At 34.9% G+C, this 57,671-nt stretch carries 58 protein-coding genes (2 of these 58 cut by a window edge); 28 read left to right on the plus strand and 30 right to left on the minus strand.

Going from position 1 to position 57,671, the window contains the following annotated elements:
* Nucleotides 1–287: the 5' end (the start) of a glyoxylate reductase gene (gene gyaR, locus FFONT_RS04215; RefSeq protein WP_014557989.1), read on the minus strand. The gene continues 727 nt to the left of window position 1, outside the view; 287 of the gene's 1,014 nt are visible here — the first part of the coding sequence; the start codon lies at nucleotides 285–287; its stop codon lies off the left edge, out of view.
* Between the two features lie 186 nt (nucleotides 288–473).
* On the opposite strand from gyaR, the gene FFONT_RS04220 reads away from it, so the two are divergent.
* Together FFONT_RS04220 and FFONT_RS04225 are read left to right on the plus strand one after the other, a co-directional pair.
* A complete protein-coding gene (locus FFONT_RS04220; protein WP_014557990.1) occupies nucleotides 474–1,697 on the plus strand; it encodes a Cdc6/Cdc18 family protein in 1,224 nt (407 codons plus the stop codon).
* The gene (locus tag FFONT_RS04225) at nucleotides 1,684–2,271 is read left to right on the plus strand and encodes an endonuclease dU (RefSeq protein WP_014557991.1); all 588 of its coding nucleotides are present in this window, start codon (nucleotides 1,684–1,686) and stop codon (nucleotides 2,269–2,271) included. The genes FFONT_RS04220 and FFONT_RS04225 overlap by 14 nt, the downstream gene beginning before the upstream one ends.
* Nucleotides 2,272–2,290: 19 nt before the next feature.
* Here FFONT_RS04225 and FFONT_RS04230 read toward each other — a convergent pair whose 3' ends face one another.
* Together FFONT_RS04230 and FFONT_RS04235 are read right to left on the minus strand one after the other, a co-directional pair.
* Nucleotides 2,291–2,788 carry an AAA family ATPase gene (locus tag FFONT_RS04230; protein ID WP_244403698.1) on the minus strand — a complete coding sequence of 166 codons (498 nt, stop codon included), beginning with the start codon at nucleotides 2,786–2,788 and terminating at the stop codon, nucleotides 2,291–2,293.
* A gap of 409 nt (nucleotides 2,789–3,197) precedes the next feature.
* Nucleotides 3,198–3,542 carry a DUF2148 domain-containing protein gene (locus FFONT_RS04235; protein ID WP_014557993.1) on the minus strand — a complete coding sequence of 115 codons (345 nt, stop codon included), beginning with the start codon at nucleotides 3,540–3,542 and terminating at the stop codon, nucleotides 3,198–3,200.
* Nucleotides 3,543–3,915: 373 nt separating this feature from the next.
* On the opposite strand from FFONT_RS04235, the gene FFONT_RS04240 reads away from it, so the two are divergent.
* Complete coding sequence (locus tag FFONT_RS04240; protein ID WP_014557994.1) at nucleotides 3,916–4,602, plus strand: RibD family protein; 687 nt, start codon at nucleotides 3,916–3,918, stop codon at nucleotides 4,600–4,602.
* 55 nt (nucleotides 4,603–4,657) lie between these two features.
* On the opposite strand, the gene FFONT_RS04245 is transcribed toward FFONT_RS04240, so the two are convergent.
* Together FFONT_RS04245 and FFONT_RS04250 are read right to left on the minus strand one after the other, a co-directional pair.
* Nucleotides 4,658–4,846, minus strand: coding sequence for a 50S ribosomal protein L37e (locus FFONT_RS04245; RefSeq protein ID WP_014557995.1), 189 nt, complete (start codon nucleotides 4,844–4,846; stop codon nucleotides 4,658–4,660).
* A gap of 24 nt (nucleotides 4,847–4,870) precedes the next feature.
* The gene (locus FFONT_RS04250) at nucleotides 4,871–5,101 is read right to left on the minus strand and encodes an LSM domain-containing protein (protein ID WP_014557996.1); all 231 of its coding nucleotides are present in this window, start codon (nucleotides 5,099–5,101) and stop codon (nucleotides 4,871–4,873) included.
* A gap of 148 nt (nucleotides 5,102–5,249) precedes the next feature.
* Here FFONT_RS04250 and FFONT_RS04255 point away from each other — a divergent pair, with 148 nt between their 5' ends.
* Nucleotides 5,250–5,714, plus strand: coding sequence for a DUF1947 domain-containing protein (locus FFONT_RS04255; protein ID WP_014557997.1), 465 nt, complete (start codon nucleotides 5,250–5,252; stop codon nucleotides 5,712–5,714).
* 46 nt (nucleotides 5,715–5,760) lie between these two features.
* Here the strand turns inward: FFONT_RS04255 and FFONT_RS04260 are convergent, their stop codons facing one another.
* Together FFONT_RS04260 and rpiA are read right to left on the minus strand one after the other, a co-directional pair.
* Nucleotides 5,761–6,156, minus strand: a complete 396-nt coding sequence (locus tag FFONT_RS04260) for a hypothetical protein (protein ID WP_014557998.1) — start codon at nucleotides 6,154–6,156, stop codon at nucleotides 5,761–5,763.
* The gene (gene rpiA, locus FFONT_RS04265; RefSeq protein WP_014557999.1) at nucleotides 6,122–6,823 is read right to left on the minus strand and encodes a ribose-5-phosphate isomerase RpiA; all 702 of its coding nucleotides are present in this window, start codon (nucleotides 6,821–6,823) and stop codon (nucleotides 6,122–6,124) included. The genes FFONT_RS04260 and rpiA overlap by 35 nt, the downstream gene beginning before the upstream one ends.
* A 120-nt stretch (nucleotides 6,824–6,943) precedes the next feature.
* On the opposite strand from rpiA, the gene FFONT_RS04270 reads away from it, so the two are divergent.
* Together FFONT_RS04270 and FFONT_RS04275 are read left to right on the plus strand one after the other, a co-directional pair.
* Nucleotides 6,944–7,300 (plus strand): transcription elongation factor, encoded by a 357-nt coding sequence (locus FFONT_RS04270; RefSeq protein ID WP_158308313.1) that lies wholly within the window; start codon nucleotides 6,944–6,946, stop codon nucleotides 7,298–7,300.
* Entirely contained in the window at nucleotides 7,290–8,024 is a 735-nt protein-coding gene (locus FFONT_RS04275; protein WP_211206212.1) for a phosphoglycerol geranylgeranyltransferase, read from the plus strand. The genes FFONT_RS04270 and FFONT_RS04275 overlap by 11 nt, the downstream gene beginning before the upstream one ends.
* A gap of 301 nt (nucleotides 8,025–8,325) precedes the next feature.
* Here FFONT_RS04275 and FFONT_RS04280 read toward each other — a convergent pair whose 3' ends face one another.
* Nucleotides 8,326–8,706 (minus strand): helix-turn-helix domain-containing protein, encoded by a 381-nt coding sequence (locus FFONT_RS04280; RefSeq protein ID WP_014558002.1) that lies wholly within the window; start codon nucleotides 8,704–8,706, stop codon nucleotides 8,326–8,328.
* A gap of 93 nt (nucleotides 8,707–8,799) precedes the next feature.
* Nucleotides 8,800–10,290: an NCS2 family permease gene (locus FFONT_RS04285; protein WP_014558003.1), complete on the minus strand. Its 1,491-nt coding sequence runs from the start codon at nucleotides 10,288–10,290 to the stop codon at nucleotides 8,800–8,802.
* A gap of 367 nt (nucleotides 10,291–10,657) precedes the next feature.
* On the opposite strand from FFONT_RS04285, the gene FFONT_RS04290 reads away from it, so the two are divergent.
* Nucleotides 10,658–11,602 carry a DNA methyltransferase gene (locus FFONT_RS04290; RefSeq protein WP_014558004.1) on the plus strand — a complete coding sequence of 315 codons (945 nt, stop codon included), beginning with the start codon at nucleotides 10,658–10,660 and terminating at the stop codon, nucleotides 11,600–11,602.
* 20 nt (nucleotides 11,603–11,622) lie between these two features.
* On the opposite strand, the gene FFONT_RS04295 is transcribed toward FFONT_RS04290, so the two are convergent.
* On the minus strand, nucleotides 11,623–11,955 hold the full coding sequence (locus FFONT_RS04295) for a helix-turn-helix domain-containing protein (RefSeq protein ID WP_014558005.1): 333 nt from the start codon (nucleotides 11,953–11,955) through the stop codon (nucleotides 11,623–11,625).
* 80 nt (nucleotides 11,956–12,035) lie between these two features.
* On the opposite strand from FFONT_RS04295, the gene FFONT_RS04300 reads away from it, so the two are divergent.
* The 3 genes from FFONT_RS04300 (at nucleotide 12,036) to FFONT_RS04310 (ending at nucleotide 15,634) form a co-directional block, all read left to right on the plus strand.
* Nucleotides 12,036–13,142 carry an inositol-3-phosphate synthase gene (locus tag FFONT_RS04300; protein WP_014558006.1) on the plus strand — a complete coding sequence of 369 codons (1,107 nt, stop codon included), beginning with the start codon at nucleotides 12,036–12,038 and terminating at the stop codon, nucleotides 13,140–13,142.
* A gap of 37 nt (nucleotides 13,143–13,179) precedes the next feature.
* A complete protein-coding gene (locus FFONT_RS04305) occupies nucleotides 13,180–14,316 on the plus strand; it encodes an ATP-NAD kinase family protein (protein ID WP_014558007.1) in 1,137 nt (378 codons plus the stop codon).
* Nucleotides 14,317–14,422: 106 nt separating this feature from the next.
* Entirely contained in the window at nucleotides 14,423–15,634 is a 1,212-nt protein-coding gene (locus FFONT_RS04310) for a DUF401 family protein (protein WP_158308314.1), read from the plus strand.
* Nucleotides 15,635–15,690: 56 nt separating this feature from the next.
* Here FFONT_RS04310 and FFONT_RS04315 read toward each other — a convergent pair whose 3' ends face one another.
* Complete coding sequence (locus tag FFONT_RS04315) at nucleotides 15,691–16,506, minus strand: SPL family radical SAM protein (protein ID WP_014558009.1); 816 nt, start codon at nucleotides 16,504–16,506, stop codon at nucleotides 15,691–15,693.
* Between the two features lie 17 nt (nucleotides 16,507–16,523).
* Nucleotides 16,524–17,747, minus strand: coding sequence for an Nre family DNA repair protein (locus FFONT_RS04320; RefSeq protein WP_014558010.1), 1,224 nt, complete (start codon nucleotides 17,745–17,747; stop codon nucleotides 16,524–16,526).
* Between the two features lie 172 nt (nucleotides 17,748–17,919).
* Between FFONT_RS04320 and FFONT_RS04325 the strand changes: the two genes are divergently transcribed.
* The gene (locus FFONT_RS04325; protein WP_014558011.1) at nucleotides 17,920–19,008 is read left to right on the plus strand and encodes a M24 family metallopeptidase; all 1,089 of its coding nucleotides are present in this window, start codon (nucleotides 17,920–17,922) and stop codon (nucleotides 19,006–19,008) included.
* A 74-nt stretch (nucleotides 19,009–19,082) separates the two neighbouring features.
* Here FFONT_RS04325 and FFONT_RS04330 read toward each other — a convergent pair whose 3' ends face one another.
* The gene (locus FFONT_RS04330; RefSeq protein ID WP_158308315.1) at nucleotides 19,083–21,893 is read right to left on the minus strand and encodes a DNA-directed DNA polymerase I; all 2,811 of its coding nucleotides are present in this window, start codon (nucleotides 21,891–21,893) and stop codon (nucleotides 19,083–19,085) included.
* A gap of 565 nt (nucleotides 21,894–22,458) precedes the next feature.
* Between FFONT_RS04330 and FFONT_RS04335 the strand changes: the two genes are divergently transcribed.
* Nucleotides 22,459–24,099, plus strand: coding sequence for an APC family permease (locus FFONT_RS04335; RefSeq protein WP_014558013.1), 1,641 nt, complete (start codon nucleotides 22,459–22,461; stop codon nucleotides 24,097–24,099).
* A gap of 19 nt (nucleotides 24,100–24,118) precedes the next feature.
* On the opposite strand, the gene pcp is transcribed toward FFONT_RS04335, so the two are convergent.
* Nucleotides 24,119–24,787: a pyroglutamyl-peptidase I gene (gene pcp, locus FFONT_RS04340; RefSeq protein ID WP_014558014.1), complete on the minus strand. Its 669-nt coding sequence runs from the start codon at nucleotides 24,785–24,787 to the stop codon at nucleotides 24,119–24,121.
* Nucleotides 24,788–24,913: 126 nt separating this feature from the next.
* Here pcp and FFONT_RS04345 point away from each other — a divergent pair, with 126 nt between their 5' ends.
* Nucleotides 24,914–26,254: an aspartate aminotransferase family protein gene (locus tag FFONT_RS04345; protein WP_014558015.1), complete on the plus strand. Its 1,341-nt coding sequence runs from the start codon at nucleotides 24,914–24,916 to the stop codon at nucleotides 26,252–26,254.
* A gap of 200 nt (nucleotides 26,255–26,454) precedes the next feature.
* Here the strand turns inward: FFONT_RS04345 and FFONT_RS04350 are convergent, their stop codons facing one another.
* From FFONT_RS04350 to FFONT_RS04365, 4 genes are all read right to left on the minus strand, one after another.
* The gene (locus FFONT_RS04350; protein ID WP_425276988.1) at nucleotides 26,455–27,228 is read right to left on the minus strand and encodes a M15 family metallopeptidase; all 774 of its coding nucleotides are present in this window, start codon (nucleotides 27,226–27,228) and stop codon (nucleotides 26,455–26,457) included.
* A 244-nt stretch (nucleotides 27,229–27,472) separates the two neighbouring features.
* On the minus strand, nucleotides 27,473–28,009 hold the full coding sequence (locus tag FFONT_RS04355) for an ADP-ribose-binding protein (RefSeq protein WP_014558017.1): 537 nt from the start codon (nucleotides 28,007–28,009) through the stop codon (nucleotides 27,473–27,475).
* A gap of 27 nt (nucleotides 28,010–28,036) precedes the next feature.
* The gene (locus FFONT_RS04360) at nucleotides 28,037–28,447 is read right to left on the minus strand and encodes a Rid family detoxifying hydrolase (RefSeq protein WP_148683649.1); all 411 of its coding nucleotides are present in this window, start codon (nucleotides 28,445–28,447) and stop codon (nucleotides 28,037–28,039) included.
* A gap of 143 nt (nucleotides 28,448–28,590) precedes the next feature.
* A complete protein-coding gene (locus tag FFONT_RS04365; protein WP_211206215.1) occupies nucleotides 28,591–30,270 on the minus strand; it encodes an MFS transporter in 1,680 nt (559 codons plus the stop codon).
* A gap of 247 nt (nucleotides 30,271–30,517) precedes the next feature.
* Between FFONT_RS04365 and FFONT_RS04370 the strand changes: the two genes are divergently transcribed.
* The 5 genes from FFONT_RS04370 (at nucleotide 30,518) to FFONT_RS04390 (ending at nucleotide 35,614) form a co-directional block, all read left to right on the plus strand.
* Entirely contained in the window at nucleotides 30,518–30,715 is a 198-nt protein-coding gene (locus FFONT_RS04370) for a flavin reductase (protein WP_014558020.1), read from the plus strand.
* Between the two features lie 265 nt (nucleotides 30,716–30,980).
* Nucleotides 30,981–31,988 carry a thiamine pyrophosphate-dependent dehydrogenase E1 component subunit alpha gene (locus FFONT_RS04375; RefSeq protein ID WP_014558021.1) on the plus strand — a complete coding sequence of 336 codons (1,008 nt, stop codon included), beginning with the start codon at nucleotides 30,981–30,983 and terminating at the stop codon, nucleotides 31,986–31,988.
* 5 nt (nucleotides 31,989–31,993) lie between these two features.
* Nucleotides 31,994–32,983: an alpha-ketoacid dehydrogenase subunit beta gene (locus tag FFONT_RS04380; RefSeq protein ID WP_148683650.1), complete on the plus strand. Its 990-nt coding sequence runs from the start codon at nucleotides 31,994–31,996 to the stop codon at nucleotides 32,981–32,983.
* 77 nt (nucleotides 32,984–33,060) lie between these two features.
* The gene (locus FFONT_RS04385; RefSeq protein ID WP_014558023.1) at nucleotides 33,061–34,185 is read left to right on the plus strand and encodes a hypothetical protein; all 1,125 of its coding nucleotides are present in this window, start codon (nucleotides 33,061–33,063) and stop codon (nucleotides 34,183–34,185) included.
* A gap of 232 nt (nucleotides 34,186–34,417) precedes the next feature.
* A complete protein-coding gene (locus FFONT_RS04390; RefSeq protein ID WP_014558024.1) occupies nucleotides 34,418–35,614 on the plus strand; it encodes a pyridoxal phosphate-dependent aminotransferase in 1,197 nt (398 codons plus the stop codon).
* 31 nt (nucleotides 35,615–35,645) lie between these two features.
* On the opposite strand, the gene lpdA is transcribed toward FFONT_RS04390, so the two are convergent.
* A complete protein-coding gene (lpdA, locus tag FFONT_RS04395; protein WP_014558025.1) occupies nucleotides 35,646–37,040 on the minus strand; it encodes a dihydrolipoyl dehydrogenase in 1,395 nt (464 codons plus the stop codon).
* A gap of 133 nt (nucleotides 37,041–37,173) precedes the next feature.
* Between lpdA and FFONT_RS04400 the strand changes: the two genes are divergently transcribed.
* Both FFONT_RS04400 and arcC read left to right on the plus strand, forming a co-directional pair.
* Nucleotides 37,174–37,536: a GNAT family N-acetyltransferase gene (locus tag FFONT_RS04400; protein WP_014558026.1), complete on the plus strand. Its 363-nt coding sequence runs from the start codon at nucleotides 37,174–37,176 to the stop codon at nucleotides 37,534–37,536.
* A 102-nt stretch (nucleotides 37,537–37,638) separates the two neighbouring features.
* On the plus strand, nucleotides 37,639–38,604 hold the full coding sequence (gene arcC, locus FFONT_RS04405) for a carbamate kinase (protein ID WP_014558027.1): 966 nt from the start codon (nucleotides 37,639–37,641) through the stop codon (nucleotides 38,602–38,604).
* Nucleotides 38,605–38,611: 7 nt separating this feature from the next.
* Here the strand turns inward: arcC and FFONT_RS04410 are convergent, their stop codons facing one another.
* Nucleotides 38,612–39,184 (minus strand): DUF998 domain-containing protein, encoded by a 573-nt coding sequence (locus FFONT_RS04410; protein WP_014558028.1) that lies wholly within the window; start codon nucleotides 39,182–39,184, stop codon nucleotides 38,612–38,614.
* A gap of 69 nt (nucleotides 39,185–39,253) precedes the next feature.
* Here FFONT_RS04410 and FFONT_RS04415 point away from each other — a divergent pair, with 69 nt between their 5' ends.
* Both FFONT_RS04415 and FFONT_RS04420 read left to right on the plus strand, forming a co-directional pair.
* Complete coding sequence (locus tag FFONT_RS04415) at nucleotides 39,254–39,544, plus strand: hypothetical protein (RefSeq protein WP_148683651.1); 291 nt, start codon at nucleotides 39,254–39,256, stop codon at nucleotides 39,542–39,544.
* A 1-nt stretch (nucleotide 39,545) separates the two neighbouring features.
* Complete coding sequence (locus tag FFONT_RS04420; protein WP_014558030.1) at nucleotides 39,546–39,938, plus strand: hypothetical protein; 393 nt, start codon at nucleotides 39,546–39,548, stop codon at nucleotides 39,936–39,938.
* A 447-nt stretch (nucleotides 39,939–40,385) separates the two neighbouring features.
* On the opposite strand, the gene dcd is transcribed toward FFONT_RS04420, so the two are convergent.
* Complete coding sequence (gene dcd, locus FFONT_RS04425; protein ID WP_014558032.1) at nucleotides 40,386–40,919, minus strand: dCTP deaminase; 534 nt, start codon at nucleotides 40,917–40,919, stop codon at nucleotides 40,386–40,388.
* Between the two features lie 206 nt (nucleotides 40,920–41,125).
* On the opposite strand from dcd, the gene FFONT_RS04430 reads away from it, so the two are divergent.
* Nucleotides 41,126–41,872 (plus strand): nucleotidyltransferase family protein, encoded by a 747-nt coding sequence (locus FFONT_RS04430; RefSeq protein WP_014558033.1) that lies wholly within the window; start codon nucleotides 41,126–41,128, stop codon nucleotides 41,870–41,872.
* 378 nt (nucleotides 41,873–42,250) lie between these two features.
* On the plus strand, nucleotides 42,251–43,372 hold the full coding sequence (locus tag FFONT_RS04435; RefSeq protein ID WP_014558034.1) for a tryptophan--tRNA ligase: 1,122 nt from the start codon (nucleotides 42,251–42,253) through the stop codon (nucleotides 43,370–43,372).
* Here the strand turns inward: FFONT_RS04435 and FFONT_RS06990 are convergent.
* Nucleotides 43,369–43,515 carry a hypothetical protein gene (locus tag FFONT_RS06990; RefSeq protein WP_158308316.1) on the minus strand — a complete coding sequence of 49 codons (147 nt, stop codon included), beginning with the start codon at nucleotides 43,513–43,515 and terminating at the stop codon, nucleotides 43,369–43,371. The genes FFONT_RS04435 and FFONT_RS06990 overlap by 4 nt on opposite strands.
* A 78-nt stretch (nucleotides 43,516–43,593) precedes the next feature.
* Between FFONT_RS06990 and FFONT_RS04440 the strand changes: the two genes are divergently transcribed.
* Entirely contained in the window at nucleotides 43,594–44,160 is a 567-nt protein-coding gene (locus FFONT_RS04440; protein WP_148683652.1) for a hypothetical protein, read from the plus strand.
* Nucleotides 44,161–44,180: 20 nt separating this feature from the next.
* The gene (gene tpiA, locus FFONT_RS04445) at nucleotides 44,181–44,876 is read left to right on the plus strand and encodes a triose-phosphate isomerase (protein ID WP_014558037.1); all 696 of its coding nucleotides are present in this window, start codon (nucleotides 44,181–44,183) and stop codon (nucleotides 44,874–44,876) included.
* Between the two features lie 26 nt (nucleotides 44,877–44,902).
* Here tpiA and FFONT_RS04450 read toward each other — a convergent pair whose 3' ends face one another.
* The 4 genes from FFONT_RS04450 to FFONT_RS04465 form a co-directional block, all read right to left on the minus strand.
* A complete protein-coding gene (locus tag FFONT_RS04450; protein ID WP_148683653.1) occupies nucleotides 44,903–46,294 on the minus strand; it encodes an aspartate aminotransferase family protein in 1,392 nt (463 codons plus the stop codon).
* Nucleotides 46,295–46,320: 26 nt separating this feature from the next.
* The gene (locus tag FFONT_RS04455) at nucleotides 46,321–47,319 is read right to left on the minus strand and encodes a dihydrodipicolinate reductase (RefSeq protein ID WP_014558039.1); all 999 of its coding nucleotides are present in this window, start codon (nucleotides 47,317–47,319) and stop codon (nucleotides 46,321–46,323) included.
* Nucleotide 47,320: 1 nt separating this feature from the next.
* A complete protein-coding gene (locus FFONT_RS04460) occupies nucleotides 47,321–48,358 on the minus strand; it encodes a dipeptidase (RefSeq protein WP_148683654.1) in 1,038 nt (345 codons plus the stop codon).
* Nucleotides 48,359–48,430: 72 nt separating this feature from the next.
* Nucleotides 48,431–49,891, minus strand: coding sequence for an APC family permease (locus FFONT_RS04465; protein WP_014558041.1), 1,461 nt, complete (start codon nucleotides 49,889–49,891; stop codon nucleotides 48,431–48,433).
* A gap of 233 nt (nucleotides 49,892–50,124) precedes the next feature.
* Between FFONT_RS04465 and FFONT_RS04470 the strand changes: the two genes are divergently transcribed.
* Nucleotides 50,125–50,967, plus strand: coding sequence for a M55 family metallopeptidase (locus FFONT_RS04470; RefSeq protein ID WP_014558042.1), 843 nt, complete (start codon nucleotides 50,125–50,127; stop codon nucleotides 50,965–50,967).
* A 312-nt stretch (nucleotides 50,968–51,279) separates the two neighbouring features.
* Here FFONT_RS04470 and FFONT_RS04475 read toward each other — a convergent pair whose 3' ends face one another.
* The gene (locus FFONT_RS04475) at nucleotides 51,280–52,581 is read right to left on the minus strand and encodes an arginine deiminase family protein (protein ID WP_148683656.1); all 1,302 of its coding nucleotides are present in this window, start codon (nucleotides 52,579–52,581) and stop codon (nucleotides 51,280–51,282) included.
* Nucleotides 52,582–52,633: 52 nt separating this feature from the next.
* Nucleotides 52,634–53,554: an ornithine carbamoyltransferase gene (gene argF / locus FFONT_RS04480; RefSeq protein WP_148683657.1), complete on the minus strand. Its 921-nt coding sequence runs from the start codon at nucleotides 53,552–53,554 to the stop codon at nucleotides 52,634–52,636.
* Nucleotides 53,555–53,859: 305 nt separating this feature from the next.
* Here argF and yjjX point away from each other — a divergent pair, with 305 nt between their 5' ends.
* Nucleotides 53,860–54,393 carry an inosine/xanthosine triphosphatase gene (gene yjjX, locus FFONT_RS04485; protein ID WP_014558045.1) on the plus strand — a complete coding sequence of 178 codons (534 nt, stop codon included), beginning with the start codon at nucleotides 53,860–53,862 and terminating at the stop codon, nucleotides 54,391–54,393.
* Nucleotides 54,394–54,396: 3 nt separating this feature from the next.
* Here yjjX and FFONT_RS04490 read toward each other — a convergent pair whose 3' ends face one another.
* Both FFONT_RS04490 and FFONT_RS04495 read right to left on the minus strand, forming a co-directional pair.
* Nucleotides 54,397–56,223: an aldehyde ferredoxin oxidoreductase family protein gene (locus tag FFONT_RS04490; protein WP_014558046.1), complete on the minus strand. Its 1,827-nt coding sequence runs from the start codon at nucleotides 56,221–56,223 to the stop codon at nucleotides 54,397–54,399.
* 91 nt (nucleotides 56,224–56,314) lie between these two features.
* Nucleotides 56,315–57,671: the 3' portion of an OPT family oligopeptide transporter gene (locus FFONT_RS04495; RefSeq protein WP_014558047.1), read on the minus strand. It continues 545 nt past the right edge of the window; the window shows 1,357 of its 1,902 coding nt (coding positions 546–1,902); its start codon lies beyond the right edge, outside the window — the gene reads right to left on this strand; its stop codon occupies nucleotides 56,315–56,317.

A 57,671-nucleotide genomic window follows, 5' to 3' on the forward strand; every position in this document is an offset into this window, starting at 1 on the left:
TTCGTAACGTAAACTCCCTTCTTGGTTGCATAGCTTAAATCTATATTGTCATATCCTACTGCATATTGGCTAATTATCTTTAAGTTTTTCGCCTTATCAAGCAATTCTGCATCAATTTTATCTGTAAGCAAAGATACAAGCCCATCAATATTTTTGACTTTTTCTAATAGGATCTCTCTTGGCGGTGCCCAATATTCTGGCCAAACTTCTACTTCAAAATATTTTTTTATAAGTTCTAAGCCTACAGAAGGTATTTCCCTTGTAATGTATACTCTTGGTTTTGACAAAGTACATCACTATGATTTTTTTCATATCGAAAATATTTAAAATTTTAAAGTATATATTCTCAATATGTCTGACCTTCTCCCGCCCTAAACGGGTGAGGCTTATCGTTATCTGTCAAATAACTTTTTAATCCAAAGAAGCTTTAATTTTTAAAAGGAAATGCTTTTATTTCTACTGGAATGTGAAAGGTGTTGAAATTGCAAAATGAGGACTTTCTTGATGAGGTTTTCAAAAGCATCAAGAGAGCATCGATATTTCTCGATAGAGATAAGCTAACACCGGACTATGTTCCTGAAAACCTACCATTTAGAGAAGAACAAATTAAAAAAATTGCTTCTATCCTTGCACAGGCTTTAAGAAATTCCAGACCGAACAATATTTTCACATATGGTCTAACAGGTACAGGAAAAACTGCAGTCGTTAAATTAGTGACGAAAAAACTTCAAGAAAGAGCAGTAGAATTAAAACTGCCTATACAAACAGTGTATGTAAATTGCAGACAAAGAGATACAAGTTATAGAGTTCTTGCAGATATAATAGAAAGTTTGGGCGGACACGTTCCATTTACTGGATTAAGTCTTGCAGAGTTATATAGAAGGCTGATTTCTAAGCTTGAAAGTTTGGGCGGAAGATTTATTGTAATTTTAGATGAAATCGATTTTATAATAAAGAAACAAGGTGATGATCTGCTCTATAAATTAACTAGGATAAATGAAGAACTTAAAAATAGCTCTTTAAGCATGATCGGGATTACTAATGATCTTAACTTCATTGATAATTTGGACCCTCGTATAAGAAGTAGCTTAGGAGAGGAGGAAATTGTCTTTCCTCCGTACAATGCACTACAATTGAAGAGCATTCTCGAAGATAGAGCAAAAATTGCTTTCAGAACTGGTGCTTTAGATGAGGGAGTAATTGATCTCTGCGCTGCTTTAGCCGCAAGAGAGCACGGCGATGCTCGGAAGGCTCTAGATTTGCTACGAGTTGCAGGAGAAATAGCTGAAAGAGAAGGAGATGAGAAGGTTAGAAAAGAACATGTTGAAAAAGCGAGAAAAGAACTAGAAAAGGACAAAGTATATGAGGTCGTTTCAACCCTTCCTTTACATGCAAAGCTAATATTAGCCTCTATAGTAGATTTAACTCGAAGAGGAAAAGATTCTGCTACAACTGGTGAGATCTTCGTTGAATACTCAAAAAAGACGTCAGAGTTGAGACTTGAAACTTTAACACAAAGGAGAGTAACAGATATAATAAGCGAACTAGATATGATGGGGCTTGTAAGTGCTAGAGTTATCAGCAGAGGAAGATATGGAAAAACTAAAGTTGTAAAACTAATAGCAAACTTGAATACAGTGCTCAATGCATTAAAGGATGATGAAATTTTGGAGTCAGTGGTAGATGTTGATAAATAAAATTGCAATAGGAATAGATGATGGTCATTTTGAAAAGGGAAAAAACAAAAACACTGTAATCGTGGGAGTTAAGTTTAACGGATTCAATCCTGTTAGTGCTTTCATAAGGAAAATTGGTGTTGATAGGACAGATGCCACAGAAAGAGGGATAGAGCTTATTCAAAGTGCAACAGAAGGAATCAACTCCAAAGATGTTGTTGTATTTTTAGATGGAGTAACATATGCAGGGTTCAATTTTATAGATCCGGAAGAAATTAAAGAAAAAACAAAAATGGAAATTATAGCGATTTTTTCGAGAAAGCCCAATCAAGATAAAATTGAAAATGCCTTGAGGCTTCACTTTTCCGATTGGGAATACAGATGGGAGCATATTTATAAAGTAATAAAGAATGTCAGAAGCATAGTGAACTTTAGAGGAAAGCTATATTTTTTTACAACAATAGAAAATGCGAAGGATGCGGAATTTCTCATAGAAAGCTACCAGTTAATTTCTAAATTACCTGAACCAATAAGGGTTGCACATATAATAGCAAAAGAAATTTCTTTTTTCTTAATAAAAGAAAACACGATTTGAAATTTATATATAAACGACACTATAATAATGCTTCAAATATTTTTTTCATGGTTGTTGCTATGTCATCGTCTGTATTAATTTCAATGACTTTATTTCCATAACAACTCTTTGCTTCCAGTAAAATTACACTCAACTCTTCGGAATCAATGTTCTCTTCTATTTTTCTCTTTTCCCAACCTCTATTTTTGAGTCTATCATAGAGCTTTTCGGGGCTAGTCCTAAGAACTATAACTCTTTCTACCTTATTTTTGTCTGCAATACATGGATAGTGAGAGGAAATTACTATTAAATCTTCACTTGCAAGCTCAATGATCTTGTTTATTTCTTCTTTTAGAGCTTCTATATCAATAACCAAGGATTTTCTTAAACAATCATAGGCAAAAATAAGATCCTCTTTTATAGCCAGCTCTCCCGCATCAATCATAAGAGCATTTTCTTTAAGCTCTTTCTCTAAATTCTTCAAAATTGTAGTTTTACCTGTTCCAGGAGTCCCAGTTATAATAAAAATCTTTTTCATTTTGCTCACAGGAGACCCAGTCCGTTAGGTAGGGGAAGTTAAGTATAAATGCAAAAAGGCGAGATAAAAAACTTAAGTGATGTTCCCTAAGCTGACCTCCTCCCCGCCTTAAAGGGCGAGGGTTTCAGTTGTAAAGAGGCGTACCATGAAGGCCGCTGGAAACCCAAAGCCTCGACAAGCTGTTTTGAGTTTCATAAAAGTTTATATTATCTGATGTTATTTCTTTGTTTTACTTTGGGCTCAAGACTGACACTAATTCCAATTGTCATGATTAGGAAGCATTTACAGCCCTTCAAAGCTGATCACTAGGCTTTAATAAAAATTAAAAGCTTAAAAATGTTCAAATTTCATCCTAACATTAAAAGGCAAGGTTTTCAGCTATGATAAAAAAATTTCGTTGATATTAGCTTCAAATGGGTGGTCTATCAAAGTAAATATTCTTCGCTTTGGCCGAAATTGGTATTCCGAAAGCGACATCTGCATCTATAAGACCTAGCTTAATTGCGGCTACTCCAATAGAATACATTATTCTATTATCGATATTAAGTAATGAGGCCATCTTTACAGCAGAACCAAGCGAAATACCTAAATTAACTAGGAAGCAAGCTGTATTTGGATCGATCTTCCATTTTTCCGATCTTTTTAATCCCTGATCAATTATCTTGCAACCTATTAAAACTATTGCATCGCTATTTCTTACATTGTTTGTATCTCTTGAAAAGAATGAACCAAAGTATGAAGATAACTCTTCCATTTTATTTGCAAGTTTCTCCTTTTCTTCTTTTTTTCCAATATTATTGTTGTTATGTTATCCATACCTCTTGCTTTGGAGCGCTTTTCGCAGAAGCTACCATAAGCTTAGCTACTGTGATTGAAGATTCGTAGATCGATTCTTTTTTATTTATCACTATGCTCGCCCTAAAAATTTTATTTGGTATTTTTCTTATTTATTTTAAGGTTTAATGTGATATATACTTTCTGTTGTTTACCTTCGGATTTTATTGCTCTAACTTACATACTTTTATTTGTATTTGTTGAAATATTAGCAAACCATTTAAATTTAAAAAAATTGAATCACAAAAGTCAAAAATATAGCAACCACTATAATTCTTCAAAAGGGTAAGATTATGATTCATGTGAGAATATCTATGGCAATGACTGCAGATGGAAAGACAGCCGATGAAGAAGGAGAATGGTATCCTCTATGTCAATATGAAAGAGAAAGATTTTATAGAAACATTGAATGGTCAGATGCAGTAGTTGTTGGTGCTGATACCGTGTTGACGACAAATATATCTTTTCTATCACCTTCTTCTCTGAAAAATCCACTAAGAGCAGTAATTGATCCAAAGCTTAAAACTCCAATAGAAAGAAAAGTATATGATACATTGAGAGGTCCTGTGTTAATATTTTCTAGTAAGGAAGCTTATAACGCAAAAAGAGATAAAATTGAAAAACTCAATTCGAAAGGAATTGAGATAGTCACAATTAATGAAAAAGAAGGATATTTAAGTACTAAAGAAATTTTAAATGTATTAAAAAAACGTGGATGTGAAAAAATTCTTGTTGTAGGCGGAGGAAGAACCAATTGGTTCTTCCTAAAGGAGGGCCTTGTTGATGAGTTTTATATAACGGTAACTCCATACATTCTGGGAAATACTAAATATTCTCCAGTAAGTGGAAGTGGCTTCCCTTTTCCTGGAATTAAACTAGAATTGCTTAGTATGGAAAAGTGCCCCTGTGGAGAGGAAGTTATCCTCAAGTATAAAGTACATAATAATCTTCAGAATATTCTAGATAAAATTAACGAATAAAATATATTCAATTATTCAATGCTGATTCTATATGTTCTTTATTAACAAACGTGCTCTAGACTAATCTTTCTTTATTGACCTTCTTATTTTGCCAAGAATACCTTCTTATTCTCTTAGACCTCCCATATCCACAAGCAGCACAGTATCCTTTAGCTACATTAAAACTATGCCTTCCGCATCTTCTACATCTTATATGTGTTAATCCATTAGAGTGCTTTCCCATCGAAGTAGTTCCTTTTACCATTTTATTATCACTCTCCTAGTTATCTTATCCATTTGATGCAGGCGATATTATGATTACATTATCTCCTCTGATTATAACTGTGCCTAGTTTTCTAGCCTGTCCATCTGGAAATAGTTCTTCGGCATCTTCTAAAACTATATTCAAATGATGGTCATAACTTTTCAGTTTTCCTCTTACTTCCTTGTTGCCTTTTAGCTTTACTAAAACTGTTTGTCCCATTGAAGATGAAAGTATCTTATGTGCAGTATCACTCATTTTATTCACCAAACTGGTAATTGTTATTTCATATAGTTTGCATTAATTAAACTTAACACTTTTTCTTTTATAACTCTTAAGTATGTTTCACAGATTTATGACTTAATAAAGCTTAACATTTAAATTTTTTATAAAAAGGGATGAGATTTTGAGAAGGCATTATTTATCAAAAAAAGAAAAAGATGAAATTTTAAAAGAAGTTAACTCAAAGTTAAAGATCTCCCTTGAGCCAGAAAAAGTTGAAATTCTAGAAAGCAAAGAATTCAGTTGCTATCTTTTCGACTCAGTTCCTGCATTATGCAAAACTGAGGACAAATTTTTTCCTCATCTGAAGTACTTGCTAAAACATAGAGATACAATTTTGCCTAAGATTTTTGTTGACAAGGGAGCAGTTAAGCCTGTATCTTCTGGCGCCGATCTTATGGCACCTGGAATTGTAAGAATAGAAGGAGATTTTTTACCTGGCGACATAGTGATCGTTGAGGATTTGGAGCATAAACTGCCTATTGCAGTAATGATAGCAGAAATGTCATCTGCTGAAATGAAAGTTACCAAAAAAGGAAGAGTTGCTAGAAATATACATTATGTTGGAGATAAATTTTGGAACGTTTGATTTTTGGATTCAGGTTTTATATTAAGTTTCTTTTTCAGAAAGCTATTTATTTTCTTAAAAGTTTTGACTTTCCATTTTCAAAAATATCTTTTATTATTAAAAAAAGAACTGTGGGTTCGTTGATTATTTTTTCAGTTATCAGCCCCATCTTTTCTGCCAAACAGTAGGAGTAAAGATGATAGCAGTTTTGCCTTTTCTCCCTATAAATAACATTTAATGAAAAATCTGTACAACTGCAAAAGCTATAAGGAATTAATATGTGATCTTCTTTATCGCCTAAAAAAACAGCTATAAGAGGATTTCTACTTATAATAACTATCTTTTTTTCTAAAGCCTTAACTAGAGCTTTTCCTTTACTTGATTCAGGAAGTCCAAAAGAATACTCTGAGCATAGCTTTTTCGCGTTTTCAATTCTTTCCTTTTCTATAGAACTGCTTGACAATAGGAGGTTCTCCTCCGACAATTAATGCATCTATCATTCCAATAAATAGACCTGTTTCAACTACTCCCGTTATAGATTTTAAAGTATTATTAAGTTCTTCTAGGCTGATTTTCCAGTTTTTTATCTGAATATCGACTATTACTCCATAACTATCGCTTATAACAGGTCCCCATTTACCTTCTTTAGAATATCTAACATTGCCTATCACACCAATATCCTTTAATTTTTTAATCACATAGTTGACTGCTTCGGGTTTTACTTCAATAGGTATAAAACTATTATTCAGCTCTTTTTTTAGCTTTGAAGTATCCGCAATAGCAACAAAATATTTGCTCATAGATGCTAGTAGCTTTTCTCTAAAGAGAGCTGCCCCTCCACCTTTTATAGCGGTTCCATTATCATCTATAGCGTCCACACCATCAATATATATATCAATGCTTTCTATTGAATCGATGCTTAATACTTTCGCTCCTTTCTGCTTTAATCTTAAAGTGCTATCAAAACTTGAAGTAACAAAAACTTTTCCCTTTAAAATATCTTCTGGAAGATAATCTATGAAATAACTAGTGGTAGATCCTGTACCTATTCCGATGACTTTGGCCTTTTTCACTTCTTCCAAGTTAGTAGCTATACTGGCTGCTATTTTCTTTTCTTCCTCTTTCTGCAATTCTAGTCCCCCAAACGTCTTAATAAAATAAGAACTAGATTGATTTAAAATCCTTTAAAAATATTATTTAAATGTTCGTTATATTTATTTATTAAAAATAATTTTACAGAGGCGATGTTGTTGGGTAGAAGGAAAAGAAAGAGACAGCAACTTAAGAAGCCTGTGCGGAAAATACCAAAAATATTCGTATGTCCGCATTGTAGTAAGGAGTCATTAAGAATTGTAATCCGTCCTAAGCAGGGTGAAGACAAAGCTATAGCTGAGGCTTCCTGTGGAGAATGCGGCTTTTGTGCTAGATTTTATGTTCCTAATATATTTGAACCGGTAAACGCGTATGGTAAAGTTATTGATTTATATGATAGTTTTGAAGGAGACATAGAAAAAGAGATAGCTAGTAATAAATGTATTGGAGAACTTGACGGCTCAAGGATCGAGAAAGAAGAAGAGGATGAAGGTGCTGAAGAGGATGAAGGTTAAAGAATATCTCGAAGAAAGAAGGAAATTTGGCACATTGCATTTTACGCTTATTGATCCTCATAAAACAAATGCTGAAAATGCGGAAAAAATTGCTTCAATACTAAAAGATATAGGAACTGATGCTTTTCTCTTGGGAGGAAGTATTGGTGTAGATCCTATTGAAGCATCTGAAATAGCACTCAAACTCAAGGAGACTGGTCTTCCAGTTATAATATTCCCGGGAGATTTAACAAATATAGTAAAGACCGCCGATGCAATTTTATTTATGAGCCTTTTAAATAGTGAAAATCCTTATCATATAATTGGCGCTCAAGTTCAGGGGGCATTTCTAGTTAAAAAATACGGATTAGAAACCTTGCCAACAGCATACATCGTTATAGGTTATGGAGGAGCTGCCGGTTATATGGGAATGGCTAGACCTATACCATGGGATCAGGTAAATATATCAATAGCATATGCCCTTGCAGCAAACATGCTAGGAATGAGATATATTTATTTAGAAGCAGGTTCAGGTAGCCCGCAACACATTCCTCCGGAAGTTATTAAAAGCATTAAAAAAACCGTTCCCGAAGCTTTTTTGATTGTTGGAGGTGGAATAAGAACTAAAGAGGCAGCACTTTCTGTTGCAGAAGCTGGGGCCGATGCGATAGTTACCGGAAATATAGTAGAAGAAGACATTAAGAAAGCTGAAGAAATTATCAAAGCGATAAAGAAAAAAGATTAACAAAAAAACTTTATTTTTAAATTGCTTTTAAGCAAGCAGTTAATTCAATTTACTGCTTCTTTTCTTCTTTCTTCTCTTTCTTCTTTCCCTTCTGGGACATTCTTTTATTCACCTGTATATTAATTGGTTTAAACAATACTAACTAAAATGAAATATATGAAATATTCTATAACCAAAAAATGAGGTATATTTAAAAATCTCTGAGTTTTTGTTTATTGAGGTAATACCATTTTTAGTAGAGTTTTGCTTTAAAAAATAGGCTTTTACGAAACTTTTATTTGTCGTAATACTTAGCAGAGCTTTAAGTCTTTTGATCACATTCTGATTTCAATTCTTTTACAAGAGATTCTAACTCCTCGAAAATTTTCATCTTTATATCTTTATAAATGGTATCTTTTTCGAGAGAAGAAAACAAATTCTTATACTCTTTCAATAAATCTACAATATATTCTCCGATAATAATTGATATTTTCTCTCTTTCTTCTTTGTCAGAAATTTCAAATATTTTAGAAAGTATCTTATCGCTTGGAAATATTTCTCCTTTTAGATATCTGCTGATTGCTGCTTTAGAAACTCCTAGATCTTCGGCTACTTTTTTTCCTCCCCTTTTTAAAACTATCGTTTCAATAATTTTTTTCCTAGTTTCTCTGTCTAGCTTTCTAAAAAATGTAATGGCTGACAAGGCGATTTCACCGTTAGTTTTTAGTCTTAAAATTTCTTTATATTATTCTATTAAACTAGCCAGTTATGTTAAATGAATGATAAAAATTAAAATTTAAAAACCTCTCGCTGCAAGCCAGAAGTATATTATAAACAACAGTGCTATCAAGACGATACCCGGTTTTACATCTTTAAATTTACCAGAAGCAATTTTTATAACAATATAGCTAATGAATCCAAATCCTATTCCAGTTGTAATACTGTAGGTAAATGGTATGGCGACAAGAGTGAAGAATGCTGGAATTACCTCCGTCAAGTCTTCCATTGAAGTTAGTTTACCTGCCAGTCCTAAAAAGAGAAGGCCTACCAATACAAGCACTCCACCAGTGGTAAATGTTGGTATATATGTAAATAGAGGAGCAAATATAGCAGATATGAAGAACAGTATTGCGATTATCAGTGATGTTAACCCACTCTTTCCTCCCGCTTCTATTCCCGACGCACTTTCTACGTAAACTACAGTAGTAGATGTCCCATAAAATGGAGATATTATAGAAGCTAACGCGTCAGAAATTAATGCCTTATTAATGTTCATAACTTTTCCGTCTTTAACCAGCCCTGCTTTCATAGCAAGACCAGTTAAAGTACCTATACCGTCGAAAAAGTCAACTAGAAATAAAGAGAAAGCTATAGGAAATCCTAGCCCAAACAGCGTGAAATACAGGTAGAATGATTTTGGAAGATCGTTAAGAATAGATGTCGTAAAGCTAGGCATTGTAAATAAACTAGAAGAAGTTGATATTAATCCTGGAGTTAATCCTGTTATAGAAAGCAATATTGCAATAGCTGTGCTACCAAGTATTGCAATAATAAAGCCGCCAATAACTTTTTTTGCCATTAATACAGCTGCAATGAAGAAACTCAGCAACCCTAAGTAAAATGCGGCTGTCTTTAATGCTGCTGTATTAAAAGATATTGGAGTTCCTACTCCAGGCTCGACTATGCCAATATTTGAAAAACCAATTAGCGTTATAAAAAGACCAATACCTATGCTAATGCCAAGTCTTATAGATTCTGGAACAGAGTTGAGTATAAACTCTCTTATCCTCCCAACTGAGAATATTAGAAACAGGATCCCGTTAAAGAATACTGAAACCAACGCAAGGTATATAGCAAATATAGCGGGGGCAACCCCTTGAAGATCGTGGGATGTTATGAGGATACTTGCAAAAAGAGGGATCGCTGTGTATCCAATGAAAGCGTTTTCTCCCATCCCTGGAGCAAGTCCAAAAGGCATTTTTGCATATAAGGACATGATTAAAGTTGCTGTAGCAGCTGAAAGCGCTGTTGCTAGTGTGAATCCAAGCTTTACATTGTAAACTAATGGCATGTACTCTTGAGGAATGGGTTGTGTCATTGGTATCCCTAAAGCTTGATGTAATGCTATGGTAAAACCGTCCGTAAGTATTGATGGATTAACGAACAATATATAAGCCATAGATAGAAAAGTAGTTATTCCCGCAATTATTTCTACCTTTGCAGTAGTATTTCTCTCCTTTAATTCGAAATATTTATATAGTGCATCTTTAAATGACAATCCTCTCACCTTAAACAAATAAATTTATCTAATCTTTAATTCGCTATAATGGACTTGAAATTCTAGTCTGAATATGTAGAGTTTTTTACTGTTTGTCTTAGTTTCCACATTTTAGACTTAAGCGAAGATTTGTTATTTAAATTCATTTGCTCATTTAGTGACAAAAAATGGGATTTTTTAGTTATAAATATACAATTTTATCATTTGGATTTTTTCGATCTGACCTCCTTCCCACCTTAAAAGGCGAGGCTTTCAGTTGTAAACTGCTAGCTTATTGGTCAATTTTTAAAAGCTCCATTAGTTTTTAACCCAGCCGATCGTCTTGCCCTTTTTAGATGTCTCGCAAAAGAAACTGATTTTAGGTGTATTACTTATAATGAGTAACATTACAGAATTAAATCAGGAAAATGCTAAGCAAATAGGGTTGCAGTTAAGACGCCCTCTTAAAGAGATTACACTTGAAGACTTTGAATCGATCGCTAAAAGAAAAAAATACGTAACAATTGGATGCAAGAAGATTGAGCTAGAGATTGAGGGGTTTAAAGAGCTTCAGCCTAAAGAGTTCGTGGTTGAAAAAACATCGGTATGGAGCTTTCCTGAGAGAGGAAAGTGGGCCACTCACAAATACAATGCAAAATTTAGAGGCAACTGGTCACCGCAGGTAGCGAGAAACCTTTTGCTTCTATATTCTAAAAGTGGCGATACCGTACTAGATCCTTTCCTGGGGAGCGGGACATCTATGATAGAGTGCATTTTACTAAAGAGAAGATGCTATGGTGTTGATATAAACATTGATTCCGTCATGCTTTCCTGGAGTAGAATAAAGCCTATATATTCAAGCGACTCTTTTGTCAAACTATTTGAAGGGGATGCTGAATACTTAGATGCATTTGAAGATGAAAAGTTTGATTTTATACTCGGACATCCTCCATATGCCAGCATCATAAAATACTCCAAAGGAAGCGACGGTGATCTTTCTAAGATGAGTATACAAGAGTACTTAGAAAAAATGAGAAGAATTGCAAGAGAGCTTTACAGGATTCTAAAAAAAGACAAGTACTTAGCCATAATGGTGGGAGATATTAGAAGGAAAAAACATGTGATTCCTTTAGGTTATATGGTTATGAAAATATTTTTGGAAGAGGGATTTATTATAAAGGAACACATAATAAAAGTACAACATAATATGATTGGGACGGCGTTCTGGAAAAACAAGAAAAACGACTTCCTTTTGCTAAAACATGAGCATATATTCGTTTTTAGAAAGCCCCTGGATTCATCTGACTATGAAAAATTCCAATACTATATGCTTTATATTTAAAGTTTCTTATTAAAAACTTATTAAAAAAGTTTCTTTAGCTGGAGAAGTTTTTCTTCAAGAAAAACAAGTGCTTTCTTATATGTAAGCTCTCCTTCAGGGGTTATAGTATATGTGCTTTTTGGATCGCCTTCAACTTTGACTATTAATCCTTCTTCTTCCATCCTGTATATTATACTGTACAAATATAATGTATTAACCTTTATACCGAATAAATCATTTATCTCTTTCTTTATTTCATTAATGGACAAAGCTCCCTTTTTAATAAGGACGTAAGAAACGTATATCCACAATACTTCATTCTCTATCTTCTTTTTAAGCCTCTCAAATGCTCTTGATTTGCTTTCCTTTTCCATTTTTTCACTTTCAAAAACTTTTTAACGTTAAAAAAATTATACTTTTATAAATATAAAAAATTTTATATGTAGTGAGAAATATGGGAAAAATTAAAGTTGGTTTGATTGGTATTGGAAATTGCGCTTCTGCTATCGTTCAGGGTGTTCTTCTCTCAAAAAAAGACCCTAATAAAACCAAAGAAATTCTATTTACTGATATAGGCGGTTATAAAATTGAAGATATTGACTTTACACTAGCTATTGATGTCGATGTCAGAAAAATTGGAAAAGATCTCGGAGATGCGATATTTGAAGGGCCAAATTTATTCCCTAAAATCGTTGATGATACAAAGACAGGAGTTAAAGTTATAGCTGGTCCTGTGCTTGACGGTGTTGCAGATCATATGAGAAATATTTTCATGCCTCACAATAAAGAAGTCACTATGGAAGAAATTGTAAGTGCGATAAAAAGTTCTGGAACAGAAGTTCTAGTTAATATGTTGCCAGTCGGTTCTGAAGAAGCAACAAGATTTTATGCCGAAGCTGCTATAAAAGCTGGAGTTGCATTCATTAATGGAATGCCTGTCTTTATTGCAAGCGATCCGAAGGGAGAATGGCAGGAGAAGTTTAAGAAGGCTGGATTGCCAGTACTTGGAGATGATGTAAAGGGTCAGTTTGGAGCAACAATACTGCACTCTTCACTTACTGCATTAATGAGGGAAAGAGGTTTGAGGATTAATGAAACTTATCAGCTCAATATAGGCGGAAATACCGATTTCCTGAACATGAAGGAAGAAGAAAGGCTAAGAAGTAAGAGAGAAAGCAAAACTAGCGCTGTTTTGAATACTCTTACAAATCCGAAAGAGATTCTTGAGAAAAACAGAATACGAATCGGACCTAGTGATTGGGTACCTTTCTTAGGAAACACTAAAATCGCTTACATATATGTGAGGGCGACATCATTCCTGGGATTCCCAGTAGAGTTGGACGTCAAGTTAAAAGTTGATGATAAAAGTCAGTATGCTGCAGCAATGATAGATGTTATAAGACTAGCAAAGCTCGCGCTAGACAACGGACTCTCAGGAGCTATTCACGAGGCTAGTGCATATTACATGAAGCATCCGCCAAAGCCTGTTTCTTCCCCGTACGAAGCCAGGAGCCTTCTTGAAGAATTTATAAGAAAATATGGGAAAAAGAGCATTTCTTAATTTTTTACTTTGAAGTTAATCATTAGGGAATATAGCTATGAAGCTCACTAAAATTGGCTTCTTGGCCAATCCAATTGCTGGACTTGGAGGGGCTCTAGCATTAAAAGGTAGCGACGATATTTCTTGGAACGACCTAGGATCTCTAATAGGTCCTGGTTATAAAAAGGCACTTTTATTTGCTTTAATCCTAAAAGAAAGGCTTAAAGAAAAAATCGAGAAAGTTGAGTTCCTCGTTCCTGATGGAATGATGGGAGAAGATATATTCAAGAGGTTTGGTCTTTCCTACACTTCTGTTTGCTCTCCAAACTATCCGTCAACAAATTTGGATACGAAAAATTGTGCAATGGAAATTAAAAAAGAGGGAGCAGAAGTTTTCTTTATTTCTGGTGGCGACGGAACAGTCTATGATGTTTATACACAAGTAAAAACATCCATTCCTATTGTAGGAATACCTTCTGGTACAAAGATGTATAGCTCAATATTTGCCAAAAGCATTAATGCAGCAGCAATTTTATTAGAAGATTTTATTAATGAAAACTACGTACTAGAAGCTGGGGAAATACTACTAGTCGATGAAAATACCATTAGAGAAAATGGAAGCTATCGAGAACTCTTCAGGGGAATAGCTTATACTATCGAGTCAAAAAACAATTTGCTTCACCAACAGACTAAAGACCTTTCCTACTCAGAAGAAGAGTCTCTAGAAGAGATTGCAGAATATGTTAATGAGATTGTAAATGATAAAGTACCCTTAATAATTGGACCTGGGAGAACCTGCAGTAAAATAGCTCAAAAACTTAATATAAAAAAAGACAATGTACTTTCTGTCGCTGCTGGATATAAGGGAAAAACCTATTGTAGCGACTGCAATTCATTGCAACTCTCTAATTTTGTTGATTCTCTAGATAACTTAGACCTCTTGCGGATAATTGTTTCTCCATTGGGGAATTCGGGTTATTTGTTTGGTAGAGGCAACCACCAGATAACTGGCTATATTCTTTCGAAAATTACGATTAAGAATTTATTGATAGTAGGTAGTAGAAACAAAATGAGCAGATTGAAAAGTTTATTAATAGACATACCTAAAAGCAATAAACTATTGACCTTATCAGGTTATACAAGAGCAATTGTTGGCTACGAAGAAGAAGTTGTAATTAAAGTAGAGCTTGCATGAACTACCCGCCCTCACGGAATGGGACTTTCGCCCCCTTAACCCCCAAAAAATTAAAATTCAATAAATGCTAATTTTTGTCTTTTCTCATTATGGAGAGAGAAATAAGATGGAAATAGACTCGTTGACAATTTTTGTTGTTTCTATCATAATTGTTGTTCTTTTAGTTTTGAGAAAAGTAAATATAGCTATTTCTCTAGGTTCAGGTCTTCTCTTTTTCTCTTTACTTGCAATAAGGAATCCTTTAGAAATAGGAATTGTAATTCTCTATACTATGAATAAAACCACTTTAATAACCTTATCTTCGTTAATATTAGCTATGTTTCTTGCCGACATTTATAGAGTTACAGGTATAGCTGAAAAGATGGTTAATGGATTAAAGTTTTTTGGAAAGAAGTTTACTGGAATTTTTACCCCAGCAATTATAGGTCTTCTCCCGATGCCAGGTGGTGCATATATTTCAGCTGTGCTTGCTGAATCTATATATAAAGAGCTAAATCTTAGCCCTGAGGAGAAATCTTTTATAAACTATTGGTTCAGGCACATTTGGATTCCTACGTGGCCATTATATCAAAATGTTATCCTTGCATCCGCATTGCTTAAAATGTCAACTACAGATATTTTTAAAATGAATTGGGAGCTTACTGTATCAGGATTATTAGGAGGAGCGGTAATTCTCCTCTTATTAGGCTCATACTATAAAAAATCTGAGATTGACAAAGACAATAAAGATAATAAAAATATTGAAAAAGCTAGACTGAAAAACATACTTCATATTTGGCCTCTAATTTGCATAGTTATTCTTTCTCTTGTTTTTGGAATTTTGCTTCCTGTTTCAATACTAATTTCAATATTTTTATATATAGCTGTTTACCACCCAACAAAGAAACACCTCTATGATGCGCTAAAATATTCATTCAATCTAACTATAATAGTACTTGTTGTAGAGACGCTTATCTTTGGAAACATGATAACGTTTGGAGGAGTAACAAAGGAGTTGACAGCAATCTTTTCAAGTTACGCTTTTCTAGCAGTCACGACAATACCATTTATAATTGGCTTTGCAACTGGAACAGAACTTACGTATGTAGCGCTCGCCTTTCCCCCTCTAATAAACATATTTAATCAGAGCTCTCTTTTCATTCCAGTAGCATTTCTTTCAGGATATATGGGTGTCATGTTAAGTCCTTCACACTCGTGTTTAATACTAACCGTACAGTACTATAAAGCCGAACTGCCAAAAGTCTACAGATATTTGATACCTTCAGTTATTGTGGTTTTCGCAGTAGCAGTCTTGCTAATATACCTTCTTAAGCTCTAATACCCTTACAACTGAAACCATCGCCCTTTAGGGCGGGGAGGAGGTTAGAAATAGTGTCAAAAACTCTTTTTTTCTTCCTCAAAACCACCTTTGCATATGATGCCCTCTTCTTCACACCTCTTTTTTAAAAAATTTAAAAAATTTTTCACTCTAGCTTTATCAAAGGTTCTGATTATCTCATTTAAAGGATAAGTATCATTTAGCATAAATGATTTAATATGGAGAGAATCATAAAAAAGCGTACTGCCTGTCTCCACAGCTAATGTAACTATCGCATCTGCCGTCTCTCTGTCATCATTGATTCTGGGAATAATGGGACCGTAAAAGATCCATGTTTTTATTCCTTCTTTGCTTAAAGCTCTTATAGCATTAGCCCTTGAGATGGGAAATGGAGCATTTGGCTCGATAAATTTCGATACACTACTTTTAAGAGATGTTATGGTAAATCCTACATCTACTTTTTCTCTATAATTGAGAAGAATTTCCTTATCTCTTAATATTAGGGGATTTTTTGTCTGAAAGCTTAGGTAAAAACCACTTTCAAGCAATATCTTTACGGATCTCCTTGTCAATTTGTAAATAGCCTCCAATGGTTGATAAGCATCGGTTATTGTCCCAACACCTACTATCCCTTTCTTTTTCCTCTTAACTTCTTTCTTTAGGACTTCAACAAGGTTTGTTTTTACCAGTACGACCTTTCCCCAATTTTTGGATGCTCTTTCATCCTTCGTGTAAAGTCTTGCATAGCAATATATACATCCATGAGAGCATCCTAAGTAGGGATTTAAGGCATAGTCAAGATCAGGCAATCCGCTTTGGGAAATTGCACTCTTTACTTCTATAAAATGCACTTCAGTATTGCCTACTTTCATATTTCCATCTCTAAAAGCTAAAAGTATTCCGTAATTTTCTTTTCTGTCATTATTAACTGAATTATTTTAGAAGAAGCTATCCATTTCGCTGATCCTAGCTTTGTTTCTTTATTCAAAAAGCTTACAACTTCGTTTATATCATAGGTCTTCATAACCGGTCCTCTCTTATACATTTCTCTTATGGATTCTCTTACGAACCAGACACCTATTGGAACATTGAAGCCAGGGTATATTTCCCTGAGTAACACAGCAGTAGCTTGTCTTTTCTTATTCAGCAAAAGCTCGGCTGTAGCTAGTCTAGCTGAATAGTAGCAACCACCTATAGATGGATAGTTCTTTCTGCCTCTGTAGTACTCATAATCGCCCTCAATTTCTACATCTCCGTTCTGAGGATTCCACGTCGAACCGGGCCACCAAGCCTCCATCCATTCAAAGCTCCAGCTTCTAGGAAATAGTATAGATATAAATAAGTTGTCATGTATTTTCAGCTCATATACCTCAATTTCACTGATTTCTTGGAAGCCTTTTACTTTTTTCAGTAATTCTTCTGAAATTGTACTGTCTACTGCTGTAATGCTCCACCTAGTTGGAACTAGCCTTCTTTTTTCTCTTTCTCCAAAAGTTCCTATACTCATTACCTTTGATATATAAGAAACTGGAAAGTTTCTCTCGTATAGATAAATTATCGCATCTTTTGCCTTAATCTCGTCATAATACAAACTGTCAATTATCTTTGGAATGCTTGGATTGTTTACAATTTTGAATCTCTCTATAGGTGAGCTAGGACCAAAAGGAGGTTGTTCCTCATCAAATATTACTATCGGAACTGGCGGCTTGATTAATTTCATTTCTATCTCTACAGGTTTTATACTCATAGCTATATCTCTCACTTCATTTACAAATTTTTCATTAACCTGATTTACGCTCGCATAGTTATAGCCAGTAATTAAGCTGTAACGGTAATCCAGTATATCTTCTATTCTTAATTTCAGCCAAGACTCGGGCAACTCATATATCTGTGTGTCCCCACTTAAAGGTGGAGAGCTCGGCCCTATTCTTACCTTAGGATAACCAATTCTCCCAACAAATACTGAAGGAGGACTGGAACCGTAAATTTCTTTCTTCTCTGTAAGACCTTTTAGCTTTGTTAAAGCCGTATTTCTAGCTATTATTGGACAATATGCCAGCCCGCAGTAGCCCCTACCTCTACATAAGACACACAATCTCGTGTCTATCTTCATTTTTTCAACTCGTGTCTATCTTCATTTTTTTCAACTAAAAGAAAATACTGAGTTCTTATAACCTCTTATATAATTCTTATATAATTATTAATAATTAAACACATGATATAATATTTTAGTTATTCTGTTGAAATATTTTTTATGTGACATAAAATAAAGGAGGCTAAATGTTTTGAAAGAGGTAAAAAGAGGTAGAGTGAAAAAAATACTTTCATATGGGCTCGATTCGATTGTAGTTACTTCTGGTTCTAATTTTTTCTATCTTACAGGTTTAAAAATTGAGACTTTTGAAAGGCCGTTATTATTATTTATGAGCGAAGACTACTCTTTTCTTCTTGCCCCAAAATTGGAAATGGAAAGATTGGGAGATCTTAATGTAACGGAGTCTCTTTTTTATGATGATGCAACTGATCCCTTTAAAATTATTGAAAGTACTCCAACTCTCAAGAATATACTTAGAAAAGGAGTTAAAATAGGGGTAGATCCCAATCTCAGATTTTCCTTTTTTTATAAATTGAATAATATATTTAAGGATGTAAACTTTGTAGATGCAAGCGAAGAGATTCAATTGGCTAGAATGATAAAAGAAGAGGAAGAAATAAAAAACATAGAAAAAGCATCAAATATTTTATCAAAAATTTTTGAAACTGCCCAAGAATCGATTTCTCCTGGGATTTCCGAAGCGGAAGTAAGATTTAATCTAATGAAGAAGGCATCAGAACTTGGCGCTAGTTCTTATGACTTCATCGCTATACAGTCTGGGGAAAATACCGCTATTCCTCATCATGAATTTTCCAGCAGAAAAATCAGAAGAGGAGATTTAATTGTAATCGACGCCGTAGTATCTTACAATTGGTACAATGCCGATTTAACGAGGGTATTTTCTCTTGGAAAGCCAAACGAAGAAGTCCTAAGCATTTATTCATTTGTTAGGCAGGCTCAAAAAATTGGTATAGAATCTTCAATAAGCAACGTAACTGCAAAAAGCATAGATGAAAAAGTTAGAAACTACTTCAAAGAAAGAGAAATTGATCAGTTCTTCATTCACAGAACTGGACATGGATTAGGCATAGATGCACACGAGAAGCCGTTCATTTCATCAACTTCAAACGATGTTATTGAAAATGGCCAAGTTTTTACTATAGAGCCAGGACTGTATTTTCCTGGAAAATTTGGAATAAGGCTAGAAGTTGATGTTGTTATAAAAGAAGGAAAACCTCATATAATAGGCGATTTTCCCTTAGATATAGTAATTATCTAAAAATTATTCCGTCTTTATAATTATGAAATAAAATTTGAATTGTAACTTATTTTTAAATATTTTGTCTTAGTTTTTTAATTCTTAAAGAAGGACTCAAGTCTCGCAACGCCTTCTATCTCTTCCCAGCTTATGTTGATGGTCTTTAGAATTTGTTCGAATGTTGTCCTGGCTATATCTAAATATTTTTCGATATCTATATCTGAAAGTTTTGCAAGCTCAACTGTTTTTACTCCATCTTTCCCCTTCACTTTTACATAAGAAATTATATCACCTCTAGCTAAAGCTTTATTAAAAGGCTTTAGCTGAAGTGCCGCCTTAACGTGTTGAGGAGTATTCTTCTTGTACTCCAAGACATCCTTGTTAAGCATAACATTGAATGCAAGCTCATCGAGGTTATACTCCATATTTTTGAGCTTTAAGTAAATTTTCTTAACATTCTCCTTTATCTTATCCTGTGTTTCTAAGAAATCGTTCGGCTTATTGATTTCAGAAAGTCTTTTTATTACATCTGAAAAAGCCTGCTTAAGAAACTCTGGCTGATTTCTCTTCTTTCCAAGAAGTCCCTTGATAATAACTTCGCCTAAAGAAGTTACTCCTAAGTAGTTCTTTTTCAGGCCGGAAAAAGCTACGTATCTAAACTCCTTGTCTACTTCTAAATCTAATCCAAACTCCTTCTCAACAGAGGCGATTATCTCTTGTAATGCTTCTTTGCTTGGACTCCAGATAAACATGCTGTCTGTGTCGCCATAAAGTATCCTAAGGCCTAATGATTTCGCTTTTTCTACGGTGTTAGTAATAGTGTACCTTCCAACTGCTGTGACACTTTCTGCTACTGGTGGCGCATATAGGGCAAAATTATCGCTTCCGAAGACTCCGTAACTGGCATTAAGCAATACCTTAAGAGCGGATTGAACAGCATTATACCACTCCTTCCTCTCTTCGCTTATGCTTTTATCCTTGCTCTTCTTCTTATATACCTTAACTCTCAGATCTCTCATTGCCCCTATCATTATGGGGGTCATTCCTCTCCTGTCAAAGCAAACCTTATGCCCAACATCAGGTATAGTTCTTTCCTTATTGCACGGATAATGTGGATTTACCGTTTCGTAGCTTAAGTTCCACACCTTTATTATCGATGGATATAGACTAGCAAAATCCAAGACTACAACATTGAAGAAGACGCCTACTGGCGGATTAAGAACTATTGCCCCAGCGTACTTCTTTCCTTTAATTACAGCTTTGCTTTTTATTTCTTTCTTATGAGCTAATATATCCTCTTGCTTTGGAATTATATAGTTTCTCTTTCTATGCTCCCAATAGAACATGTTTTTAATCCATGCACTGATTTGTGTTCTGCTTAACTCTTCTATGCTTGTCTTAGTCAGTCTTGAAAGCAAAACAAGCAATTTCCATGTTAAGAAGTTTTTCCATCTAACCAATTCTAGAGTTATAAACGAGTCCCTGTAGTTATACTCTACGAGCTTAGAAATGCCTAGTGTTCCAGGATTCTCGTCTACTTTTACTTTTCCGATACCGATTATTGCCTCGGCTATGCTGTTCAGCGTATTTTCTCTGTACTCTCCTCCAAAGGCATAAGTTTTAAGCGCTTTATTGTTGAATACATGGTACAAGTCTATATGTATTGCGTTTTTAAATGTATAAAAGTCCTGAAACTCTTCAATTGGGATTTCTTCTTCTCTCATTCCAAGAATGATTGCTCTGTTTCTTATATAAGGAAGATCGAAGTTATCTCCGTTGAATGTATATACAACAGGATAGTCTTTTAATATACTGAAAAACTCTTGAATAAGAGAATACTCATCATCGAACACATGAACTTCTATGTCTTTAGTTTCCGATTTAATAGGATCCTTACTTGAAAGAGGGTATGCGCTTGTAAGAACAATCTTCTTTCCATCCGTAGTGCTAATCGATATAGCTACAATAGGATATAGTGCTTGCGATACATCAGGAACTCTGTTTTGGTACGGAGAAAAGACCTCTATATCTATGGCAGCCATTTTTGGTTGCGGAGGAGACTGCTCAAAAAGAGGATAAACATCTCTTACAAACTTTAAGGTTTCTTCGTCCTCATTTGAAAAGCTCTGTTCTATTTCTTTCGGAATGGAATTACCCTCAAATGCGAGAGCAAGATTTTTTCCTAATACATTATATTTTGCTCCGGGTATCAGCTGTCTATCGAATATGAAGTTATGGTGGTATTTTATATTGCTTTCCCAGCTGTCTCTGAACTTATCTCTCATTTCTTTTACAGCAAGCGGATCTGTGACTGTAATCTTTGTATAGTGCTCATTTTTCATTGTAAGCGGGTTGATTTTTAAGACAATATCTTTGCTTATCACCTTCTGTTTTAAAGACCCGTTTAATATCTTATCTATTTCTTCTGGACTTTCCTTCGCGAGAAAATATGGCTTATGATCGGTCTTGTCATACCAATACAAGATCCTTCCGCTTTTTTCTTCATAAAAACACAGAACTGCTTTGTTTCTGTGATTATCGTAATAGTAAGAGAGCAAATATCCATCATTAATTGTAGCATTATCAACTTTAACGAACCATACAATTTTTTTATTTTCATTAACAACTATACTCGATTTACCTAGTTCTTCAATCTTCTTCTCATTTTCCTCTTCGCCTTTTGCATTTCCATTAAGCAATAAGCTGGAAATATATTCGATCGAATTGTCTTTAGATATATATGCTAACTTTTGCACTTCATCTTCGTGATCTTTAAGTTCTTTATCCTGGTTATACGTCAAGTCTTCTGCAAAATTGTTTGCCGTCTTTTCTTTTTTGTTACTTGAGTTTATAAAATCAAATAATGTTGGACCGTTTTCTTTTCTGTCCCTCTTCAAAGTTGCCATAGCCATTTACCTTACAAAGCAAATATTTTAATAAAAACAAACTGTCTATAGATAAATAGTGTCAATTGGGAATTAAACCTTCATATGTATTTTTAACTATAAAGTATTTAATATAATGCCTCTCTTAAATAAATTTCATGTTTTTTCTATGGCACGTTGCAATTGAACTGAACTAGCTCTTAGTATAGGGAAATCGTTTACTTAAAGAATTGCTACTTTTTGTAATTACTAAAAAAGCATCTTATTTTTTGATAAGGTGGCTACAGCAATTAAACAAAAAATGCGTATTACACTAATATAAGAACTAATCCTGTTCATATGGAACCCTAAAATGTAACTAAGTGATCACCTTTATTAACTATTAAAAATACGCTATAATTTATAAAAATTTATAATTTAAATAAATTATCTAACTATATATAAAAAATAAATTAGATTTTATTTTAATTATTTCAGTGATTATTTTCATATAGGTTGTTCTAAAAAAATTATCGAAAAAAATAAATATAAGAACTTAAAAAATTTTTTTCCAAATTTTTTAAATAACTTTATCATAGGTGAAGCTATGAGCGAGAAGTCTGAAAAAAATATGGAAGATTTAAAAAATAGCACAAGTACCCAGTATAAAGACAGCAAGCATTATAAGAAAGCTCTCGGCTTTTGGGATAACGTGATGCTAAACATAGGAACAATGATAGGCTCAGGAATACTATTACTGCCTTTCGTAGTTGCCGCTTATGCTGGACCATATGAGTGGATCTCTTGGTTAGTGGCAGGTATTTTTATTCTGCCGGTAATTCTAATATATAGCCTGCTGGTTGAGCTATATCCAGTTTCTGGAGGAATGTCAAGATATCCCTACTACTCTCATGGAGGTTTGGTCTCATTTTTAGCATCAGTCAACGCAATATTCTACTTTTCAATGATAATAATCCCTATAGAAGCACAGGCTATAGTAAGATACCTGAATCTCTTCTGGCCTGTTCTGTTGGAACCTAGCGGATATCCGACTATACTAGGATATATTGTTGAGGTTATATTAACTGTCTTAGTATCAGTTATCGTTTACTTAGGGGTCAGAAGTGTTTCGACAAGCAACTTTGTAATTACAGCAATAAAATCAGGCCTAATACTTCTCTTCGGACTTACTATGTTCCTGTTCTTCTGGAGTCCTAAGAACTTTACCGATCCCAGCATAGCAGTAATGCCAATGGGTATACCTGGAATATTTGCTGCTGCTGGAGCAAGCATATTTGCATATACAGGATTCAGAAGAACGGCAATATTTGCAGGTGAGGCAAAAGAAGAAATTGTCAAGAAGTTGAACTGGTCTGAAATTGTTGCATGGGCTATAGTGCTAGTAATATATGTGTTTATGTCTGTAGCTATTGTAGGAGCTATTGACTGGGAAAAGCTTGCACCTATAGCTGCAAAAATGGGAATTAACCTTTACCCAGGAAATTGGGCAGGAATTGCAAACCTCAGCGGACCATTCGCAGCTATGGCTTTAGGATACGGCTTAATATGGATGTACTATTTGTTTTTATTAGACGGAATTATATCTCCATTTGGAGTTTCAATAGTAGAACAGGGTGGCCTCCCAAGGCTGTTCTATGCAGCCGCAAAAGCTAAATACATGCCAAAAGCTTTCTTAAAGGTTGACAAGAAAACAGGAACTCCTATATGGGGATTAATCGCGTCACTGATAGGAGAGATTATTTACTTGTTTGTAATACGATTATATAGCCAATCAGTAGATGTCGTAGTAGCATCTTCTAATATACTTTATGCAACAGGGCCTGCTGCTGTCATTGGAATACTAGCCAGAAAGAAAATTAAGAGCACCTTTTACAGTATATTAGCACCGGTAGCAATGGTAAGCAGTAGCCTCATATTCTACTGGGCAACATATCCATATACTCTATGGGGAACTATTGCCTTATTTATATTCCTTCCGCTATTCATCTACTATGTAGCAAAAGGCGAAGCGAGAGGAGACATTAAAAACGGAATATGGTATCTAACATACATTATTGTCTTGGACATAATAAGCTACCTTGGCGAAACAACTTTCGGAGGAAAGGGCATTCTATCGTTCCCATGGGACTTTGTAGTTATCATAATAGTAGCGTTAATATTCACTTATTGGGCTAAGATTTCAGCATTAAAAGAAGAACCAGAAGAAGCTGTCGATATAGAAGAATAAAATTAAAAATTTTTATTTTTTATAACAAAATTTTTTCGTCTCCGACGTAAAATTTCTCAACAGTCACTTTTAACGTTATGATTGCTGCTCTTATCATATTTTCAAGTGACATGCTAGGAGGGATTCCAAACTCAGACTTCACAGACGCTGTCTGCTCTGGAAGGAGAGGAACGTGCATATATCCTGATCTTCTTGGATATCCTTTTGTAGCTCTACTGTGGAGAGCAATATACATAACATAATTGCATAAGAATGTACCTGCAGTATTGGAGACCGATGCAGGTATTCCAGATTCCTTCAATCTTTTCACTATAGATTTAATTGGAAGAGTTGAAAAATAAGCATTTGGTCCTTCTGTATAAATCGGCTCATCGATTGGTTGATAACCATCGTTGTCAGGAATTCTCGCATCCATAATATTAACAGCAACTCTTTCCATAGTAACATAAGATATGCCTGCCCACAAACCCATGCTGAGCACTATGTCTGGTTTATAGCTATCAAGAAGAGTTAAGAGTTTATCTTTAGCTTTCTTATAAGCTACAGGCAATATTGCTGTTTGAAGCTCAACATTTGGCATCTCTTTTTCTATTTTTTCTGGAAGATGCTCGGCAATAATTTGTGAGGGGTTTTGCTTATAGCCTCCAAATGGCTCAAAGCCGGTTACTAATATTTTATATTTTTCCATTTTTCTTCACTCCTTTATTTTTAATTTTTACTTAAAATTTAAACATAAAGATGAAGTAGTTTTTATTTTTAGTAAAAATTTTTATAGTAATTAATTTAAATTTTTGTTTATTTGTGGTGTTTAATTTTGGAAAACAGTATTTTTGATAGATATTGGAAGTCAATTTCGAGAGCTTCCTCCTATAAGTATTTTCCATTAATAGTGAAGAAAATAGAAGGGTCAAGAATCGTTGATGTCAACGGAAAAGAATATATAGATTTTCTCTCCAGTGCTGCCTTGTATAATGCTGGCCTAAATAACGATGAAGTAGTGACTTCCTTGTTAGAGGAGCTCAAAAACATGTTGCATTATACACAGTATCTGTATCATGAAAAAAGTATAAAGTTAGCTGAAATTTTAAAGGAAATAACTCCTGGAACCTTTGAGAAAAAGGTTGCGTTTGAGCTAAGTGGAGGAGCAGCAGTTGATATTGCTTTAAGGTCATCTCTATACTTTTCAGGAAAGAAACTTCTAGGTTCGTTTGAGAATTCCTATCATGGAACCACATATCTTAGTATTTCTGTCTCTGGTTCGTTTAGACCAGAGATCAGAGAAAAACTCAATGCATACCCTTATGTATACTTCTTCAAGTATCCAGATACGTTCAGGAGACCGAGAGGTATTGAGCCTGAGGAGTATGGAGAGATACTCCTTGGAGAGATCGAGAGGACCCTCCAGGTGGATGCATATGGGAAGGGGTTCGCTGCTATAATATTTGAGCCTATACAGGGGGATGGGGGAGTCCTCGTGCCTCCTAAAAGCTTCATAGTAGGCCTCAGGAAGATCGCTGATGAGTATGGGATAGTACTAATAGATGATGAGATTCAGACAGGCTTCGGGAGGACGGGTAAGATGTTCGCAATTGAGCACTTTGGTATCGAACCAGATATAATTGTTCTTGGTAAGTCACTAGGATCCGGCATGCCGATCAGTGCTGTTATTGGAAGGAGGGAAATTTTAGATTCCCCAGAGCCGATGACATATATGTCCACCTATTCTCCTCACTATCTTTCATGTATTGCAGCTATGGCTGGCATAGAATATATAATAAAGAACAGGCTTCATGATAGGGCTGAGCTCATGGGAGAGTACTTGATGAAGAGGCTGAATGAGCTCAAGGATGGGCACGAGATCGTTGGAGATGTCAGAGGGAAGGGGCTCATGATAGGGGTTGAGATCGTTGATGATAAGGATAGCTTGAAGCCTTCGAGCAAGAAGGCGCAGAAGATCATATGGAGGGCATATGAAAATGGCCTGATAATGATGACCTTCGGGAAGTACGGGAATGTATTGAGGATAGCCCCTCCCCTCACGATCGAGAGAGAGGAGATCGATAAGGCAGTAGAGATTATGGAAAAAGCTATATCGGATGTGGAGAAGGGAAAGGTCGGAGATGAAGTTCTGAGCAAGATGGTCGCTTGGCAGTAATACAAATGATCAGTCCTTTTAAGTTAGGAAAATTAAATATTTTGAGTAAACCAACTATATGCGTTAAGATTGGCTAAAAGCCCAAGCTAATAGTTCTCGATCCTTCTCACTCATCGGCAGATTAAAATATAAACTTAATAAATAAGAGGAGCAAACGATCGTTTTAATGTGAACCTTCTTCCTTAAAGGATGGAAAGAGCTTAATCAAATTCCTTCCATGTAAATTTTACTTTTGCTTTTCCATATATAGCATTATCCTTTCCAGAGAGCCATGCCCAATTCTGATTGCCATAGTCATAGTGCCACCATTCATCGAAATAATTAGTAAAACCGGCATCTATCATTATGTTGTACAGGAGCCTTCTATTTTTAAGTGCCTCTTCCTCCTCCTCGCTTAACTTTTCTCCTCTCCTTACTTTCTCTTCAAAATAAGTAGTCCTAGCCTTTTCTGTTGTATCATCATAGTCTGTTCCCATATTCAAGAAAAGTCCATTTTCGTCGGCAATAGTTAAATCTATAGCACCGCCAGTATTATGAGGAGATGGTTTATTGGGATCTTTTGAAGGAAGCGCTACAAATTTCAGTGTTTCTTTTATAGCTTCTTCTTCTGAAATCAACGGATTTTCTTTCATTATCCTTTCCTTCAATGTGTCAAAAAGGGACTGTTGCACTGTGATAGGTCTCCATGCATCAAGAATAACCAGCTTGTATTCACTCGGCAATCTGCTAGAAGCTTTTAAAAGTCTTAAGAGAACACCTTTTCTCGAATAGCATTCAGGTAGAGAATTGCCTATACCTTGTATGTAATATTGAGGTCTGCACAATATATGCTCTGGCACTAAGCTTAAAGGTACAAGAGGCTCATTGCTTTCAATTATCTTAATGCTTCTTATTTTGTTCCAATTCCATTCTTCAGAAGGTATAGGAATTGCTCTTTCTATAATTGAAGTATCAATTTTTTTCAATTGACTCACCATTAGTTAACTTTAAAAAGTTTTTCATATAAAAACATTATGTTTATTTTTTGTAGTTTTTAAATTGCTTTTTAATCTGCTAGCAATAGAGGTGGACAGAAATATCACTCTTGTTCAAAAGAGTTCTTTTTCGATTTTCAGAATGTCTATAGAATCCTTTCCCATTTTAATCTGCTTTTAGAGCACTTTTAATCTTCCATATATGCATTCTAAAGAATGTCTCGAACTCAATAATAAAAGGAATTTAACTAAAAATGCTTGAAAAGACTTTTTCAAAAATTCTGTAAGCCTCCTCGTCATACAAACACATAACTACAAGCTTAATGCTGTTGTACCTATAGTTAATGAATACCTTTGACATGATTTCAGCTGCTCTCTCATATGGATAGCCAAAAATTCCCGTTGATATTGCAGGAAAAGCTATTGAGTTTATTTTTAATTCTTCTGCTTTATTTAAAGCCGATGCTACCGCTGATGCTAGCTTTTTATCGCCATTTTCTTCGCCAAACCTAGGACCTACAGCATGTATTACATACTTACATTTAAGCTTTCCAGCATTAGTAACTGCAACACCACCAGTAGGAACAGGCCCAAATTTTTTCACAAATTCTCTGCTTTCTTTCTGAATGATGTATCCCCCTTTTCTCACTATTGCTAAGGCAACTCCTCCTCCATGTTCGAGATAGGAGTTTGCAGCATTTGCTATTGCATCAACTTCGAGTTCTGTTATATCTCCCTGGACTAGCCTAATCTCAACGTTTTTAATAAAAAAAGACTTCATTATAATGAACCTTTTACTTGTTGTTTTTTATTTATAAATAACTGCTATAGCCTCAACTTCGACTTCATACCCTCTTGGCGGTTTAGCGCCTATTACAGATCTAGCAGGCTTGTGATCTTTGAAGAACTCACTATAGACCTTGTTGAAAGAATCAAAGTTAGAAATATCGCTTAGGAACACAGTTACTTTCGCAATGTCTTCTAGCCTACCACCTGCAGCTTCTACAACTGCCTTAATATTCAAAAGACACCTCCTAGCCTGCTCCTCAACTCCACCCTCGACAGGCTTTCCTGTTTCAGGATCTACAGGGATCATACCAGAAATAAACAATATACTACATTCCTTTCCCTCAGAGCATAAAATTTTCCTTGCAACTATGCCTTGAGAATATGGACCAACAGGCTTTGGTGCCTTATCAGTTTGTACTTTTTCAAGCATTTCATCTCTCACCAAAAAAATATTTTTAAAAAATTTGATATAAAATTTAACATCGAAAAATAATATTAAAGCTAATTATAATAAAAGACCGCTTTATATTTAAAGCTGTTTTTGTCACTGAATTACTTAAAAATGAGAAAAATTTAGGTTTTTGCTGTTGCTCCTTTTTCCTCGTCTATAACATATCTTCCTCCTCTCATATAAGAGAAAACCGCCCCAATCAACACTAGTGCTATTGAAATATACAGTGAGTTAGTTAAAGCTGTTTTAAATGATGGTCCTAATACTGTTGGAAGAAATGCCCTCGAATTTAGTATTTCTACAACATTGCTAGGTAAAAGCGAGATTAATGAGCTTGGTATTGCGGATGCCGGATCTACTCCTAGGAATGCGCCAAATAACAGACCACTTACTGGTATTGAGGAAATAAACTTTATGACTTCTTGTGGCAGACCATATGAGGATAAAGTTGTTGAAATTTGAGTTGGCAAGTATTTAGAAAGGAATGTCAACAGTATTGTGAAGAAAATGGCCATGCTTATAGATGATCCAATATTATTGAAAGTCTGCCTCATTCCGTTCCCAGCAGCCCTGTCTTTAGAGCTTAAAGCATTCATTATGGCAGTAGTATTTGGAGCAGAAAATAACCCATTGCCCAAACCGTTGATAAATAACAATATCTCAAACCATGTTCTATCGAAATTATATGGCAATAGAGTCATACCATAAAATGTAATAGCAATTATTATCATTCCCAGAGTAGCGAATGTTCTTGCTCCATATTTATCAGTAAGTATACCTGAAAATGGCGCCATTACGACCATTCCAAGCATCATAGGAATCATATATATGCCTGCCCAAAACGGCGTTTCTTCCCAAGAGTACCCGTGCAGAGGCAAGTAAATTCCCTGAAGCCATATTGTAATAAGGAACATTACCGCACCCCTTGCAAGAGCATTGAAGAAAAGTGCAAGCAAACCATACGTAAATGGTCTTATCTTAAACAAAGAAAGTTGAAATAATGGTGCCTTTGCTTTTTTTTCAATCTCAACAAAAACAATAAAAAGAGCTACTCCTATTATGAATGCTGTTATTACCCATGGATTTCCCCATCCCATTTGTGAATTACCATATGGCATTAGTGCATAAGTGAGACCGAGTGAAATTGCCAGCAACCCTCCTGCTAAAGTAACATTTCCAGGAATATCTAGAGACGTTTTTCCAGTTCCCTTAGTTTTTCTCAGTTTAAATACAGACCACAGAGACCCCGCTACACCAAATGGAACACTTAAAATAAATACCATATGCCAATCGATACCCACCACGAGACCGCCTGCAATTAAACCAAGGAATGTCCCAACAATGAACATTACCTGATTTAATCCTAATGCTTTCCCTCTCTCTGTAAGCGGGAATGCATCTGTAATCAAAGCAGTACTATTCACCATTAATAGTCCGCCTCCTATTGCCTGGACCATCCTCAAGATAATTAATATGAGAGCGCCAAAATTGCCAGAATTGCTCGGAATAAATGATAGAGCTATTGAAGCTATTGAAAATATTATGAATCCAAGCGTGTATGCTCTTTCTCTTCCATGCATATCAGAGATTCTTCCCAAAGTTACAAGAATTGTTGCAAGTATTATGCTGTATCCCATTAGGACCCACAAAAGATAAGCGAACTCTCCTGGGGCAAATGGGTTTATTCCAAGCCCCCTAAAGATGGCTGGAAGGGATATCATTAGTATGTTCATATTCATAGAAGACATTATAACTCCTAGCGATGTGTTTATGAGAACTGTCCACTTATATTCCGTGATCACCACCTCAAATTCTTTCATCGTTACTTCGTTCGTTTGATTTCTGTAAGTGTTTTAAAGTATTATTTCAAATAGAATACTTGATAGTTAATAAAAAGGTTAAAAAGATTTATCAATGTTTTAGAGTATAATACTCATTTGTGATAGACTTGAGAAAATCGATTTAAGAGATTTAACAGAGCTACTCAACTCTTCTAGACCTATCTAGACCTATAATAATTAAAGCAGAACACGATGGAAAAGTTGAGGGATGGTCGCTTCATGGTGGACGCAAATCTCTGTCAATCCTTTATTAATTGGAGTTTCCGTTTCTCCTGAAAGATACACTTATAAGCTGTTAAAAAAATCAAGCACTTTCGCTATAAATTTTCTTGTTGTCAAGTATATAAAAAAACTGTGGATCATAGGAGAAGTGTCAGAAAGGTTATCTAAAAGCAAGTTCTTTTGAAAGGATCAGATTTTCCCATCTAATGAGATAACAAAAACAAACAAAATAAGGAATGAGTTCAAGAAAAAGATAATCACTGAGATCAAAGATAAAAAGGAAAAAGAAGCAATTTTAAAGCTGTTAAAAAGTTACAACTGAAGGCTCGCCCTTTTGGGCGGGAGGAGGTCAGAGTCTCGAAGATGATGATCTTGAATTTTATTTGGAGCTTTCTAAAAAAGAATATTTTTTAGTTTTCTATTTATTAGATTTTTAATGATGATTTTCTATGTTATTGTCTGAGATACCTAAAGAAAAGATTCTTTGGATGTATAAAACGATGTTACTTATAAGAAAGAATGAAGAGGCAGTTGAGAAGTACTACAGAATTGGTAAGATTCCTGGATCTTTGCATTTATATATAGGAGAAGAGGCAGTTGCAGTAGGTGTCGTTGCCAATTTAAATAGAGAGGATGTCATTACAAGCACTCACAGAGGTCATGGACACTTCTTGGCTAAGGGAGGTTCTTTGAAAAAGCTTTGGGCTGAACTTCTTGGAAAGAGAACAGGAGCCTGCAAAGGCAAAGGAGGGAGCATGCATTTATTTGATTTTGAGAATTGCAATCTCGGTTCAAATGGAATTGTAGGCGGGGGGATACCGCATGCTGTGGGTGCTGCACTTTCATTTAAGCTTAGCGAGAGTAAAAATGTAGCTGTGTCCTTCTTTGGCGAGGGGGCAACTAACCAGCAGAACTTCCATGAGGGTTTGAACCTAGCATCAATTTGGAAGCTTCCTGTGATTTTTGTCTGTGAAAACAATCAATATCAAATATCGCTACACTACTCAAAGCAACAAGCAATAGAAGGAGTGGCCAAAAGAGGAATATCTTATGGTATACCGGCGGTTGAAGTTGACGGTCAAGACGTTGTTGCCGTATATGAAGTTGTAAAAAGAGCAGTAGAGCGTGCAAGAAGCAGAGAAGGACCTACTCTTATAGAGGCAAAGACGTATCGGTTTACTGGACATACTATAGATGATAACGAGCTTTATAGAAATAGAGATGAAGTCGAATGGTGGAAGAAAAACAAGGATCCTTTAGCTATATTTGAGAGAAAGATAATAGAAGAGAAAATTTTTGGAAAGGAGGTTCTTGAAAAAATTGCGGAAGATGTTGAGAAAGAAATAGAAGAAACGATTAAGTTTGCAGAGGAGAGCCCATATCCGGAGCCAGAAGAGCTGTTTGAAGATTTGTATTCTACAAAAACTAAAGGAACATTGATATGGAATTGGGAGTGAGTGAGATGAGTGAGAGAGTTATAACTTTTAGAGAGGCGATAAACGAAGCTTTAGACCAAGAAATGCAGGAAAATGCTAAGGTTATATTAATTGGAGAAGATATTGGCAGGTATGGTGGAATTTTTGGGGTGACAAAAAGACTGATTGATAAGTATGGAGAAGAAAGAGTTAGGGATGCACCAACTGCTGAAAGTGGTTTCATTGGCGCCGCGATTGGCGCAGCCATGATGGGATATAGACCTGTAGTTGAACTGATGTTTATTGATTTCATAGGAGTGGCTTTTGATCAAATAATAAATCAAGCTGCAAAAATTAGATATATGAGTGGCGGAGGTATAAGCGTTCCTATTGTTATAAGAACAGTTTCAGGAGCAGGCTTTAGCGGAGGTGCGCAACATAGCCAGTCTCTTCATTCTATTTTACTTCACATACCTGGATTAAAGGTAGTTATGCCTTCAAATCCATTCGACGCTAAAGGTTTGCTAATTTCAAGTATAGAAGATGATGATCCTGTCGTGTTTATTGAGCATAAAGGACTGTATGAAACAAGAGGAGTCGTACCAAAAGAAAAGTATTCTATACCGTTGGGTGTAGCAGACATAAAAAAAGCGGGAAAAGATGTAACAGTTATAGCAACAGCAGTGATGTTGCATAAAACACTTTCAGTTGTAGAAAAGCTTCGCGAAGAAGGAATAAGCGTAGAAGTGATAGATCCAAGAAGCTTAAGACCTTTAGATACTGAAACTATAGCAAACTCTGTTAAGAAAACGGGAAGGCTTGTTGTTGTTGATGAAAGCTATCCGAGATGTAGCTTTGCTACTGATATCGCATCTTTTATCGCAAGTAAATATTTTGAGTATCTTGAGGCCCCCATCAAAATCGTTACCCCTCCTGATACTCCTGTTCCGTACTCTCTGCCTTTAGAGAGAGCCTGGATACCGAATGAAGAAAAGATATATGATGCTATTAAAAAGGTGATAGAATACAAAGCTTAGATATCTAAACTACTTTGATATCCTTTCTAATCTAGAGAAAAATCCTCCTTGCAAATTCCTATGGAGATCGGCTTAACATGTTTTTGATAACAAAATTTTTAAACTATCTTTCAATTTTAAAAAAGCTAGGTCTAGTTCAGCAGCTTTCGATTAAGGACAGGCTAAAAAAGTTTTACAAAAGAGACAAAGATCTTTTAAAGCTTTTAGTCGTATATACACTTTTTAAGCCTATTTTTATAATAATAGCTTATTTAATTAATCCAGAAAACATATATTCTGTAATTGTCAAATGGGACTCCCTTCATTTTTTAAGAATTGCCACAGTAGGATATGCCAATAGTGAAGATTACGCTTTTTCCTATCTTTATCCGTTTTTGATCAAAGTTTTTAGCTATCTTTTTTATGGAAATTACGTTTTTTCGTCTATCTTTATTTCAAACTTATTTGGATATCTAACTATAATTGTTTTTTACAAAACTTATGGATATAAGGCAACGTTTCTTTTGGCTTTTTTCCCAACATTCCTTCTATATTCCTTCGTTCCGTATAGCGATACAGTTACATTATTTTTCATAGCATTAACGCTATATTTGCTTAAAGGAAGAGAAAATAACATCAAAGCAATGATATCATACTCACTTTCAATTTTATCCTCATATACAACTGCAATAACTCTGCCTGCATTTTTTTTAAAAAAGTACAGAAGGTTTATAGTAATTCCCCTTATTTTGGGAGAGATTTTGTTTATGTTTTTTAAGGCATCTACTGGAGATTTTCTCGGCTTGTTTTATATAGAACATGAATATTGGGGCACTGACTTTACAACACCTTGGGGACAAATTAAATGGCTTCTTAATGGATGGTTTACTTCACAAAACTGGAGCGTTTTTGGCTATGTTTTAAAACCTATCTACTGGATAACTAGAAATTTAGCCTTTGAAGCATTCTTTCTTGCGTCTCTCTATCCACTCTTTAGGAGAGATAAATTTGAGTTTTCCTTCTCGTTACTTATAATAATTCAGCTTTTATTAATAATTGGAGTGCCTGCTATTTCTATACCTAGGTTAATTTTGAAATCTCTTCCTTCTTTTTACGGGATTTCCATAATGCTAGACAAAAAATTTTATGTTCCATATGCAACATTAGGCTTAATACTTAGCGTTCTTTTCTTTATTCAGCAGTCTGTTGCATTTTTTGCATGACTTTTTCACGAGTATAATTGATAATAGCAAGGAAATAATATCAATATCAAAATATTAACTTTTATGAAACTCAAAACACTTCGTCTAGGCAGTGAGAAAGCTATAGATTCTTTGAGTTTTTTCAGAGTCACATTTCCCGTTTTCCTAGAAAATCTCTTATGATAATTATTTATTAATCTACTATGCTTAATTATTTAAAAATGTTCTAATAACCAAAAAATTCGGTGATAAAATGAGAAAGATTTCTTCACGAAGTCAGAAAATCTCTCCATCTCTCCACAGATTGATTAGCAACAAAATGGATGAACTAAAAAGAAAGGGAGTGGAAACTTATAACTTTACTCAAGGTCAGCCCGGATTCCCCCCGGACGAAAATATTATAAAAGCAACTTTTGAACATGCTTTAAAAAACAGCTTTGATCACTATAGATACCTTCCAACACAAGGATTGCCAGAACTTAGAACAGATATATCAGATGAGCTCAAAGAAAGCGGAGGAATTAGCATCGATCCGAGCAATATTGTCGTAACATCAGGCGGAATAGAAGCTTTGCATTTGACTTTTTATGCTACTACAGATCCTGGAGATAGAGCATTTTTCCTCGATCCTACTTATAGTGTTTACTGGGATATTGCAAACATGTATAATTTAAAAGTTGATAGTTGCGAGCAAAATGGTGAAGATTTTCAACCAGATCCTGAATGTCTAAAGGAAAAGATAAACAGAAATACATCGCTCATACTTGTAACAAGTCCTGATAACCCAACATCGAGAATCCTATCTGAGGACATATTTAAGCTGATTGCAGACCTTGCAGTAGATAATGACGTTTGGTTACTTTATGATGAGGCATATAGGAACATCATATATGAGGGTAAACACGTTTGGATACAAAAATACAGTAGAACCTTAGAAAAGCTTGTTGGTTTAGACACGTTTTCTAAGGACCTGGCAATACCTGGGCTTAGGTTGGGATATCTTTATGCTGAAAATAAGGACTTAATAAAAGAAGTTTTAAAGCTAAAAGGGATAGTTTCTATTAGTTCGGATTCTTCAGCTCAGTGGATGGCCCATATAGCCTTATCTAGTGGCATGCTCAAAATCTACCTAAGTAAAGTCATTCCCAAGTATCGCTCAAGAAGAGATGCTGCATATGAAACAATAAGGGAATTTCTGCCTGAAGCTAAAGTTACTAAACCAATTGCAGGAATGTATTTGTTCCCAGATCTTTCTCCATATCTTAGCAAAAAAGGTATGGATGATACGTCATTTGCAATAAAGCTAAGTGAAGAAAAAGGAGTGGGTGTTTTACCTGGTTCGATATTTGGTAAAGCTGGAAAAGGTCATGTCAGAATAACATTTGTCACAATGCAAGAAGAGAGAATTAAAAAAGGAATTAAACTTATGTCTGAGTTTTTAACGGCTTAATTCCTAATTCTAAAATTTTCTGAGTAACTAATTATTTTTTTATCATATGTATTGGCTCTCCCAACAGATATTCTGCAATGTCTCTTATAGATTCTGAAACAGTCAAATGAGGATATGTGATTTTAGATGCCTCTTCAATGGTTATCTTGTTTAAATAGAGAGGTAAGTACGAAGAGATGACTTCTGAAGCATGTGGGGCTACTATCTCGATGCCGTAAATTTTCTTACTTTCTTTATCAAGCAATAATTTTATAAAAGATCTCCTTTCATTCCTTATTCTAACAGCCGCTAGATAGTAAATTGGAAGTTTAATTTTCTCATAGTTTATTCCTTTTGAATTCAGCTCGTTTTCTCCCATACCTATCCATGCAATTTCTAGCCCACTGAATATCACCTGCGGTATTGAATAGTAGTCAACATGAAAGCCGTTATTCTCGCTTATCCATTTAGCTGCAGAAATACTCTCTATTATTGCTTTGTGTGCTAGCAGAGGACCACCTACAACGTCTCCCGTTGCATAGATCCCTGAAGCATTTGTCTCAAGTTTTTCATTAACTTTTATGAATCCCCTTTCATCTATCTTTATGCCTAAGTTTTCTAATCCAATGTTTTTGGTTTTTGGCGATCTTCCTGTGCTTATAATCACTTTATCTACTTCAAGCTTTTCATCATTACTCAATAAAACTTGATAATTTTCGCTAACTTTACTTACCCCTTTGAGACTTGTTCTTTCCATAACTTTTACTCCTTTCTCAACTAAATATCCTTTTATAGCTTGAGATACGTCCTTATCAAGGAATGGAAGGATCCTCTCTTTCAATTCAACAAGATAGGTTTGTATACCTAATGAGGAAAACATGTTGGCAAGCTCTACCCCGATAACCCCTCCTCCAACTATTAGCATGCTATTTGGCTTTTCTTTAAGACTAAACACTTCTCTGTTGCTTATTATTCCCTTTTTGTCAAAATCTGCAACAGGAATTTTAGAAGGATCCGTACCCGTAGCCAATATAACATTCTTGGCATCTATCTCGCTATTGTTTTCTTCAATAATAGATATTTTATTCTTCGCTTTTAGAACTCCTTTTCCCTTGAAGTAAGCAATATTGTCATATGAATCAAATAAAGATTCTATACCGTTCCTAACTCCTTTAACTGAGTTATCTGCCCATTCAATGAGTTTTTCCCATTCATAAGAACTGTTTGCGCTTATATTCTTTAGGGTTCTTATAGATTCTGCAAATTGATAAATTGCTTTACTTGGAACGCACCCGTAGTTGGTACATTCCCCTCCTGTTAAATTTTCCTCAATTACTGCAACCTTCAAGCCTTTTTGGGCTAAATATATAGCTCCTGGATAACCTCCAGTTCCACTACCTATTATTGCTACATCGAATTCTTTTTTTATCGTTGACAAGACCTTCACCTTTTTCTAAATTTTTTACTTTTCTAAAAATATTTTTCAAATGTCGAGCAAAATTATTTTGGAGCTTAAAAATTTTTATATATACATTAAATAAATAATTTCTATTTCGTCAAGATTTTCAGAGGTACTGAAAATGTCAGATATAAATGTAAAAAGGACAAAAACCGTTTTTGTTGCGATAGTTGGCAATGAAGAAGAGGGAGAAAAGCCTTTTCTAAGATATGAAATTGACGAAAAGAACCGAGTTATAAAGTTAATAGAAACTTATACCCCTCCAAAACTGAGAGGTAGAGGAATTGCAGAAAAGCTTGTTGATGAAGCTGTAAAATTTGCTAAGGAAAATGAGTTAAAAATAGAGCCTATTTGTAGCTATGCTATTTATTACTTTATAAAACATAGCGAAAAACGAGATCTTTTGGTTGATTGGATGAAAAATAAAAATGAAGAAGAACTAAAAAAGATTTTTGATGAAGCTATCCAAAGAGAAAGAAAATGAGTTTAATGATTAAAATGAAAGTAAATAATATAAGCTTTTATTTTATTTTTATGTAATTATTCTTCCCTTTTAAAAACCAAAAAATCTGGAGGTTGATTTTTCTTGTTTAAAAAAGATGGACAACTGATAGTCATCGCTCTCGGTGGAAATGCTTTTTTGCAAAAAGGGGAAAAAGGCACTGTAGAAGAGCAGTGGAAGAATGTTTATGTAGCTGCAAAGGAAATTGTCGGATTAATAAAAAGAGGATATAAAGTAGTAGTAACTCATGGAAATGGTCCTCAAGTAGGAAATGTTATGGAATGGATAGAAGCTTTAAAAGACAAAATTCCACCGTTAACTATGGATATTGCAGGAGCTATGACTCAAGGATGGATAGGTTATATGTTACAGCAAGCAATTCAAAATGTGCTGATTGAAGAAGGACTTGACCACCACTACCGTGCAGTAACTCTGATAAATCAAGTTATTGTTAAAAAAGACGATCCTGCATGGAACAATCCTACTAAGTATGTAGGTCCATACTATTATAACGAAGAAGAAATTGAAAAATTGAAAAAAGAAAGAGGGTGGGTAATTAAACCGGATCCTAGGGGAGGTTACAGAAGGGTTGTAGCTTCTCCAGATGTCGTCGATAATGTCGAGAAAGAGGCAATTAAATTGCTTTATGAAAATGATTTTATTGTAATTGCAAGCGGTGGTGGTGGAATCCCGGTTGTTGCCGATGAAATAGGAAGATTAGAAGGCAGAGAAGCTGTAATAGACAAAGACTTAGGCGGTCAGCTATTAGCTTCCGTTGTTGATGCAGATATATTCATAATATTGACAGATGTTGAGGGTGCTTACATTAATTATGGAAAGCCTGACCAGAAGCTACTTAAAGAACTTAAAGTTAGTGAAGCGAAAAAGCTTTTAGAGCAAGGCATTTTTGGAGCTGGTAGCATGGGTCCAAAAGTTAAAGCAGCAATAAGATTTGCGGAGAAAACCGGTAAGCCTGCATATATAGGACATCTATATAAACTTCAAGACATATTAGAAGGAAAGTCTGGGACGAAAATATTACCAGACTAATTTTTAATTATTTTAAATATTCTGAGAAATATAAAATCAAAAAGCCAAAGAAATATATGGTAATGTTATATATTTCTAGCAATGCAGTAGAAGGCCATCTCACAAATAAAGATCCTAATAAACTCAACAAAAATAAAATGAGAAAGAGGAAAAAGCTCGTCTTTCTTTTGAGTGTTAACATAGTGATAGAAAATAGAAGCAGTGAAATTGACATTAAAATAAAAAATTCTAGTGATACAAACCAATGAAACTTTGTACCCTCAGGAAACATTCCAATTAAAAATAAATGAAATGCTCCTACTGTATATACACCAACGGAGAAGGCACCAAACTTATTGGATAAAAGCTTTAACATGTAAGGAATATAAGATATTGCAAAGAGAGATGAGATAATCAATGTTATGTTAAATATTGAAGAATATTTTAGTCCAATCCTTCCTAAATCGCTTAGAGCGTTTTTTGAAACATCAAACCATGGATTTAATTTAACCGCTATTAATATTCCAATAAAAGCTATAAGAAAAGCAATAATCCCTTGATACTTAAAATATCTGATCCATTTGCTCGGGTTTTTTCTCATGTTTTATCTCCGATAAAAATTTATAATACTTATCATATAATATTTTTAATAATTAAACAGGAGAATTTTATGAAAATTAAATTATCATTCACCATGGGTATAATATTGCTGTCAATTGGAATTATATTACTTCTTTTTTCCTTTATACTGGCATACAATTCTTTCACCAACTATACACTGGCAATACCTTCAAACTACAGCGATCTTTCTAGTGCTATAATAAATTCAAGCTATGAACTAATAATTCTCGCTGCAAAAATAGCCTTTTTAGGGATCATGGTTTGGATTTCAGGAATATTTATAAAGTATGGAGTAGATGCTTTTAGATTAGAAAAATTTTCTCAATCAAGTGAAAAATAAAATGAAGAGTGTAAAAGTCGGTTTTCTGATTGCTTCTCTATTTGTTTTATTTTTATTTTTACTTCCACTAATTCTTTTCTCTATTGATGCTTTGACAAACAAAAATTTAATAAGCTATAGCTATGAAATAGTTGATTCTGAAACTCCTCATCTAGATTTTAAATTAAACTATAACGGAGATATTTATTTAACAGATTTTAACATAACTATCAACGCATCAAACGAAAGTTTCAATTTTTATGCAGAAAAAGTTCTTCCAAATAGTTCATTGAATTTTTCAATTCCTCTAAACGCTTCTAATTTAAAAGAACTCGAACAATTTAACATTAAATCATATACTCTTTCTTTCAAGATTATGGGTTTATATTTAATTAATACCGGTGTTAAATTTTGAAAATTGCATTGAAAAAGATTATAAAATCAATAACTATTGGACTAATATATAGCGCTTTACTCATTATATTAATATTAACAATACAATTTTTTATTAATACAATTTCTTTTCCTATATTAAAAGAAATATCGCCTCTTTTTTATTTTAATCTAAGAAATTATATTCCATATGTTGTACTCTTTTTATTTTTATCAACAGCTTCCGAAATATTAGAAGGAACCGTATATAGCTTTATAGTTAAAGCAATATCCAAAATTATAGTATTAATGATAATTTTTACTTCTTTTAATAATGGATTTATTTCTTATTCCATAACTCAAGGTAATAGTATAGTAAATATAGAAATTAACTTTAATCCTTTGCTTTATTTGTTTTTTGCTATTTTTATTACATTTATACTATTAGATTTCTTTTCAATGATAAATTTCTATGATAAAAAATAGTATTCTATTTTTTGTTAAACATTTTCGGAAACATTACTCCTTTTTGACCCTGATAATCACCAGAATATGGCTTTTCAACGGGACTTAACAATTTTGCAAATATCAAATGTATAAATCTATCTCCAACATGCAATTTAACTGGAAAAGCTCCTCCGACAACCTCTATTGTGATATTTCCTTCGAATCCAGCGTCAACTATTGTAGGTGGTGCAATTAATCCTAAGCGTGCAAAGGTGCTCCTCAGATTAACAAAAGCCATAAGATCATCTGGAAGCTTAACATACTCTAAAGTATTTAATAAAACTCTTTCATTTGGTTGAATTACAAAAGATTCCCCTTTTTCTATGGTATAATACTGAAACGGATCAAGAAAATTAGCCTTAGAATCAACAGGTTCACTATTGCTTTTAAATCTAGCGATTTCATTTGAAAGTCTTAGGTCAAGGCCATTTTCCCTAACTATTTCTTCATCAAATGGTTCTATAACAATTCTTTTCGTTTTTATATAATATTTTAAATCTCTATCTCCTAATATCATATAACATCGCCGAAATTAAATTATAATTTATACTAACTTCCTTTATAATGTATAGAACTTTACTTTTTTAATTAAAACAACATTAAATATTTGTTTTTAATTCTAATTAATTAAAATGATGAGTGTGGCGGTCTCTGAACCATCATGGTTATGAAGATAAATATAGGAGCCCTTGCTGATTAAAATAATGCATAAAGGTGAAATTAATGAAAATAAAAGGCGTTATTTTGGCTGGTGGAGAGGGAAAAAGGCTTTGGCCAATTTCATATTATATCCAAAAAACGATGATCCCATTAGGACCAGAAGAAAAGCCTCTTCTTGAATTTATTATAAGATTGTTAAAACTTAATGGAATCAACGATATTGTAATTTTAATAGGTTACAAAGGAAACCAAATAAAAAATTATTTCGGAAATGGAGAAAGGTTTAATGTAAATATAGATTACAGCGAAGACGATGAAAATTACAAAGGAAGTGCTGGAGCGCTTTTAAAAGCATATATTAATGGTTTATTTAATGATACAGAAAATGTTCTTATTTACTATGGTGACATACTTGGTGATTTTAATTTAAAAGAAATGATGATGTTTCATAGTTCTAGAAATGCTGATGCAACTTTAATGGTAACTGAAAAATATAATGTTCCAGTTGGAATTGCTAAAATTGAAAATGATAAAATAATAGAATTAAAAGAAAAACCTTGGCTTGAGCTAAATGCAACGATCGGAATTCTTACAATGAAAACTAATTTAATTTCTTTAATTAAAAAAATTCATAAAAAAGAAACTGATATTATGAGCGATTTTATTCCGTTTTTAATAAAAGAAAATTATTTGATCTTGCCATACTTCTTTAAAGATAAATGGTATGATATAGGCAGTATCGAAAGATATGAAAAAATAGATAAAACATGGCTAAATTCTATTTATCAAAAGTTGTTCTATCAGTTTTAGTAACCCTTACTACCCCTTAATTTCTTATAGAGTCGTATAAAGATATTTGTTATGAATTTACAAATAATATTTTTATACAAACTTTTTTTATATTTCTATTTTTATAGATATTGTTTTCCATAAGAAACTAAGGGGTGTGTCGGGAAGTTTGACTAAGCTATGATTTTTAAATTAAATTCTTATTTTTGACTTGTTCCATAAGAAACTAAGGGGTGTTTCCTTTTTGAAAAATTCTCTTCTTAAAAAAATTCTTTAGTAAACTAATATGTAAACAACCCCTTTTTTTCTTGTGGAACTAGTGGATTAAAGTTTAATTTATAATATTTTGATTTATTTTTATAATGAGATTTTAAGAAAAATATATGGTAGTGAAGCTAGATGGAAGAAAATAAAAAAGAAATTATTCTAGATCCTTGGGGATATTCTTCTATAGAAGATTATGATAAGCTTTTTACATTGTTTGGGATAAGACCATTCAAAGAAGTAATTCATTATTTTGAAAATCCATCAATATTGATGAAAAGAGGAATAGTTTTTGGGCATAGAGATTTTGACGTTGTTTTAAGGGCTTTTAAAGAAGGGAAAAAAGTAACATTACTTACAGGATTTATGCCTAGTGGAAAACTTCATTTTGGGCATAAAGCTCTTTTCGATCAAATAATATACTATCAAAAGCAAGGCTTTCATATAAATTTAGCATTAGCTGATATCGAAGCATATTCTGTTAGGAAGGTAGAAAGAAAAGAAACTATTCGTTTAGCTATAGAAGAATATGTTGCAAATGCAATAGCATTAGGATTGGAGAAAAAAAATCTAAGAATATATTTTCAAAGCGCAACAAAACCTGCTTACTACAGATTAATACAGATGTTTAGTCAAAAAGTTACAATGGCAGAAATGACAGCTATTTACGGAGATTTAACTCCTGGAAAGATAGTATCAGTATTTACGCAGGCTGCAGATATATTGCATCCTATGCTTGAGGAGTTTGGAGGATATGATTATGTTTTTGTTCCAGTTGGAGCTGATCAGGATCCTCATATAAGATTTACAAGAGATATTTCTGATAGATTTTCCTCAGAATTAGGATTCAGAAGGCCTGCGAGTACTTATCATAGATTTATGACCGGTCTTGATGGAGGAAAAATGAGTAGTAGCAGACCTGAAAGCGCTATATTTTTAAGTGATCCTCCTGAAATCGTTGTAAAAAAATTAAATAATGCGCTGACTGGTGGAAGAGCTACTATTGAGGAACAGAAAAGACTTGGGGGAGAACCTCTAAAATGTGCAATATATGAAATGTACTTGTACCATTTAATGCCAAATGATAAGGATCTTCTTGATATATTTATGAGATGTAGGAGAGGAGAACTTCTTTGTGGAGAAGATAAGAAATTAGCTATAGAAAAAACATTGAAGTTTTTGGACGATCATAGGAAAAAGCTTGAACAGGCAAAAGATGTTGCAGAAAGCTACATCGAAGAAATTCCAAAATTTTAGCATTTTACTCCATCTACTTCTAAATTAAATCTTTCAATAAGATTACATAAATCTTCTTCTGGAACGAGTGCTTCTTTTCCAGTTTCAGTTTTTATATATAGAATTTTTCCCCATTTTTCTATTATGGCCTTTTCTTTTTTCATTTTTATAACCCTTATTAACAAAAACATTTTCAGTATTAGTAGTTATAATTAAAATAAATAATTATTGAAGTGGGAAAAATGCCTAATGCAAAGCAACTAGCAGTTATCATAATTGGAATTGCTTTCATATCACTAATGGTATTTGCAATAGTTGTACCCATATTTTCAGGTTTCGGGATACAACCCATAGTAAATTCTGAAGGAGTATACGTATATTATCATAATAAATGGATAAAAGAAAATACTAATAACACAGCATGGTTTCCAAAAGACAATGGAACCTATTTGATATATCTAAGGAATCTAAATTGTCCTGCGTGCCAAAATTTTGATCCTGTTTGGTCTGAATATATGACAAATTATTTACTTAGCAAGAATCCATACAATATTACACCAGTTGAAATTGTTTGTACATATTTTTCTAGTAGCTGCACAGATCCGTCAGCTAAAGCAACATTCAGCTTTTATGAACAACTTTTAGGAAATTACTTCGGCACTCCATATTTAGTGCTTATTTCCAATTTATCTTTTATTTATTACAACTTTCCACCGATAAATAACACAGGCTATTTTGATGCTTCCTTATTAAATCAAACAATATCAACGGTCCTTTATAATTATCTTAATAAAAATGGAACTTCATAAAACTTGAAAAGTGATGTTTAATGTTGCCAGCTAATAAACCTATATTTGTCATTAATTATAAGGCATATGAAACGAGCTATGGACATCAAGCTTTATTAATTGCAAAAGCATCTGAAAAAGCGGAGTTAGAATTTAGTATAAAAACGATAATAGCGGTTCCCTTTACTGAAATATGGAGAATTTCTAAAGAAGTGTCAATAGATGTTATCGCTCAGCACGTTGATCCAATAATACCTGGTCAAGGAACAGGCTTTATAACAGCAGAAATGATCGCTGGTTCAGGGGGGAAAGGATCAATTCTTAATCACAGTGAACATAAGCTGAAAATTTTTGAAATCGAAAAAGGAATAGAAAGGCTTAAGCTAAATAACTTATACAGTATAGTTTGTGCAGAGACTCCAAGATCTTCGCTTGCAGTTGCAAACCTCGGTGCAGATATCGTTGCAATGGAACCACCAGATCTTATAGGAACAGGAGTAAGCGTTTCAAAATCTAAACCTGAACTAGTTACTAAAACGGTTGAAAAAATACGAAATTCTGGTTTTAAAAAAATTCCAATTCTTGTTGGTGCTGGTATAGTTGATAAAGAGGACGCAAGAAAAGCCATTAAGCTAGGTGCTGATGGAATTCTTGTTTCAAGCATAATAATGAAATCAAAAGAACCAGAAAAAAAGATATTTGAGCTTGCTGAAGGATTAAATAGTTTAAACAAATAAGTATTCAAAATTTTTATTTTTTAAATTTACCAGCCTCTCAAATATTTCAGTATTTCATCTGAAACTTTGCCATTTAATACATCTTTTATTGATTCTTCTATTATTTCGATACCCTTGTCTAATTCATTTATATCTATATTAAGCGGTGGCGCGATTCTTAAAACGTTTCCGTATTTGCCAAAAGTTATTAAGATTAGACCTTTTTCCCAAGCTCTCCAACAAATTTTTAAAGCTAAACTTTTATCTGGCTCTTTTAATTTAGTATTTTTCACGATATCGATTCCTATCATCAATCCTTTGCCTCTGATATCGCCTATTATAGAAAATTTTTCGCTCATTTCTCTAAATCTTTTTATAGCATAATTGCCTAATTCATAAGCTTTTTTGATTAATCCCTCTTTTTTAATTGTTTCTATTGTAGCAATTGCAGCGCTTGCATTTATTGCATGACCTGTATGAGTAAATACAAGCAACGGAGGAGGAATGCTATCTATTATTTCTTTTTTACCGATAACAGCAGAAATGGGCATACCCCCGCCTAAAGCTTTCGCACTAATAAGTATGTCAGGTTCAATGTTATAGTGCTCTATTGCCCACCATTTTCCAGTTCTTCCCATACCACTCTGAACTTCCTCATCGATAAGTAAGATATTATAATTTTGCGCAAGTTTTCTAAGTCCTTCTATAAAGCCTTTTGGCGGTACGATTACTCCTGCATCGCCTTGTATAGGTTCAAAAATTACGGCACTAACATCTTCATTTACATTTTTTATTTTTTTCTCAATGTTTTCAAGTGCAATATTTGAAAGCTCTAAAGGATCTTCATAACCGTCAATATTCCACGGATTTCTATAAGGATCGGGATATTCGACAAATAAAACGTCCTTTGAAGGGAAAACTGTATCTTTAAGCTGAGGATCGATTATACCAGTTGCAGAAAGCGCTCCGTAAGTTGTTCCGTGATATGAACCGTAAAAAGATATTATGCCTTTTTTCTTTTTGTATGCCCTTGCAACTTTTAATGCAATATCAACAGAATCTGAACCTGAGAATCCGAAGGCTACTTTCTTTTCAAAAGATCCTGGCGTTATTTCAATAAGATATTTAGCTAGCTTAACAGGGTTTTCTTCATAAAAATATGCTATCGTATAATTTAAAACCTTTTCAGTTTGTTCTTTAATAGCATTAACTACATTTGGATGTCTATGGCCAATATTATATACCGCCGCACTGGTTAAGAAATCGATATATTCATTTCCGTCTGCATCCCATACTTTTGAGCCTTCTGTTTTAGTAATAGCAATAGGGAAATACTTTAAAGCTGAAGCTGAGGAAATATATTCTTCATCAAGTTTTACGATTTCTAAATTTTTTTCTATCTTTTTAGAAGTAAATTTTAAAATATCATCCCACTTCATTTTTCCCACCTATCAACGTTTTTAAATTAAAATTTTGACATATCAAATTTAGTTCCAAAAGGAAGCAATTCAGTCATAAGGTGAAGTCCCGGAGGCATATATAGGATTTTTTCAGCAACATTCAGAAGCATTGAAACAGTACCAAGATCTCCAGGAGTACCTGTACTCTTCCATGTGATATTATAATCCTTACCTTCTATGCTTATTTCTTCAAATTCAGGTGCTCCAACATAAGCTTGGAAATCTATTCTAACAATATCTTTATCATTAAGGTACCCTACTCCATAACCTCTCATTCCCTTATTCATTCCTTTCTTAACTTTTATGCCATTTTGTTCTATATCGTCTTCTGCTAATATGAGTTCAGAACTCTCTTCAACCTTTGAGAGATTTACCCCACCTGATAGTGCAACAAGGTATACAGATTCAGCATATCCAACATGCCCAGAGATTTCTTTTTTCATCAGCTTTTCTAGTACAACTTCAGGAGGCTCACCAACTCCGATCTTTTTCCTAAAAGACTCTCGCCTCTTTGATGCATCTAAACTCCTTATAGCTTTGATCTTTTTTACGAGAGAAACAGATGATGAAAGAGTAGCTACCAAAGTATCAAATATAAATCCAGGATTTATTCCAGTACCTATTATAGGAATCATATAAGAGCTGGCAAGCTTATCGAGCTTTAATGCTAAAATTGGGTATCTATAATAGGGGAAAGATAAGGTTTCGCAGGAAGATACTATAGGCAGTCCTAGCTTAATTATGTTAGCAAGCTGCTCAAATACTGAATCTAAAAAGGATCCTGTTGTATGTATAATAACATCAGAATTTTCTAAAATATTTAAATTATTGGTTACTTTTGCTCCTATTTTTTCTTTTCCAACAATCTCCCCAATGTCTTTATCTAAAATTTCTTTATTCACGTCTACAGCCCCAGAAATTTCATATCCTCTTTCTAATGCTACGTTGGCAACTAGCTTTCCTATTGCTCCAAATCCATATATGCCTAATTTAATACGGATCACCTCATACGAAGTTGTTTCTCATTAGTCTAAGAGAGTTCTCATATGCTACTTTTCTTACGTCACTATCATTCATGCCTTTCTCTGCAAGCTTTTCAAGAAGATTAGGCAATTTATCTACAGATTCAAGTCCTTCTGGAGAGGGAAGTCCCATCAGTCCTAGAAAGTCAGTACCTATAGCTATGTTTTCTGCTCCATAATTTTCATACACATACATAACATGGTCAACCAGCTCATCAAGAGTAGGTCTCGGTCTGTTTGAAATTAATGGACCAATTACCGAAAAACCCAAAATTCCCCCGTTTTTATGAAGCAGTTCTAGCAATTCATCATCGACGTTTCTGCTTCTATCAATCAGCTTTCTCACATTTGCGTGACTTATCATTACAGGTCTCTTGCTTATTTCAATAGCTTCTACAGAAGTTTTCTTGCTTGCATGTGCCAAATCAACAATTATTCCTAATCTATTGGCCATCTTTACGAGTTCTTCTCCCATCTCACTTAAACCTGTATCTTTTTTTGCTCCGCACCCCGTTCCATATTTATTTACGTAGTTCCAAGTTATTCCTATGCTTCTCAGTCCGATTTTCTTTAATAAGACGAGGTCGTAGGGCTCATCAAGAGCCTCAGCCCCCTCAAGATGAAGAACGAAGCAAAGTCTTTCTTCCTTTATACAACTCTCGACATCTTCCACCCTCTCAACTATTTTTATTTTGTACGCATCTGATAGCTTATAGTATATAGAAACATGCTCCCATAAAAGCGCCTGTGGGACTCTGTATCCTGTTGCTGGAAGCCATTTTCCATATATCTTTTCCAGTTCCTTAGATTCTTCCGGCCTAAAAGTTTCTATTCCAGGAAAGATTGCAGAGAAGACACACCTCACTTTTCCCCTTTTATACTTTGGTATATCCGCCTCCCTTCCAGGAATGTCCTCTCCAAAGTTACCATAAGGAGCTCCTCCCTCACCAGGATATAGAAAATATGAGGAGACGTCCTCATGGTGATCAATAATTGGTAAGCTTTCAAAAAGATTTCCCATTTTTCCACCCAATTAGAAGTTTATTAAATTATTATGTAAAATAAAAAAATAAAAAATTTTTGAACGATGTTTTTATTTGGTCTCTGTTTTTGCCTCCTTCTTTCCATAAATTACATCGTAGTATTCTCCAAGCAAATTCCTTGCCACAGTCTCAATGCCGAGTTTATTCATCCTTCTCTTTGCAAACGGATAGATTATCATTCCGAGAACTATCCATAGTATCAGGATCATATATTCATATGGCCAGACGAGGCTGAGAGAGGTCCCAGGTATTATTGAAACTAGTATCACCGTTAAAGTTATACCCGATCCAAGGATCCCAACAAGATACCCAGCTGGAACCTTGAAATACCTAGGTATGTTTGGATACTTTCTTCTTGTCAATATCATTGACAATGTTGACAACAACCAACACGTTCCAAGCCCAACTCCGCTGATATCCAGGAACCATATGAGCCCTTGCTCACCTAAACTTCCAAATATTATTGAAATTATTGTAACAAATATCAAAGCAATGGTTGGAGTTCCGTATTTTGGATGTATTCTTTCGAATTGGCTCGGAAATAGGCCTTCTCTAGCCAATGCAAAGACCATCCTAGAAGTTGTCATGACTGTTGGTATCCATGAAGTAACGAGTCCCAAAAATGACGCGAGCCATGCAATTAGTCCAAGCCATATAGAATACCTTGACATAAGCTCTATAGTCCCTCTGTGCGCAATTGCATAGGATTGCTGCCATGGGACAAATAAGCTTCCTGCAAACATCATTGTCATGTAGAAGGCTCCAGCGACAAGAACGCTTCCTGCAATTACCAATCCAAACGTTCTAGGCTTGATTTTTATCTCTTCTGCAAGCGCAGGCAGTCCTTCGAACCCGCTTAGATAACCTATTGATATGAGCCCAAACCTGAGTCCCAAACCTAACGGATTTTCGCCCTGCGGAAATGGCGATGGATTGGCGAAGTTTGATATCGATCCTTTAAATAACGCTGTGATTAATATTGTTGCCCCTGCGAGCAACAACATTATAAACATAATGAGCTGAGCTTGACCGGTCAACGAGACACTTCTATAGTTTAATATTAAAATAAGAATGGCGCTAGTTATACCTAAAAGCAGTGCGGGCAAGTATACAGGCACTCCTGCAATTGAATATATTGGGATCGTATAAAGTGATGGCAACCACCAACTTAAGAGCAAGCTAATACCTATAACGTAAAATGCCGCGCCTGCGAGGACAGAGGAAAGAATGAACATCCATCCAACAAAAAATGATCCCAAAGGACCAAGTGTTGGGAAAACGAATGCTACTTCTCCTCCAGCTTTTGGAATTGTGGATCCCATTTCAGCATATGCTAAAGCAACCAGAAATGCCATTAAGGTTCCTATAGCATATCCAAGTATTACTCCTCCAGGACCATATATCGAATAGAACCTTGTATTCATATAGGCCCAGCTTGTACCAATAATTCCGGCAGCGCCAAGTGCTAGCAACTGAGGCCAAGATAATACTCTTTTTAATGACACAAACATACCACCACTTAGTTTTTTAATTAATAACTATAAAATAAAAAATATTGATATTTAAAGTTATTTGTTGTAAAAGACAAAAAACATAATAAGAGGAGTATATATGATCTTATTTTTTATAATGTTAAATTAATTTTATATAAGATTAACTGAAAATTTTGATAATAGAAAGATAAGAGAAAAATCATGGGGAAGAATTTTTAATTCTTTTTAATAAAAATATAAAAGGTGGAAAAATGAAAAAAGCTTTTCTCTCTGTAGATCTTGAGGGTTTGCCCTTTATAGTGAACAGGGGACAGCTTTCAACCGGAAACCCCCTCTGGGAGGAGGGGAGGAGGATAGCGAGCGAGTTAACATACGCCGCTGTGAAAGCGATCCATGATGAGGGATTCGATGAGGTGATTGTAGCAGATTCTCATGCTGATATGATAAACATATACTATGAGAGGCTTCCTAAATATGCATATTTAGTTAGAGGCTATCCGAGACCTAGGTCAATGATAACTGGAGCTGAAGGTTGCAGCGCGGCATTCTTCTTAGGATATCACGCAGGTGTAGGGACGAAAGATGCAACATACGATCATTCATTCAGTAGTGCAACTATTAAGGAATTGAGATTGAACAGCGAAAAAACAAGTGAATTTATCTTCAATACACTGGCATTAGGAGAAATAGGGATTCCTGTAATATTTGTAGCAGGAGATGAGGCTTTGAGGGAGGATGTGGAGAAGTTCGCTCCGTGGGCCGTGTTCGTTCCTTTAAAGAAGTCCTATGGCAGGTACTCATCTATAAGCCCATCTATTGAAAAGCTCAATGAGGATCTAGCTCAAGGAGTTAAGGAAGCTGTGAGGAGGATGAGCAATGGTGAGGCAAATGTTGCATCTATAGATAAACCAGTAAATGTAAAAATCGACTTTTTATACTCTGGATATGCTGAGGTTGCCGAATATCTACCATTTGTGAAAAGAGTTAGTGCGACAGCCATAGAGTATATATCAAATAGTGTACTCGAAGCTTACAATATTATGGAACTTTTAACTATAGTAGCGTCAGCAGTTAAAGTAATGACAGGGCAATAAGAAAAGATTATCTAATTCAATAAAATTTTTTATGAAAAAAAGCTTTAGCATGTTCTGATCCTTAGCATCAGCGTTCTGTTTCAGATTTCCATAAAGGTTTATAAGAGTTTATATTTTGTTTCTGACCTCCTCCTCGCCCTAAAGGGCGAGGGTTTCAGTTGTAACCATTCGCTTTAGCGGAGGGAGTTGGAGCGTAAAGCTCAATTGAACGCTGGAAGCCTCGCTCCCAAAGAACGGAGTAGCTCACATAAAAATACCACGTTATTTTTTTAAATTCTAAAACAAGAAAAAATTTAAATTTTTAAAGAAAAATTAGCCTCTTCTTAATGAGCAGGTCATGCAATGTGCCCCGCCGTATCCTCCAGTAAGGTTTGTTAAGTCCACAGTATATACATCTATTCCGTTTTTGTACATCTCTTTTTTATGTGGGAAAAATTGCCCCTCATTTTTGAGATGCTCATAATCTTTTTTTGCCTGCTCTAGAAGCTTGCCATATCTTTCTGGATTTAATCTTGCGCTTGCCTCCAAATTTGCGAGGGTTCTCTTCACTATCCTTTCAGTCTCTATTGCGAGAATAGTTCCATCCTTTATCGTTAGGAAGTTTGAAGCATATGACATTTGCTCAAGTGTAGTTATATTAATGATCTCAAAGCCTTTTTCCTTTATGTAATCATATAAATTGAGATTTCTTTCTTCTTCTTTTCTGTAATTGCCTTCTGATTCTTTTATGTAAACATCAATCTTTGCCCTTTTCAACAAAGTATCGCATCCAATTACAACATTGCTTGAAGGTACATTAAAGTAAGTGTCTAAGTGCATGTTAATCATAGGATCAGTTTGGTCTCCAGGAATAAGTGGATGGGCAGGCTGATGTACAACTGCCACTTCGTCAAAGCTTACTCCGTGCTTTAGAATTTGCTCTATTCCTTCTTGGTTAGTTCTGTCTCCAGTTCCAATAAGCGCAAAGTCTTTCATAGGTATAAAGTCCCCACCTTCAAAAGTTCCAGGCTCTTTTATTTCATGAACTATTTCTTCTCCCATCAGTTTCCACAAGAACTTAGTTACCTGGGTTTCCCTTCGCCTTTGAGGCTTAGACATTCTGGAAAGTATTATTCCTTTATCAGTAACTGCTTGTTGATCCCGCATAAAGTAGAGATTTCCAAGCGGTTCCCTTACTGTTACATTGTAATAGATCGCCCTCTCTCCCCTCCCTCTTTCAAGCGTTACCTTCGGGCTTAGCAATATAAGGTTGAAGAAGAACTCTGAGTCATATATATCTTTATATCTAGAAAACTCGTCCTTCGCCATTTTTACGTCTTCTTCGTCTCCTCTAAATTCTACCCTTTCTTCTGCCATCTTTACAAGCTCTTCTTTCACTTTAGAACTTCTTTCAGCTTCTTGAAGGATGAAGTCCTTCAAACGAATTACATCTACCCTAAATTCGTGCATTAAAATATGCTCCAATCTTTCATGTTCTCTCAAGGCCTCGTTTTGACTGAAGGCTCTATCATAAAGAGAAGCATATGGTTCAATAAGGGAGAAGAACATCTCTATTCCTGGTCTATGCATTACTACCTTTTTCAAAGGATCCCATTCTGCTTTAATACCCACCATAAAAATCCGCCCTAATAGAGCAAATATCAGCTACGAAAAGGTCAAAAAAGGTTTACTTTAAATAATACTCTAGCACTGCAGCCGCTCCATATAGCTTATTCTCTGCCTGAACCCAAACAATTGACTGCTCTCCTTCTATAACATCATCTGTAATTTCTAGACCTCTATGTGCAGGCAGGCAGTGCATTACTACGACATCCTTTTTAGCCAGCCTTAAAAGCTCCTTATTTATCTGATATCCCTGAAAGTCTTTCATCCTTTTTTCAGTCTCTTTCTCCTGACCCATGCTCACCCATACGTCAGTATAGAGAATATCCGCATCCTTAGCAGCTTCCTTAGGATCGTTCACGATCTTTATCTTAGAACCTGTCTTCTTAGCAATTTCAAGTGCCTTATCAAGTATTTTTTGGTCTGGATAGTAGCCCTTAGGTATAGCGGCAGTCATGTTCATTCCAACTATGGCTGAGCCCAAAAGCCATGAGTTGCACATGTTGTTTCCATCGCCAATAAATACGAAGTTCAATCCTTCAAGCTTTCCTTTAGCTTCAATTATTGTAAGCATGTCGCTGAGGATCTGAGTTGGGTGCTCTAAGTCGCTAAGTCCGTTTATAACTGGAACATTAGCATATTTTGCTAACTCAACAACTGTATTGTGGGAGTAAACCCTCGCAACAATCGCATCCAAAAAGCTTCCCAATATCCTTGCAGTATCCTTTATTGGCTCCCCTCTACTTAATTGGAGCTCATTTGCAGAAAGGTATACTGCGCTTCCACCTAGCCTTAAAGCTGCAACTTCAAAGCTTGTTCTTGTTCTTGTCGATGGTTTTTCAAAAAGAAGTCCAACTACTTTATTCTTCAAAATGTTTAGCTCTTGACGGCTCTTTATGCTCTTTTTCAGCTCTTTAGCCCTATCCAAGATCTCATTTATCTCATCTTTTGAAAGATCTGCTACTGAAAGTAAAGATTTTGCCATAAAATAAAACGACCTCCATTTATTTTTATAATTTATAAAATAAAGTAGATTTTTTAAAATTTTAGATATTTTTAAATTATTTTCTCTCATTAATATATTTTATTCTCTAACTAAAAAAATTAAGGAATTGCCGAAGGAAATTGCACAGATAAAGTAAAGATCCTTCATCTCGTATTGCATTTACGAGGTAAGTTGTATCATGTTAAACTATATTAACATGTAAACAAAGGAGATATAAGGCAAAACTTTTTGGAAGTATCTCAGTTTATTTTTTATTTAAAAACATCAAATTTGGTGGGGGCAAAATGGTTTTTGTTTGCATAGGAACTAAAAATGTTAGTAAAATAACAGGTATAGAGAGAGCTTTCTCTAGTTTTTACGAGGAAGTTCAATTGCTCGCTATCGATCTATCATATAAACTTCCTCCTCAGCCAATAGGAATAAAAGAGATTATGAGTGGCGCTGAGAAAAGGGCTAAGGAAGCAATTAAATCGAGTGAAATGTGTGAGTTTGGTGTAGGAGTTGAAGCAGGGCTTATAAAGATAGAGGAAAGCTATTATGATATACAAGCATCGTTTGTTATAAATAAAGACGGCAGAGGATATTTCGGTTTTTCTCCTTCTTTTATAATTCCCAAATCGTTTTCTGAGGGGATCATTACAAAAAAATACAGGGAACTAGAAGAAGTCACAGATGCGTACTTCAATACAGAAAACGTAGGAGAAAAAGGAGGAGTAATAAAGCTTTTAACAAAGGGAAGAGTAACTAGAGAGGATCTCACTTATTATGCAGTAATGATGTCTTTGATTCCATTTCAAAACAGCAATTTATATTTCTAGTCTTTACTTTAAACTGACTATTTTCTCTAAAGGTGCAATTGCAAAATCAAGCCCCAAGCTATTTAGTGTTTCTCTTTTTGGTATGCCTCTATCGTTCCAGCCTCTCAGCTCATAGTAATAGGAAAGCATTTCATCGTATTTTTCTATATCGATCTTGACTCCTGCATACGGACCCTTACTCATAGACTGCGTGGTCCACCTCTTTGGAGGAAGATCAAGCTCTCTGCTCCAGTATCCAAACTCCCTGATCCAGAATGCCCTAATTAACGAATAAATTCTGTCCGTTACAATCTTAAAATCATCCAAAGTTATGCTCAGCCCAGTAGCAGCGTTAAGCATTTTTGGGTAATAGTTAAGGTCTAGGCTGACTTCATATGGAGGAAATCTGCATGTAGTTAACGATTCAAACATTCCTCCTCTCATGTTCTGTAAGGCGACTACCTTTTCAACCTTCTCTCTGCTGTAAGAAAGCCTATCTCTCAAAACCTCCTGTGCAATTACAAATGAATCTTTGTGGTGAGCTCCGATCGGCGAGACCCCATAAGAGAGAGCCATACCCGGAGTAGAGTAACAGTTATAGGCCGAAACTTCCAGCCCTTTTACATGCATAGCGAAGCTCTCGCTTTCTCTTCCTAAATTCATGGACATCCTCATGACTCCATCAGCTATAAAATTCCCGATCCCTCTCCTTTCTGCAACCTCCTCTATAAGCTCTCTTATTCTTTTGAAATCCCCCCACTCAACTTTCTCCCCTACCATCCTCTTCTCACCTGCCTCTATGTAGAAGCCGATGCTATTTCCAAGACTTATAGTATCAAGCCCAAACATATCTGCCAGCCTATTAAGTTCTCCTACTTTTCTCAGATCGTCTATTAAGAGATTGCTTCCAAGCATTGCAACATTTTCATAGTCAAGCTCGCTTAGCTCTCCCGTATTATCTTCTATAATATTTCCGCACTGCATATTGCAGTAAGGGCAGCCTCTTCTCCCGACTTTTATCTTTTCCATAAAGTCTCCGCTTATACTCTCATAGCTATCCCAAGTTCCCTCTTTGAAATTCATTGTTGGAAGGACGCTGTTTTTATGGCTCCAAGCTATAGTGGTCATCGTTCCCTGACTGATCCAAAACTTATAATTAGAATCCTTCAGTATCTTCTCATATGCTTCTGCAGAAAGTCTTCTGAGCTCTTTTTCATCAAAAATTTCTGGCTCTTTTGTCCCTCTTATTACAATAGCTTTTAACTTCTTGCTACCCATGACAGCGCCTATTCCGGGCCTTCCTCCACTTCTCCCTTTTAAAGAGGTAATAGTGGCATATCGCACCAAATTTTCTCCTGCCTTTCCAATAGAGAGTACTCCTACATCTTTTCCATGCCTTTCTTTTAGCTTATCCTCCGTTTCAAAAGTATCTTTTCCCCAAAGATCATCTGCACTAAAAATCTGCACTTTATCGTTTTCTATATAAAGATATACAGGTTTGTCAGACGCTCCTGTAATTGTAATTGCATCAAACCCAGACCTTCTCAGGTGGTGGCTAGCCATGGTTCCTAAACTTCCATCTCCATATCCGAAAGTCAATGGGCTTTTTGAAGCAACGACTAGCTTTCCGCTACTTGGTAAAGGCATGCCAGAAAGAGGACCAGAAGCAATTATTAATACGTTTTTTGGTGAAAGAGGATCCGCGCCCAGCGGAACTAAGTCCCACAGAAGCTTTATAGCTAAGCCTCTTCCTCCTATGAAATTAGTGTAAACATCTTGGTCTATGCTCATGAATTTGATTTTTCTCTCTCCCAAATCTATAAAAAGGGCTTTTCCCCACCAGCCTTTCATTCTTAATCATCAAGGAAAAATTCAAATTCCTAATATTAAAAATTTGCTTTTAAAAAATGGTTAAAAGGTAAGAAAAAATATACGTATAAATTTAGTTCTTTGAATTGCTTGTGTTTTTGACTCCAACTCTGTATACCCATGCCAGGACAAGGAGTAGCACTATAATTCCTAGAATTCCGCTTGAAACCGGCGAAGTAATTGATATTCCACTGACTATTAAGGCTGCGAATACGATACCAATTATTGACTCTCCTGCGATAAGCCCAGCTGCACCAATTGTCCCTGCATCAGTACTCTCATCGCTCGCCCTCTTTATCTTCTTTCCTACCAGCCAGTTGACTAAACCTCCGACGAATATCGGAACGCTCAAGGAGAATGGAAGATAAATTCCAATAGCTACCGGCATTACAGGGGTTCTAAACTTTGATTTCTTCCTTGCAAGTATTTCGTCAGTTATTATTAGAACTATTGCTATAGCAAATCCTATGAATAGCATAGTCCAATTGAGGGTTCCAGTAAATATTGCTTCTGTAAGCTTTGACATTAAAGTTGCTTGAGGAGCTGCCAATGCCATTGATCCCTTTGCAGTTGGAGTTCCCGCAATTCCATAGGCGTTAATAAGAAGGTTAAGGATAGGTGCGATGATAAAAGCTGAAGCAAACGATCCAACTATCATTCCAACCTGCTGTTTCCATGGAGTTCCTCCTACTACATAACCGATGAAGAGAGTTTGCATCATATCTCCAGCGACAGCGCTTCCCATGCATATCATTGCAGCAACAAGTAGCGTTCCTAGAGATCCTTCGACTCCTCCAATTCCAAGAAGCCTCAATATGAGAGCAGCTATCAGCAAGTTCATAATAGTTATTCCAGAAACTGGCAAGTTTGACGATCCTACAAGTCCAGTTAGATAACCTGCAATGGAAACTCCGAGAAAGCTAAGTATTAGCGTTAAAATTCCTAGCAATATGCTTAATCCCAGCGCTCTCGTAATATAGTAGAAGACGCCCATTAGTACCATATCAAATATTGCTACCAAAATGAAAGCAACGTTCAGAGGGAGTTCCCTCTCCGTCCTCTCAATGCCTTCACTGCTTCTCTTTCTTGCTGCGCTTATTCCTGATTTAATTCCTCTGGCGATAGCACCTCTAAGTCTGAATATCGTCCACAATCCTCCAAGAAGCATTGTTCCAACGCCTATGTACCTTATCTGAGAGCTCCATATACTGTAAGCCATGTCTAGAGCAGAGCCTGTAAGCGCCGTATGAGTTGCGAGTATTGGAATTAGAATTATCCACCCTAAGATTCCTCCCAAGAATATCAGTACTGCTACATTTATTCCTACAATGTAGCCAATAGCAGCTAACGCTGTAGAGAGGTCAGAGCCAAAGTAGAATAATGATGATCCTAGCTTAGTAGCAGCTTCAACAGTGCCAGGCCACAGACCA

Source organism: Fervidicoccus fontis Kam940, from assembly GCF_000258425.1.
Lineage (GTDB): Archaea > Thermoproteota > Thermoprotei_A > Sulfolobales > Fervidicoccaceae > Fervidicoccus > Fervidicoccus fontis.

Excerpts from the sequence above, each read along its gene's own strand:
- FFONT_RS04225 (WP_014557991.1), top strand. The coding sequence starts at position 1,684 with ATGTTGATAAATAAAATTGCAATAGGAATAGATGATGGTCATTTTGAA.
- FFONT_RS04230 (WP_244403698.1), bottom strand. The coding sequence starts at position 2,788 with ATGAAAAAGATTTTTATTATAACTGGGACTCCTGGAACAGGTAAAACT.
- FFONT_RS04235 (WP_014557993.1), bottom strand. The coding sequence starts at position 3,542 with ATGGAAGAGTTATCTTCATACTTTGGTTCATTCTTTTCAAGAGATACA.
- FFONT_RS04240 (WP_014557994.1), top strand. The coding sequence starts at position 3,916 with ATGATTCATGTGAGAATATCTATGGCAATGACTGCAGATGGAAAGACA.
- FFONT_RS04245 (WP_014557995.1), bottom strand. The coding sequence starts at position 4,846 with ATGGTAAAAGGAACTACTTCGATGGGAAAGCACTCTAATGGATTAACA.
- FFONT_RS04250 (WP_014557996.1), bottom strand. The coding sequence starts at position 5,101 with ATGAGTGATACTGCACATAAGATACTTTCATCTTCAATGGGACAAACA.
- FFONT_RS04275 (WP_211206212.1), top strand. The coding sequence starts at position 7,290 with ATGAAGGTTAAAGAATATCTCGAAGAAAGAAGGAAATTTGGCACATTG.
- FFONT_RS04290 (WP_014558004.1), top strand. The coding sequence starts at position 10,658 with ATGAGTAACATTACAGAATTAAATCAGGAAAATGCTAAGCAAATAGGG.
- FFONT_RS04295 (WP_014558005.1), bottom strand. The coding sequence starts at position 11,955 with ATGGAAAAGGAAAGCAAATCAAGAGCATTTGAGAGGCTTAAAAAGAAG.
- FFONT_RS04300 (WP_014558006.1), top strand. The coding sequence starts at position 12,036 with ATGGGAAAAATTAAAGTTGGTTTGATTGGTATTGGAAATTGCGCTTCT.
- FFONT_RS04305 (WP_014558007.1), top strand. The coding sequence starts at position 13,180 with ATGAAGCTCACTAAAATTGGCTTCTTGGCCAATCCAATTGCTGGACTT.
- FFONT_RS04310 (WP_158308314.1), top strand. The coding sequence starts at position 14,423 with ATGGAAATAGACTCGTTGACAATTTTTGTTGTTTCTATCATAATTGTT.
- FFONT_RS04315 (WP_014558009.1), bottom strand. The coding sequence starts at position 16,506 with ATGAAAGTAGGCAATACTGAAGTGCATTTTATAGAAGTAAAGAGTGCA.
- FFONT_RS04320 (WP_014558010.1), bottom strand. The coding sequence starts at position 17,747 with ATGAAGATAGACACGAGATTGTGTGTCTTATGTAGAGGTAGGGGCTAC.
- FFONT_RS04330 (WP_158308315.1), bottom strand. The coding sequence starts at position 21,893 with ATGGCAACTTTGAAGAGGGACAGAAAAGAAAACGGTCCAACATTATTT.
- FFONT_RS04335 (WP_014558013.1), top strand. The coding sequence starts at position 22,459 with ATGAGCGAGAAGTCTGAAAAAAATATGGAAGATTTAAAAAATAGCACA.
- pcp (WP_014558014.1), bottom strand. The coding sequence starts at position 24,787 with ATGGAAAAATATAAAATATTAGTAACCGGCTTTGAGCCATTTGGAGGC.
- FFONT_RS04355 (WP_014558017.1), bottom strand. The coding sequence starts at position 28,009 with ATGAAGTCTTTTTTTATTAAAAACGTTGAGATTAGGCTAGTCCAGGGA.
- FFONT_RS04360 (WP_148683649.1), bottom strand. The coding sequence starts at position 28,447 with ATGCTTGAAAAAGTACAAACTGATAAGGCACCAAAGCCTGTTGGTCCA.
- FFONT_RS04370 (WP_014558020.1), top strand. The coding sequence starts at position 30,518 with ATGGTCGCTTCATGGTGGACGCAAATCTCTGTCAATCCTTTATTAATT.
- FFONT_RS04375 (WP_014558021.1), top strand. The coding sequence starts at position 30,981 with ATGTTATTGTCTGAGATACCTAAAGAAAAGATTCTTTGGATGTATAAA.
- FFONT_RS04380 (WP_148683650.1), top strand. The coding sequence starts at position 31,994 with ATGAGTGAGAGAGTTATAACTTTTAGAGAGGCGATAAACGAAGCTTTA.
- FFONT_RS04385 (WP_014558023.1), top strand. The coding sequence starts at position 33,061 with ATGTTTTTGATAACAAAATTTTTAAACTATCTTTCAATTTTAAAAAAG.
- FFONT_RS04390 (WP_014558024.1), top strand. The coding sequence starts at position 34,418 with ATGAGAAAGATTTCTTCACGAAGTCAGAAAATCTCTCCATCTCTCCAC.
- FFONT_RS04400 (WP_014558026.1), top strand. The coding sequence starts at position 37,174 with ATGTCAGATATAAATGTAAAAAGGACAAAAACCGTTTTTGTTGCGATA.
- FFONT_RS04410 (WP_014558028.1), bottom strand. The coding sequence starts at position 39,184 with ATGAGAAAAAACCCGAGCAAATGGATCAGATATTTTAAGTATCAAGGG.
- FFONT_RS04415 (WP_148683651.1), top strand. The coding sequence starts at position 39,254 with ATGAAAATTAAATTATCATTCACCATGGGTATAATATTGCTGTCAATT.
- FFONT_RS04420 (WP_014558030.1), top strand. The coding sequence starts at position 39,546 with ATGAAGAGTGTAAAAGTCGGTTTTCTGATTGCTTCTCTATTTGTTTTA.
- dcd (WP_014558032.1), bottom strand. The coding sequence starts at position 40,919 with ATGATATTAGGAGATAGAGATTTAAAATATTATATAAAAACGAAAAGA.
- FFONT_RS04430 (WP_014558033.1), top strand. The coding sequence starts at position 41,126 with ATGAAAATAAAAGGCGTTATTTTGGCTGGTGGAGAGGGAAAAAGGCTT.
- FFONT_RS04435 (WP_014558034.1), top strand. The coding sequence starts at position 42,251 with ATGGAAGAAAATAAAAAAGAAATTATTCTAGATCCTTGGGGATATTCT.
- FFONT_RS06990 (WP_158308316.1), bottom strand. The coding sequence starts at position 43,515 with ATGAAAAAAGAAAAGGCCATAATAGAAAAATGGGGAAAAATTCTATAT.
- FFONT_RS04440 (WP_148683652.1), top strand. The coding sequence starts at position 43,594 with ATGCCTAATGCAAAGCAACTAGCAGTTATCATAATTGGAATTGCTTTC.
- tpiA (WP_014558037.1), top strand. The coding sequence starts at position 44,181 with ATGTTGCCAGCTAATAAACCTATATTTGTCATTAATTATAAGGCATAT.
- FFONT_RS04450 (WP_148683653.1), bottom strand. The coding sequence starts at position 46,294 with ATGAAGTGGGATGATATTTTAAAATTTACTTCTAAAAAGATAGAAAAA.
- FFONT_RS04460 (WP_148683654.1), bottom strand. The coding sequence starts at position 48,358 with ATGGGAAATCTTTTTGAAAGCTTACCAATTATTGATCACCATGAGGAC.
- FFONT_RS04465 (WP_014558041.1), bottom strand. The coding sequence starts at position 49,891 with ATGTTTGTGTCATTAAAAAGAGTATTATCTTGGCCTCAGTTGCTAGCA.
- FFONT_RS04470 (WP_014558042.1), top strand. The coding sequence starts at position 50,125 with ATGAAAAAAGCTTTTCTCTCTGTAGATCTTGAGGGTTTGCCCTTTATA.
- FFONT_RS04475 (WP_148683656.1), bottom strand. The coding sequence starts at position 52,581 with ATGGTGGGTATTAAAGCAGAATGGGATCCTTTGAAAAAGGTAGTAATG.
- argF (WP_148683657.1), bottom strand. The coding sequence starts at position 53,554 with ATGGCAAAATCTTTACTTTCAGTAGCAGATCTTTCAAAAGATGAGATA.
- yjjX (WP_014558045.1), top strand. The coding sequence starts at position 53,860 with ATGGTTTTTGTTTGCATAGGAACTAAAAATGTTAGTAAAATAACAGGT.
- FFONT_RS04490 (WP_014558046.1), bottom strand. The coding sequence starts at position 56,223 with ATGAAAGGCTGGTGGGGAAAAGCCCTTTTTATAGATTTGGGAGAGAGA.